The sequence below is a fragment of the Clostridium sp. AM46-21 genome (assembly GCF_003480025.1).
Lineage (GTDB): Bacteria > Bacillota > Clostridia > Lachnospirales > Lachnospiraceae > Coprococcus > Coprococcus ammoniilyticus.
Genome location: NZ_QUIB01000006.1, coordinates 115,343 through 165,549, shown reverse-complemented (window position 1 = coordinate 165,549; position 50,207 = coordinate 115,343). Strand labels below are relative to the sequence as shown.

Here is a 50,207-nt window from a genome sequence, read left to right as displayed (position 1 = left end):
GTGGGTATTTATTGTTTTATGTATGTTCCAGAACTATTTATTGTTTTATGTATGTTCCAGAACTATTTGATCTGCTTTAAGATATTGAGAAGATATTCTTTTAACTGTATCCTGTCATTGATGAAAGTATCGTTCAGTTCAATATATCCATCTTTGTCAGTATGTTCATATTTGAATATGTGTGACTGCTTGAACTTGTTCTGGCGGATAAACGAACTTGTTTTTGTAGTGTATGCCGTTTCCGGGCGGGCTTTTTCTTTATAAGCACTTTCGACATAACAGGCAACATCCTTGTGGATAGCAGTCTGTTCTAGTGGCAGATAGAAATAATTTTTATAGTCCTTATAAAAATATTTCAGTGTATCATGGATAACTGGAATATCGATCGTCACGACTTCATCTATGCCTGATATATGTATATCATTACAGTTGGTATCAAATGGAATCGCAAGCCTTCCTGTCTGTATACAGATCGTAAACTGTGTATCGGTACAGGTAGTTTTCGATATAGCAAAATTGCCTTCAAAGAAGGAAGTAAGTGTAAGGGAACCGGATACATAGAAAAGTCCATAGATGTCATCCTTATTATGAGATAAAAGCATATCCTGTAATTGTGTATCTTTTGTACCTAAATAGTCCTGGTAGGTATCGATCAGAAGACCGCCGGAGTGAAATTCATCCCGTTCCATTCCCATAACAGATTCCAGAGCGGACTGTTTCATTGAATCCATCTGAAGCAGCTTTTTATATTTTCTTATTTTCCGATAGACATCGATACTGGTAATTGAATCGAAGGATATCTCCTGACGGAACTGTCGGTATTTTTCCTTTATATATGGCAGATCGAAGGTGTCGCCATTGTATGTAACGAGATATTTGTAATCAGCCAATATATCCTTAAATGCAGCGAGCATCTTTGGCTCGGAACAACCGTCATCATTGAATAATAAGGTAATACGAAACTGTTCGTCGTTTAGAATCGTTCCATATCCGATCAGATAAAGATCTGACCGGGCAGCGCTTAATCCGGTTGTTTCAATATCAAAGAAGAGATATTGATCCGGCGTTTCTTTCATCCAGTTCAGATTAACTGAAGAAAGTGGCATCGTATAGTCGTATTGAATCATAGTATGTAACCTCAAATGTAAAAAAATCGAATAATCTCATGATATGCCCCTGTGATCAAAAAATCAATCAGATATTTCCATAATGAGAAAACTGTGTTATACTTGGCATAGTAAAATTTGGAGACATATTATTATGATAGCATACATTTCAGGAGCACTTGTCAGTGCAGGAGAGAATTATATAGTGATCGATAACCACGGTATGGGATATCGGATCTTCGTATCTGGTAAGTTTCTTGAGCATATTCCAGCATATGGAACGCAGATCAAAATATACACACACATGTATATAAGAGAAGATGAATTGACATTGTATGGGTTTCATTCAGAAGAGGAATTATCTGTATTTCGTATCTTGATCGGAATCAGCGGGGTAGGTCCGAAAGTCGCTATGGCAATCCTTACAGCTCTTACGATCCAGGAGCTTCAGCTCGCGGTGATCTCAGAGGATGCGAAGACGATATCAAAAGCAAATGGTGTCGGCGCCAAGGGTGCATCAAGGATCATATTGGAATTAAAAGATAAGTTAAAGATGGAAGATATGATGGATGCAGCCTATGAGCAGTCGATCGTACAGGATACACAAGATTTAAATGCAGCAAGAGATGCGATTCTTGCACTTGTAAATCTGGGCTATTCGAATTCCGAAGCAGCACTTGCCGTAAAAAAGATTGGGGATACCAGTCAGATGGATATAGAATCGATATTAAAGGCAGCATTGAAGAAATTAATATAAAAACAGATACAGGTGGACACAGTGGGTAGAATTATTTCAACAGAAGCAGATATAGAAGAATTAAATAGTGAATATAGTTTGAGACCAAAGTATCTGGATGAATATATTGGACAGAATAAAGTAAAAGAGAATCTGAAGATTTTTATTGAGGCGGCAAAGAGGAGAAATGAACCGTTAGATCATTTACTCTTATATGGTCCGCCGGGCCTTGGTAAAACGACATTAGCATCCATAGTTGCAAATGAGATGGGTGTTAATATCAAGATCACATCAGGACCGGCAATCGAGAAGCCGGGCGAACTGGCAGCTATTTTAAATAATCTGTCAGAGAATGATATATTATTTATTGATGAGATTCACAGATTAAACAGTCAGGTAGAGGAAGTCTTATATCCTGCAATGGAAGATTTTGCGATTGATGTCGTGATCGGAAAAGGAGCAGGAGCAAGGTCAATCCGTCTGGATCTTCCGAAATTCACATTGATCGGAGCAACGACAAGAGCCGGTATGCTGACAGCACCGCTTCGTGACCGATTTGGCATGGTTGATCGGCTGGAATTCTATTCACCGGAGGAATTGAAGCAGATCGTAATACGGTCCGGGGATGTACTGGGTGTAGAGACCGATGATGCGGGCGCACTTGAAATTGCAAAACGATCCAGAGGAACACCAAGACTTGCCAATCGTCTGTTAAAGAGATGCCGGGATTTTGCACAGGTATGCCACAATGGCTGTATCGATTATGAGGTTGCAAAGACAGCACTGGATAAGCTTGAGGTTGACTCCATGGGACTTGATAATACAGACCGGAACATATTAATGACAATGATAGAGAAGTTTGGTGGAGGTCCGGTGGGACTGGATACTCTGGCTGCTGCCATTGGGGAAGATTCCGGCACGATTGAAGATGTATATGAGCCATATCTGATCAAAAATGGTTTTATCAACCGGACACCGAGAGGACGGGTTGTAACAGAACGGTGTTATAAGCATTTCGGACTGGATGCATTTATCGAATAGGTTATTTTAGTCCATACAATAAATGAATTACGGGAAAATAATACCTGTATGGTACAGGTAAAAAATATATATGAAAGAAATAAAATGAAATATAAAGGAGGAGAGTCATGTCACAAAAAAATGATATCCCGGTGGTTATTAACAATAAAGTGTATACATTGAGCGGATTTGAAAGTGAAGAATATCTCCAGAATGTAGCTTCTTATATCAATGGTAAGATCCAGGAATGTCAGTCTTCCGAAAGTTACCGCCGTTTTAATGCAGAATATCAGAGTGTATTACTTGCACTTAATATCGCAGATGATTATTTCAAAGCGAAGCTTCAGGTAAATCAGATGCTGACGGAGGATGACGATAAGGACAAACAGATTTATGACCTCAGACATGAAGTGATCGAGACACAGATCAAATATGAATCTGCACAGAAAATGATTGATGAATATAAAGAAAAAGTCAATGCTCTGCAGAGAGAAATAATAAAGTTGGAAGCAGAAAATAATGTTAAATAGACCTGAGATTTTAGCTCCGGCAGGCTCTATGGATGCGCTGAAAGCTGCGGTAAGTGCAGGCGCTGATGCATGCTATGCCGGAGGCGATATGTTCAGCGCCCGTGCATTTGCCGGAAACTTTGATACAACAGAATTACTGGAAGCAATTGATTACTGCCATATTCATAATGTGAAGTTATATATGGCAGTTAATACTTTGCTCAAAAATAGTGAAATGAAGAAACTTATTCCTTACCTTGAGCCTTTTTACAAGGAAGGTGTAGATGGGATTATTGTACAGGATGTCGGTGTTATAAGAAGTCTTTCACAGGCATATCCGGATCTGCCATTACATGGAAGTACACAGATGAGTGTATGCAGTACCTATGGGGCAGAATTTCTTAAAAATCTTGGACTGACAAGATTTGTTCCTGCCAGGGAATTATCCTTAAAAGAAATAAAATCAATTAAAGAAGCAGTTGATATTGAGATTGAAACATTTGTGCATGGTGCGATGTGCTTCTGCTATTCAGGAAAATGTCTGATGAGCAGTTTTGCAGGCGGAAGAAGCGGCAATCGTGGACGCTGTGCGCAACCATGCAGAAAGGCATATAACAGCAGAAAGTTTAATCATGAATATGCCCTCAGCATGAAGGATATGTGTACACTTGCGGATTTACCACAGTTAATCGAGGCTGGAATTGATTCCTTTAAGATCGAAGGAAGAATGAAGAAGCCGGAGTATGTAGCTGCGGCAGTTCATGCATATTCTGAGATCACAGATGAATACATAAATGGTCATGTGAATGAGAAACGGATCAAATATCATACAGACCGGCTGATGGATATCTATAACCGCGGTGGTTTTTCTTCCGGCTATTATTATATGAAGAACGGTAAGGAAATGCTTGCAAACAAGCGTCCGAATCATACCGGTACATTGATTGGTAAAGTGGAAGCTGTGGAAGCACCCCATGTATACATCCGTCTGGAACGTGGAATTCAGGCAAAGGATGTTCTGGAGATCCGTACCGGAACAGAACAGAATATTGAACTGACTTCGAATATAACCGCACAGGCCGGACAGAAGATCCGACTGAATGCGAATAATCTTCGGCAGATCCGAAAAGATATGCAGGTCTATCGGACAAGAAATAATGCGCTTATTGATGATATTAATGTAAGGTTTATACAGAAGGAAAAACAGACGGATATCTATGGAAAGGTGACTGCAAAGATTGGAAAGCCGATCATGTTGGAGTTGTTTTCAGATGTGGATGATATCTCGGTAAAGGTAAGCGGAGAATGCGTGTCACAGGCTGCAAAACGTCCGGTTGAGGTGACGCAGATCGTAGATAAGCTGTCAAAGACCGGTGGAACAGGATTTAACTTCTATCTGGAAGCGGAGTGCGATGAGAATATATTTATTTCTCTTGGAAGTCTGAATGTATTAAGACGGGAAGCCGTCCGCCAGTTGGAGCAGGCATTGATCGGACGATATAAACGGACGATACCGGATGATAAGAAGTTGCTGGCGGAGAAAACTGTTTATGATCAGAAACAGACAGATACCAGAGATGCTATGGTAAGCGGTTGTTATGTATCTGTAAAAACAATAGAACAATTTCGAATTGTTAATAATTATAAATTGGTACAGCATGTTATAATTGATCATAATATCGTGCATGAAGCAGAAATCGGAAAAATGAGAGGAGATAAAAAGATCTATGTATCCTTTCCGGATATCCTGCGTGAGAATAAGAAACAAGGAATGAAAGATCTGTATTTTCTGTCTGGAATGTTTGAGGGTATCTATATTAAGAATATAGATGAGCTTGGTTTTCTGAAGAAACAGGGATATAAGGGAATGGTATTGCTTGATCCATTCTTATATGCATATAATGATGAAGCTGTTTTATTCTATAAGGAGCTGTTTCCACAGGCGATGCTGATCAGTTCTGTGGAACTGACACATCAGGAATGGAGCGGTCTCTGTGAAACAGATATTGAAAGATTATATGGATATCAGCCGGTTATGATCACAGCCCAGTGCTTTGTTAATAACTATCTGGACGGATGTGGTTATAATAAACGGGAACGTTTCTCGTTCCGGGATGAAAAGGGCAATCGCTTTTATAATGTGAATAACTGCAGGGATTGTTATTCTGTTATATATAATGGGGTTCCGACAAACAATATCAAACAGTTGACAAATAACAGAAATACTGATATAACCAATGAATATTTGATTGATTTTACCATCGAAAACGAAGATCAGACGAAGAATGTGATGGAGCTTCTCATGAAGTTCCATGCCGGAGATATGGATGAAGAATTCGATGAGATGGATTATACAAGAGGACATTATATAAAGGGTATTGAATAATGGCAACTATTATTACAGAGATATCAAAATACTTGATCATATTTTTTATGGTTCTGTATACAATTAAATGTTTTACGGTGCTGAAACCGGTGCGGGAAGATAAAAAGAATCATGCATTAAATGTGCAGATCGTCTATGTGTTTATTATACATTTTTTATGTTATCTGACACTGTTTTTAAAATATAAAACGATCAGTATCGTGATCTTTTATCTGTTGCAGATGATCGTTTCTATTGTATATATGGTATCGTATCATGGAATATACAAGAAATCTTCCAGACTGATCACAAATAATATGTCATTTTTGCTGTTGATCGGATATGTCATGTTAACCAGACTGGATTTTGATTTGGCAAAAAAACAGTTTGCATTTGCAACGATCACACTGGTGATCACGGCATTTATTCCGCTTGTGATCATGAAATGCAAAAATCTGAAAAACTGGGATATTTTCTATGCAATCCTTGGAATCGGTTTTCTAAGTACAGTCTTTGTTCCATTTCTTGGAGTATCCAAATACGGCTCTACAAACTGGATCCAGATTGGATCGATTTCCTTGCAGCCGATGGAGTTTGTAAAGATTATATTTGTATTCTTTCTGGCAAGCGCTTTAAACAAAGCAAAGGGATTTAAAGATTACATTAAAGTAACACTTGTTTCCGGTATCTTTATGCTGATTCTGGTAGCGGAAAAGGATCTGGGTGGTGCAACAATCTTTATGATGATCTTTATTATGATGATCTATCTGGCAACACAGAAGACAATGATCCTGATTGGTGGTCTGGGTGGTGCAGCAGTCATTGCAACGGTTGGATATTCGCTTTTAAAAGACAAATTCAGTCATGTAACAACCCGAATCAACGCGTGGTTAGATCCATTTTCCTATATTAATGACGCCGGATATCAGATCTGCCAGTCACTATTTGCGATCGGATCGGGCGGGATGGAAGGAAGAGGTCTGGGTAAAGGGCTTCCAACAGCAGTTCCGGTAGCGTCCAGTGATTTTATCTTTTCTGCGATCTGTGAGGAACTGGGTGTTGTGTTTGCACTGTGTCTGATCCTGATGTATATCAGTTGTTTTATATATTTTATAAATATATCCATGAAGATCCGTAACTCATTTTATAAGAATGTTGCATTTGGATTCACGATCTGTTTTATATTCCAGACATTTTTGAATATTGGCGGTGTAACAAAGTTTATTCCGTCTACCGGTGTGACACTTCCGCTTGTCAGTTATGGTGTAAGTTCAGTTGTGAGCACATTATTCCTGTTTGGAATCATTCAGGGAATCTGTGTACTTGAAAATAATGGAGTTGGTGGTAATGAAGAGCAAACGGTCTACAAACAAAGCAATCATGAAGAAGTATTCTCAGGGGAGTAGAGAAGCACAGGAAAAACAGAAAAATGACAAAAAGAATGTTCCTGTTCTTGTGATCACATATTTTGTTATATTTATTTTTATCGGCATGATGGTGCATCTTGTTAAATATGTTGTCATCGATGCAGATTCAGATATTGCAAATTCATACAACAAAAGACAGAATCTGTATGCAGAAACAGTAATAAAAGGTCAGATCATTTCAGATGACGGAGTTGTTCTGGCGGAGACAAAAACGGATGATGATGGAAACGAAACCAGAGTTTACCCATACAGCAATATGTTTGCACATGCAGTTGGTTATGATAGCAATGGACAGGCAGGTCTGGAAATGGTTTCCAATTATTTTCTGCTGACATCTAACCAGAATATTTTATATCGTATTTATCATGCATTATCTGATAAGAAGGATATGGGAAATAATGTTATAACAACACTGGATTATGATCTGCAGAGTACAGCATATAATGCACTTGGTGATAATGATGGTGCGGTCGTAGCGATCGAGCCATCAACTGGAAAAATCAAAGCAATGGTTTCAAAGCCGGATTTTGATCCGAACCAGATCTCCTCTGTTATAGAAGAAACAGCAAATTCGGACAGCTCCTGCCTGCTAAACCGTGCAACCCAGGGAATGTATCCGCCGGGATCGACATTTAAGATCCTTACAACACTGGAATATATAAGAGAAAATCCCAACTATAAGTCATATTCCTATGAATGTGAGGGAGATGGCATATTTAACAGTGTATCCATTCACTGCTATAATCATAAGGTGCACGGAACCGTTAGCCTGGAGGATTCTCTGGCATATTCCTGTAATACATCCTTTTCCAATATCGGAACGAAACTTGATATGGATGCATTAAATAAATTGTGCGGAGACTTTCTGTATAATAAAGAATTGCCGTATGATGGCTATTATAAGAAGTCCAGTTATACCATGACATCAAAAACAGACAAATCCCTGATTCCACAGACAGTAATCGGACAGGGAGAAACACTGATCACGCCGCTTCATAATGCGATAATCATGTGTGCAATCGCAAATGGTGGGGTTCTTATGAAGCCATATATGATGGATCGTATTGAGAACTGTGACGGAAGCGTTGTAAAAAAATTCTCCAAGGATTCTTATGGCAGGATCATATCCTCAGCAGAAGCACAGACATTGACAGAGCTTATGATGTCGGTAACGGAATATGGTACAGCGTCCGATTATTTTTCAGGAGCTGAGTATACAGTAGCAGGTAAGACGGGAACTGCAGAGTTTAATGAGAACAAGGATTCCCACTCCTGGTTTATAGGTTTCTCCAATGTCAATAATCCGGATCTGGTGGTCTGCGTTCTGATAGAAAATGCAAGTAATACCGGAGCATCTGCAACATCAATCGCCAGAAAGATATTTGATGCATATTATAATTAATCAGCTTGAAATAATGCAGTAATACTGATATACTTATAATCAATTAAGGACTGGCAGGGTAAGCCGGTTCAGAGTTTTATTCGTAGTCGAATGTGAGTAGAACTTGAAGCATTTACAACACCGAAAAGACAGGAGGAACTGCTGTGATCGAAGCAACAAGCTGTGGAGGTGTGGTAATCTTCAGAGGAAAAGTATTATTACTGTACAAAAACTACAAAAACAAATATGAAGGATGGGTTCTCCCGAAGGGTACAGTTGAGAAAGGTGAAGAGCATAATCAGACTGCACTTAGAGAAGTAAAAGAGGAGACAGGTGTTAGCGCATCTATTATTAAGTATGTAGGAAAAAGCAATTATACATTTAATACTGCTTTTGATGTGGTAAACAAGGATGTACACTGGTATTTGATGATGGCGGACAGCTATTACAGTAAACCGCAGCGTGAAGAATATTTTGTGGATTCCGGTTACTACAAGTATCATGAAGCCTACCACCTTCTGAAGTTTCCGAACGAAAAGGATATTCTGGAACAGGCATATGCAGAGTATGTAGAACTGAAACGGAATAATCTTTGGGGAAGCAGAAAGTATTTTTAAGGTTCAAAATCTGACTGTTTATTATTAATGGTCAGATTTTTTACTTTCAGGATAATGAATGGCAGGCGTACAGAAATAACACAAAAATGAAAAAGTGATCAAGGAAGGATGTTGGTTCGGATGAACGGATTAACAGACAGGAAAGAAACAGATAACAGAGAAATGGCAACGCAAAACAATGACCATGAGAATTCATCACAGAGTGGAAGAAAAAAGAATGGAATATTGTTAAATCTTATACTTGCAGTATGTGTACTTGTTTTCCTTGGCTGTGGCTGCTATCTGGGTGTTTATTTTTTTACCAGCAGACAGGCAGAGTCAGCATTTACAGAGATCAAACTGGAAGTGGAGCAGGACAATTGTACGGAAGAAACCGGAAAACCGGTTTATACAACAGTACAGGAAAGAAAGGTTTATAAAAAGTACGCTTCTGTATATGAGGAGAATACAGACTTTGTTGGATGGCTGTATATATATGGAACAAGAATCGATTATCCGGTCATGTATACGCCAGAGAATGAAGAATATTATATCCATCGGAATTTTCAGGGGGATTACAGTGCTGCAGGTACGTTATTTGCAGCAGCAAACTGTTCTCCGACAGGGAAGGTATCTGACAATGTCATTATATACGGACATAATATGAAAGCAGGGACGATGTTTCATGATCTGTTAAAATATGAAGATGAAGATTTCTATAAAGAACATCAGACGATCATATTTGATACCTTAGATGGACCGGGTACATATACAGTGATCGCAGCCTTTTATACAAAAGCCTATCCGGAAGGGGATACAGAGCATTATAATATATATGACTTTGCAGATGCGGGATCAAAAGAGAAATTTGATGATTATGTCAGCCGGGTAAAAGCAAATACACCATATACGATCGAAGAAACGGCATCCTATGGGGACAAGCTGCTGACCTTATCCACCTGTGCGTATCATACAGAAGATGGACGGTTTGTTGTGGTTGCAAAGAAGATCGGCAACAACAGCCGGCTGCAGTAAAAGAGTCTGTATTTGGGTGTGCATCTAGCGGGCAAATATTGGGCAAAATAGTTGAAATGCCTGCATTTTGAGTAATAAAAAAAGCCACAAAATGGCTTAAAACTTAGATTTTTTATTATGTAAAATACAAAGAGTGCCGGCAGCGGGACTTGAACCCGCACGATGTTGCCACCAACAGATTTTGAGTCTGCCTCGTCTGCCAATTCCGACATGCCGGCATCTGTGAACCTTTGTAATAGTAACACATGGCTACAACAGTGTCAATGATTATTTCCTGAAATGAGGTGCGAAACAATGATGAAACGTAGTGTAAAACAACAACTGAATGCAAAGCTGAATGAGATGAATATGAATCTTGCAAACAATTATAAGGATCTGGCACATGATGCCTTAAAGGAGCTGGATCAGATGGTGGAAGATCTGAAACAATCCGGAGATCTAAAGGAAAAGGATTACCAGAAAATGCGCCAGATGGTTGACGGATATAAGGTAAAGCTTTCCGATTATCATCATTAAAGGCTGATCAGCTCATTTTAATTATTTCTTTTTTTAGTTTCTTTATGATCTTTTTTTCAAGACGGGAGATATAAGATTGGCTGATTCCTAACAGGTCAGCCACTTCTTTCTGGGTGCGTTCTACACCGTTAATCGTGTTGATCCCGTACCGCAATTCAATAATGGTACGTTCCCGTTCTGTCAGGCGAGAGACTGCTGCCGTTAACAGGGAATGATCCATTTCTGTTTCCATATTCTTGTAAACCGTATCTTCCTCGGTTCCAAGAATGTCAGATAATAATAATTCATTTCCATCCCAGTCAACATTCAATGGTTCATCAATCGAAATCTCCATGCGGAGTTTGCTGTTCCTGCGGAGATACATAAGGATTTCATTTTCGATGCATCTGGATGCATAGGTTGCCAGCTTGATGTTTTTGTCGCATTTAAAGGTATTGATTGCTTTGATCAGTCCAATCGTACCGATTGAGATCAAATCTTCTACGCCAATTCCGGTGTTGTCAAATTTCTTTGCAATATAAACAACCAGACGAAGATTCCGTTCAATCAGTATTTTTTTAATCTCCTGATCGTCGCCGTTCCCAAGTCCGGCTACCATGGCACTTTCTTCATATGGTTCTAATGGGGCAGGAAGGATATCACACCCGCCTATGTAATGGACATCTCTGGAGGATGAAGGAAATAAGGTCATAATATTGGATACCATTGAAAATTTAAAATCTCGATTTGCGAATGTGTTTATCATAGTTTCTTACCTTTCTCATATATACTGAATTTAATAAAATACATTTCTTCATATGACTGATCTGTAACGTATGTCTGCTGATCCCGATCAGTGGCCGGTTGCAGATTATATGATTATTAATAAAGAAAAAGTCACAGTCAAATGCCAGCATCAGATCCGATTCCGAATTGATCGTTCGGTAGGGGATCAGGTGGATGCCCTCCGGCATATAGATGGAGGACTTTCGATCAAATGGCTGGATTCCATTTGTATAATCGTATACAAGCGCATGAAGCTGCAGGGGCAACAGGTCATACATGATTTCCGGTGAGGCGATGACCACATGTTTGCCGGTTGAAATATCTTTCAGCGTATTGCCGGTATCCAGATAGCCGGTTGCCTGTACAACATTCTGTTTTCTGCCAATAAACAAATTGGAAAAATAATTCATATGTTTTTCTTTCAATTGATTTGCAAATGCAATTATATATAGATGCGGTGAAATAATACGTCGGATTAAGGAATTTGAAACCAAGGAATACCGACGTAATATGACAAATGTGGATAAACAGGGGATAAAATCCCTGTTTTTTAGACTGAAAATCCTATTTTTGTGTATAAATCTGTTGATAATGTGGAAAAGTTCCAACTTTACTTACATTTTTCGATATTTTCAAACAATTAACAACATTTGATGAAATCATAAGAATATTCTAAATATCAATAAAAAATCATATGATTAAGAGATAAAAATAATAACATAAAAAGCGGGATAGTAAGGGAAAATGGAAAATAATATTGATACACAATTGGAACTTGCACTGGAGACCATGCAGTCATATGAGGACAGCGAATCGGAGCTGTATGTTGGATACAATGCAAAAGATCGGAGCTGGCAGCTTCTGATCCGTTATAATGATGATATTACAGATTTGGTGGATCGATATCTGACACGGATCTATTATCTGCTGGCTGGATATGCAATTATAGAAATAAAGGAAGTGTATATCAATGCATTTGCAGCAGATTCCAGAATCCTGTATGTGGATAAACCAAAGAGTGTAGATCAGCAGGTATCCTATGCGCAGTATGCCTCCTGCCTGTCCGGAACCTTCATTAATAACTACGGACTGGATGGAAACGGAACCCTTCTTGCAGTTATAGATTCTGGTATTGATTATCGGCATAATGAATTTATACGTGACGGAAAAAGCAGGATTCTGGAATTATGGGATCAGCAGGCAGAATATCAGAAGGAATATGTGAATCCATACGAACTTGGACGCATTTATACAAATGAAGAACTGAATACAATACTAGATGGAAACTACACAGGAAGTCTTCCGTCAGAGGATCGCTCTGGTCATGGTACGCAGGTGACTGCCATAGCAGCAGGAACCAATATCGGTGTAGCTCCACAGACGGAGCTTCTGATCATTAAAGTAGGAAGTGATACGGCATCCAGACTTCCGACTACACTGGGAATGATCCTTGGAATTGATTATGCACTGCGAAAGGGAATAGAACGTAATCAACCGATATCTGTAAATCTTAGTTATGGTAATAATTATGGTTCTCATAAGGGTGATTCGTTGATGGAAAATTATATCAATGACGTTTCAAGGCTTGCGGTGTGTTCCATATCTACCGGAACCGGAAATGATGCGATTAACCGGAGACATCAGCGGGTAATCCTTGGAAATACTTCCTACCGTATGATTGATCTGCTGGTCAGTGATTATGTGACATCCTTTAATCTGCAATTATGGAAAAATTATAACGACCGGTTTGATGTTATGATCATTACACCAAATGGTGATATCGTTCTGACTTTGAGTGAATCGCAGAATATTGGAACCGGAACTTATCGGAATACATTTGTCAAAGGAATCTATGGAACGCCGAATCCATATAACCGGAATCAGGAGATATTTGTCTCATTTCAGGGGAGGGATAATTATATTGATAAAGGACAATGGAAGGTTTTGATCCATCCGAAGCAGATCGTCAGTGGGGTAGTGGATGCTTATCTGCCAATCCGTGCAAGTTTGACCGGAAATGTTGAGTTCTTAAATCCAACAGAATTTGGGACATTAACGATTCCTTCTACGGCGGAAGGACTGATCACAGTAGCGGCCTATGATCAGAATGTCGATGATTTTGCATATTTTTCCGGACGGGGTTATACAGCAAATGATCAGATTAAACCGGATCTTGCTGCACCCGGTGTGGATATTTATACTGCATATCCGGGAAATGATTATTCCTTTGCGTCGGGAACATCTATGGCGGTACCATTTGTATCCGGTTCTGCATGTCTGCTGATGCAGTGGGGAATTGTGAATGAAAATGACCCATTTCTGTATGGAGAAAAACTGAAAGCTTCGTTGATCCGGGGAGCGAAAAGGATAAAATCAGCGAGAACGTATCCAAATATCTATGTCGGTTGGGGAACTTTATGTGTAGAAAATTCTATCCGATAGAAAAAAGAGCCAGTCACTAGAAGATCTAGTGATTGGCTCCACTTAATACATGATCTTTAATTGCTTTAAAACTTTCTTTACTGATTACATGCTCAATCTTGCAGGCATCGGCAGATGCGATATCGGGATCAACACCAAGCTGTATAAGCCAGGCGGAGAGAAACTCATGTCGTTCATATATCATCTCAGCAATTTCTTTTCCTGAATCGGTGAGTGAAATAAACCCTGCATCACTCATTGTTATGTAGTTATTCTCACGAAGATTCTTCATAGCAACACTGATGCTTGATTTCTTATAACCAAGTTCGTTTGAGATATCAACCGAACGGACAACAGGAAGCTTCTTGCTTAATACCAATATCGTTTCCAGATAGTTTTCGACTGATTCATTCGTTGTTAACATAGCTTTACCCCATTAAAAATTTATTTACAGAAAATTATATCACAAACCGGAATAAGGTTCAAATGAAAGAAGGATAAAACTAATGACATCCGTGACAATTGTTACAGTTTCCTCCGCACTGAACAGATTTTCCGGACTTTTTATCTTTTATCATTGAACGGACCGCAAGTACGCACACAATTATAATAATGGCAGCAACAATAATAGTTCCTATATATTTCTCCATAATAATCCAACCTTTCAATTTTATAATTGTAATTAGTTTAAACTAACCATTTGAAAATGTCAAGTATAATAAATAAATTTGCATTTTAAGAATATAGCTATGTTATATACGACTAAGATGCGTTAACTGCTTCTAAATGATGTTATAATTTTCTAAAAAATGTTATTGACTTCTAATGTAGGTTAGTATATACTAACGATGAAATTTGAAACAGCATATTGCTTAATGATAAATTTATACGATTATGAAAGAAGATGGAATATGATGCCTTTAACTTTTATGAATATTGGAGAAACAAAGACCATTACCAAAGTTGGTGGAAAAAATGAAACAAGACAGTTTCTTGAGAAGCTTGGTTTTGTCGTAGGTGGAGAAGTAACAGTTGTTTCAGAGATAAACGGTAACATGATCGTAAATGTAAAAGATTCCAGAGTTGCCATCGGAAAAGATATGGCAGCCAAAATTATGGTATAAGGATACCGAAAAAAACTGAAATTTAAGTATTTGCACATTGGCATCTGCCGGTGCAATTGTTTATATACAAAAATGTATAAGAAGAAAAGCCATCACAGAATCCGGTCTGAATATGTGGAGACTTTCTTATATGTATAAAGAAAAAAGAAGGAGCGAAATGGTATGAAGACATTAAGAGAGGTTGCCGTCGGTCAGACAGTTAAGGTAACAAAACTTGTTGGCGAAGGACCTGTAAAAAGACGTATCATGGATATGGGAATCACAAAAGGTGTAGAAATCTATGTCAGAAAAGTTGCACCGCTTGGTGATCCGGTTGAAGTAACAGTACGCGGTTATGAGCTTTCTTTAAGAAAAGCAGATGCCGAAATGATCGTTGTTGAATAAATGTGTGGATCGCACCGATCCAACATACAACGAAGCAGATGATTTACTTATTTGATGAATCATAGAAAATGACAGACAAAAAGGAAGGAGCATAAAAATGTCAGTTAAAATAGCGTTGGCAGGTAATCCAAACAGTGGAAAGACAACATTATTTAACGCACTTACAGGTTCAAACCAGTATGTAGGTAACTGGCCTGGTGTAACAGTAGAGAAAAAAGAAGGAAAATTAAAGGGTCACAAAGATATTATCATCACTGACCTTCCCGGTATTTATTCACTTTCTCCATATACATTAGAGGAAGTTGTTGCCAGAAACTATCTGATCAAGGAATATCCGGATGCGATCATCAATATTATTGATGGTACGAACATCGAAAGAAATCTGTACTTATCAACACAGTTGATCGAGTTGGGGATCCCGGTTATTATGGCAGTTAACATGATGGATCTTGTAAAGAAGAATGGTGACAAGATCGATATCAAGAACCTGAGCAATGCACTTGGGTGCGAGGTTGTAGAGATCTCGGCATTAAAGGGTACTGGAATTGATGAAGTAAAAGAAAAAGCAGTCGCAGCAGCACAGAAGAAAGTACAGAATAAGCGTGTACATAGCTCGATCAGGCTGTTGAAGATGCAATTGACAGCGTAAGTGCAAAGCTACAGTTGAAGAAAGAAAAAAGAGATTCTTTGCGATCAAGCTTCTTGAAAAAGATACAAAGATTGCAGAACAGATGGACAGTGTTCCGGATTGTAAAGACGAGATTAAAGCATTGGAAGACAAATTTGATGATGATACAGAGAGTATTATCACCAGTGAGAGATATGCATATATCTCATCTATCATTGGAAAGTGTGTAAAGAAGAATGCAAAGGGCGAAAAGCTTACAACTTCAGATAAGATCGATAAGATCGTTACAAACCGTATCCTTGCACTTCCGATCTTTATCGTTGTAATGTGGCTGGTTTATTATATCGCAATGTCAACCGTCGGTGCATGGTGCACAGACTGGACAAATGATAATCTGTTTGGTGACGGTTTCCATTTATTCGGTATCGGAAGCAAAGATTATAAAGAAGCATCCGGTGATTATGATGCAGCATCAAATGCACTTGATGCATATGGCGTACTTGTAACAGATGATGAAGATGCTGTAGATGTTGATGCAACAAAGGCAGCGATCGAAGCAAATACAAATACAGAAGCAAGTGTGAAGTATCAGATGGAAGATGAAGAAACTCTTGATACTTACGATATCGATGTATATTATTCAGAAGTACCTGCCGGTGCAAAAAAAGATAAGACAAATGCTATGTCTTATTTAGATGCAGTAGAATACTTCAACAAGACAGAAATGGCAGAGATCGATCCTGCTGATTATGGTGTGTTTGTTCCGTCCATTCCTGATCTTGCGGAAAGAGGTCTTGATAAGATCGGATGTGCAGACTGGTTAAAGGGACTGATCCTTGACGGTATAATCGCCGGTGTTGGTGCTGTACTTGGATTTGTACCTCAGATGCTTGTATTGTTCATCTTACTTGCAATCCTTGAGTACTGTGGCTACATGGCACGTATCGCATTCATCATGGACCGTATCTTCAGAAAATTCGGCCTTTCGGGAAAGTCCTTCATTCCTATTCTTGTAGGTGTAGGTTGTGGTGTTCCTGGTATAATGGCATCTCGTACAATTGAAAATGAAAAAGATCGTCGTATGACAGTTATGACAACAACATTTATTCCTTGTGGTGCTAAGGTTCCGTTTATCGCTATGATCGCAGGTGCGATTTTCGGTGGATCTTCACTGGTTGCTACAAGTGCTTACTTTATCGGTATTGCAGCAATTATCTGCTCCGGTATTATCTTAAAGAAGACAAAGATGTTCGCAGGAGATCCTGCTCCATTCGTTATGGAGTTACCTCCTTACCATATCCCGACAATCGGTTCTGTATTAAGAAGTATGTGGGAGCGTGGCTGGTCATTCATTAAGAAGGCCGGTACCATCATCCTCCTCTCAACAATCCTTGTATGGTTCACAACATACTTCGGTATTCTGGATGGTAAATTCCAGATGCTTTCAGAAGATCAGATCGACCACAGTATCTTAGCTAAGATCGGTGGAGCAATCTGCTGGATCTTCAAGCCACAGGGATGGGGCGACTGGCAGGCAACTGTTGCATCTATTACGGGCCTTGTTGCTAAGGAAAACATCGTTGGTACTATGGGTATCCTTTATGGTGGTGGGGAAGGCACTGTATACAGCGAGCTTGCAAAAGCATTCACAACAGCAAGTGGTTTCTCATTCCTCGTATTCAACTTACTCTGTGCTCCATGTTTCGCAGCAATGGGTGCTATTAAGAGAGAGATGAACAGTGCAAAATGGTTCTGGTTTGCAATCGGATATCAGTGTGGTTTTGCATACCTTGTATCCCTTGTTGTTTACAGAATTGCAGGACTCTTCACAGGTGCATGTTCATTCGGTATCGGCACTGTTGTTGCAATCCTGATCATCGTTGCTTTCTTCTTCCTGTTATTCCGTCCGGATCCAAACAAGAAGGTCAAGACAAGCAAAGAATTCTTAAATGCATAATTATAAAGGCTAACATATAATACACATACAATACGATGCGCGCTTCCCTTTGTGGCAGCGCGCATTTTGTGTATCGGTTATTATACAGAAATCAGATTTATATAAATTCCTGTCTGCCGGCTGGCGTTCATAGAATTGACAGACAAGATGACAAATGTAGATATTTATTAAAACTCCGTGAAATGAGTTGACAAATAAATGTATGATAGAGGAAAATGAATGTATACTATAATACAAGAGCACTTACTTGTCAGAAATGTTTTTTGAAAGTACAGATGTAAGATGATTGAGATGTCTGTATAATTAACGAATGACGAATTGGAGGTTTTTACTATGGCAGTTACACATTTAAATGAAAAAGAATATGAAGATCAGGTTTTAAAGGCAAAGGGACTTACGCTGGTTGATTTCTGGGCCACCTGGTGCGGACCATGCAGAATGGTTGCACCGATCGTTGAAGAATTGGCTGACGAATTTCCAGAGGTAAAGGTATGCAAGGTAGATGTAGATGAGAATCAGGAACTTGCACTTGCAAACAAGGTTGTATCAATTCCGACATTTTTATTATATAAAGATGGAGAAGTTATAAAGAAAATCGTGGGAGCAGTTCCAAAATCCGAGCTGATCCAGGCAATCCGCCAGTTTCAGTAGATAAGAATGCAGTCCAAAACGCTTGCAAAAGAAAGCATATTATTATAAGATGAAAGACAGCGACCAGATAAATGGGTACATGAATTGACTAATTTACTAAACGGAGGTTTACAAATGAAAATGTTATCATTATCAGAGGAACTTAAGGGTAATTCTTATCCCGGCAGAGGAATCGTGATCGGACGTTCGGAAGACGGAACAAAGGCAGTTACTGCATACTTTATCATGGGTAGAAGTGTGAATTCCAGAAATCGTGTATTTGTTACAGAGGGCGAAGGAATCCGTACAGAAGCATTTGATCCATCCAAGCTTGAGGATCCGAGTCTTATCATTTACGCACCGGTTCGGGTTCTTGGCAACCGGACGATTGTAACAAATGGTGATCAGACCGATACGATCTTTGATGGAATGGATAAAGAGCTTACATTTGAACAGTCACTGAGATGCCGCGAGTTTGAACCGGACGGTCCAAACTATACACCGAGAATTTCCGGAGTTATGCATATCGAAGGCGGACAGTATGACTATGCAATGTCTATCTTAAAGAGCAATAACGGAAATCCATCGGCATGCAACCGATATACATTTTCATATGAGAATCCAGCAAACGGAGAAGGACATTTTATTCATACATATATGCATGATGACAATCCACTTCCAAGTTTTGAGGGAGAACCGAAGTTAGTTGGTATATCAGGTGATATCGATACATTTGCAAATATGGTATGGGAAAGCCTGAATGAAGATAATAAGGTATCTTTGTTTGTCAGATATATTGATATCGCAACAGGAAAGTATGAGACAAGAATCATCAACAAGAATAAATAATCATCATGAATCGGGAGGAAATACAGAATGAACGAAATTCAATTAAAATACGGATGCAATCCAAATCAGAAGCCATCAAGAATCTACATGGAAGATGGAAGTGATCTTCCGGTTACCGTATTAAATGGTAAGCCGGGCTACATAAATTTTCTGGATGCATTTAATGGCTGGCAGCTTGTTAAAGAATTAAAGGCAGCAACCGGACTTCCTGCAGCTACATCTTTTAAGCATGTATCACCGGCAGGTGCAGCGGTAGGACTTCCTCTTACAGATACACTTGCAAAGATCTACTGGGTAGATGATCTTGGTGAACTGTCACCGCTTGCATGTGCATATGCAAGAGCCAGAGGCGCAGACCGTATGTCATCCTTTGGTGATTTCATTGCATTGTCAGATGTCTGCGATGCAGATACAGCCCGTCTCATTAAGCGTGAAGTATCAGATGGTGTAATTGCTCCCGGGTATACAGACGAAGCTATGGAGCTTCTTCTGAAGAAGAAGAAAGGTAATTATAATATTATCCAGATCGATGAGAATTATGTTCCTGCTGAGATTGAACGCAAACAGGTATTTGGAATTACATTTGAGCAGGGAAGAAATGAACTGAATATCGATAAGGATCTTTTATCCAATATTGTAACAGAGAATAAAAATATACCGGAAGAAGCTCTTATCGATATGAAGATTGCACTGATCACATTAAAATACACACAGTCTAATTCTGTATGCTATGTAAAGGGCGGGCAGGCAATCGGTATCGGGGCCGGTCAGCAGTCCAGAATCCACTGTACAAGACTTGCCGGTCAGAAGGCAGATAACTGGTGGCTTCGTCAGTCTCCTCAGGTTATGGGGCTTCAGTTTGTTGATGGCCTTGGACGTGCAGACAGAGATAATGCGATCGATGTATATATGGGTGATGAATATGAGGATGTTCTCCGTGATGGCGAATGGCAGAAGCGTTTCAAGGTAAAGCCGGAAGTATTCACAGCAGAAGAAAAGAAAGCATGGCTTGCCGGAAATCAGAATGTTACACTTGGTTCTGATGCATTTTTCCCATTCTCAGATAACATTGAACGTGCTAAGAAGAGTGGTGTTGCATACATTGCTCAGCCGGGTGGATCTGTCAGAGATGATCTTGTAATCGAAGCATGTGATAAATATGGAATGGTAATGGTATTTACAGGAATCCGTTTATTCCATCACTAATCAGGAGTTTATTGCTATGGCAGGAAGAAATCGTAGAAGACACAGAAAAAGAAAATCCAATATAGATTTTGGCAAAGTGTTTTTCTTTTTAGTCACCTGTCTGGTCATTGTTTTTGCGGCTGTTGTAATATTATCAAAGATCATATCGCATAAGGACCGCTATTTTGATGAAGGACTGGCATTTTATCAGAATGCAGAATACGATAAGGCACTTGACCGGTTTGCCGATGCACTTTCTGAAAAACAGATCTTTTCTCAGAATAAAGACAAGAATACCAGACTGTATATGGCAGATATTTATATGAAGACCGCTGATTATGATAAAGCGGTAGAAGAATATGATACTATTTTACAACAGACATCTGCAGATAAAAAGAATGTCGGTAAAATGAAGGAGATCGCCCAGGCATTGGCTGACTTTTCGGACAGCAATTATGCCGGGGCACTCCCGGTTCTGGAGCAGTATGTAAAGGATTATCCGGAATTATATCTGTATATAGGAACCTGTTATGCATCTATGAATGATGCAGAGCATATGTTTGGGAATTATGAAAAATACATAGATAAATATGGATATAATTCATATCTGTATGCCCAGTATGCCGCTTATTATATCAGTATCGGTGAGATGGACAATGCATATGGGTATATTAATAATGGACTTGCAAGCGATAATACCTTCCAGAAAGAGTTGCGTTTGCAGGAGATCAGTTATTATGAAAAGATCCAGAACTATGATAAGGCTTATGAACTTGCGAAAGAATTATATGAGCTTTATCCGGAGTATCAGGATGGTGTAGATGAATATAATTTCCTTTATACCAGAGTATCCCATGATGATGAATAGTTAGAATTGGCAGGAGGCATTTTATTCGTGGAAATACAATTATGGAAAGAGATATTATCTCCGTATGAGCAGGCTGTAGATGAACTGCTCTTGAAATTTAAGCATATTATAAAAGATTATCGAAGTCAGGGACTGTATTCTCCAATTGAGAATGTAACCGGACGTGTAAAAAGAATTTCAAGTATTTTGGATAAGATGCAAAAGAAACATATTCCGATGGATCATATTGTGGAAGAGATGGATGATATCGCCGGAATCCGTATCATGTGCCAGTTCGAAGAAGATATTTACAAGGTTGTAGAGATCATAAGGAATCGCAGGGATATGTCAATCCGGGAAGAAAAAGACTATATCACGAATGCAAAAACAAGTGGGTACAGAAGTTTTCATATTATATTAAATTATGATGTATATACGATTAAAGGGCTTCAGACGATTCAGGCAGAGATTCAGATCCGTACAATGGCGATGGATTTCTGGGCAACGATAGAGCATTCCCTTCAGTATAAGTATCGTCATAATATGCCGGAACATATCCGGAAAAAACTGTTAAATGCAGCAAATGCAACTGTGGCGCTGGATCAGGAAATGTCATCTGTCCGGGGTGAGATTATGGATGCACAGAATTCGTTTAATTATAAGGCATCTATCGTTGCAGACATTTTAACAAATATTCAGAATTTGTATTATGTAGGCAACCAGCGTGAGGTTGTGAAGATACAGAATGAATTTTATGATATTTACCAGAAGGATGATCTGGAAAAGCTGGAGGATTTTTCCAAACAGCTTGATATTATCGCAGAAGGATACAAAGCACAGGGGTTATAGATTATGAACTTACCGGAGTCATTTACAAACAGGATAAAGACACAATTAGGAGACGAATATGAAGCATATATGAATTGTCTGGATCAGGGCATGCATCATGGACTTCGTGTGAATACAAATAAAATCAGTGTTGAAGATTTCTTAAAGATCTCTCCATTTGAATTAAAGCCTGTACCATGGACAACAAATGGTTTTTATTATGATAATAAAGCATGTACACCATCCAAACATCCATATTATTATGCAGGTCTTTATTATATTCAGGAACCGAGTGCGATGGCACCGGCGAGTATTCTTCCTGTTGAAGATGGGGATGTGGTTCTTGATATCTGTGCAGCACCGGGAGGTAAATCAACCGAGCTTGCAGCAAAACTTCATGGCACCGGGTTCCTGATCTCAAATGATATCAGTAATTCCAGAGCTAAGGCATTATTAAAAAATCTGGAATTATTCGGGATCGGTAATATGTGTGTGGTAAGTGAAGCTCCGAATAAGCTGAGCACAAAATTCTATCAGACCTTTGATAAAATTTTGATAGATGCTCCTTGCTCCGGTGAAGGAATGTTCCGTAAATCCCAGTCAATGGTAACAGCGTGGGAAAACAATGGTGTTGAGTTATTTGCCGGTTTACAGCGTGGAATCTTAAATGAAGTTGTAAAAATGTTAAAACCGGGTGGAACCATGCTGTATTCGACCTGTACGTTTTCTCCGGAAGAAAATGAACAGTCAATCGAATATCTTTTATCACTGGATGATACATTAGAATTAGTCGAAGTTCCGAAGTATCCGGGCTTTTGCAATGGAAATCCTGCGTGGGGAAAGACCGAAAATGCAGAACTTGAAAAATGTGCAAGATTATGGCCGCATCATATCGAAGGGGAAGGGCATTTTGTTGCACTTATTCATAAAAAAGAGGCAGAACAGACACAGGTATTTCAGTCATGGATACACAGAGGCTGTAAGCCGGATAAAAATGCAGAAGAATTCCTTGTGCACGTTTCATCGGATGCCGGGATCCGGTCTGCATATATTGAGGAAAATAAAGGAAGACTGTATTATATGGCAGAACATATGCCGGATGTATCCGGGCTTCGGATGTTAAGACAGGGATTGTTCCTTGGTGAGATCAAGAAGAACCGGTTTGAACCGAGCCAGTCACTTGCTATGTATCTGAAACAAGGACAGTTTGATAATGAAGTAAATCTGACTTCTTCAGATGACCGTGTTTTAAGATATCTGAAAGGCGAGACGATCGAAGCATCGGATCAGAAAATTAAAAATGGATATGTGCTTGTTCTGGTGGACGGATATCCGCTTGGATGGGCAAAAAATACAAACGGAACGTTAAAGAATAAGTATTTATCTGGATGGAGGATGATGTCATGAGTAAAATAGCAGTCGTTACCGGAGCTTCTTCCGGACTGGGCAGAGAGTTTGTTGTTCAGATCAGTGAAAAATATAAGACAATCGACGAGATATGGGTGATCGCCAGGCGTGCAGAACGCTTGTATGCCTTAGAAAGAGAGATTGAAGGCAAGAAGATTATTGTTCTCCCGCTGGATATCACAAAGCAGAAAGATCTTGAAGCCTATAAGAAGATGCTTGCAAAGGAACATCCATGGGTACGTGTTCTGGTGAATGCAGCAGGATATGGCATTATGGGACATGTAGAAGATGTTGTATGCGAAGAACTTACCGGAATGATCGATGTTAACTGTAAGGCTTTAGTTGCCATGACGAAGATTACTCTGCCATATATGAAAGAACAGAGCAATATCATTAATATTGCATCATCAGCGGCATATCTGCCACAGCCATCCTTTGCTGTATATGCAGCAACAAAATCCATGGTTAGAAGCTTTTCAAAAGCATTAAATAAAGAATTGGAGGACAGAGGTATTACAGTGACAGCAGTATGTCCGGGACCGGTCAATACAGAGTTTTTTGATGTTGCCGAGAAATATTCCCATACAAAGGCATTTAAAAGATTGTTCCGTGTAGAAGCAAAGAATGTGGTAAAACGGGCGTTATTTGATGCGTATTACCTGAAGACAGAATCTACCTACAGCATAACGATGAAAACGTTTAAGGTTGTAACAAAGCTGCTGCCGAATGACTGGATCGTTTCCATGATCAAATAGAGACAGATATCCGTTAAATACAGAGATTTGCCGGGGTATGAAGAACATTATAATAAAAACAGAACAGGACAAAAACAATGGAAAAAGGACAGTATGGATATATAAAAAAACATAAGAAAAAGATCATAACCAGTATTATTATACTTGGTGTTATGATCCTGACAGGAGTAATTCTTTCGCTTGCCATGTTTAAAACAACAAAAACCTTGATCATCATACTTCCGATATTGATCAGCCTGCCATTTGCCAAACAGATCGTAGCACTTATCATGTGTTCCAAATTCAAGCCTTTAACAGAGGAAGAACACAAGAAGATAGAAAAAGGGATCCATTATGAGAACCGGGACGGCATCCTGTATGATATCTCGCTCAGTCGATATGAAGGAATGTTGTTTTTCCCTGCCGTGATCGTGCGGGATGGCAGAATGTTATTCTTATATCAGAAAGCATTTGACAAGAAGATTCCGGATGTGGAATTCCTGAAAAAAGAAATTGCACGTTCCTTTGAAATGATAAAGAAACCATATGTTATCGTTACAGCGTTAACCGTGGATGAATTTATAAAGAAAGCGGAAACGATCAAAGAACCGGATGAAGATTATCTGGTAAAGGATCAGTCTATGCGTGAAAAATTATTTGAACTTGGTGTATAGGAGCCGGACATGAAAGAGATCATTATATCGCAGAACGAAGCAGGACAGCGTGTGAACAAATTTCTTTTAAAATATCTGAATAAGGCACCGTCAAGCTTTGTTTATAAGATGATACGAAAGAAAAACATCAAATTGAACAATAAGAAAATAGAAGGAAACGAATATGTCTATATCGGAGATACGATCCAGATCTATATGTCTGATGAAACGATCGCCAATTTCAGGGAAGATGTCAGTGAAACACACAGCACTTCCTCTAAAAAGAAGATTCCGGTTGAGATCATCTATTTGGATGAAAATATTCTGATCGCAGACAAACCGACTGGCGTCCTGTCACAGAAGGCATCAAAAGATGATTACTCTTTTAATGAAGCATTGATCGACTATCTGCTTGATAGTGGGCATATCACAACTGAAGAACTGAGAACTTATCGTCCGTCTGTATGCAATCGTTTAGACCGCAATACATCCGGACTCATTCTTTGTGGGGTGAGTCTTACCGGAAGTCAGGAATTATCCAGAATTATAAGAGAACATTTATTACATAAATATTATTATACACTTGTACGGGGACGTGTGACACAGAAGCTTGACAGTACCTGTTATTTACAGAAGGATAATGCAAAAAATATAGTTCGGATATCAGATTACCCATGGGACCAGGGCAAGAGTGAAGAAATTCATTCAATCTTTTATCCGGTTAAAAAAAATGATGATTATACATTGGTAAAGGTTGAGCTTATTACGGGTAAGTCTCATCAGATCCGTGCACAGTTAAAGCATCTGGGATATCCGGTAGTCGGCGATACAAAGTATGGCATACCTGTAGTGAACCGGTATTTTGCAGATGCTTATCATGTAAAGCACCAGCTTCTTCATTGCGGAAACATTATATTTAAAGAAACAGACGGTCCGCTTTCTTATCTGGGCGGAAAAGAGTATTCGGCATTTCTTCCGGAACCGTTTCGGACGATCGAAAAAGATTTATTTAGGTAATTTGGAAAATAACTTTGATAAAAGCAGAATCGGATAAAAGATAAAGAGGCAGAATCGGATGGCAACTTGGAATTCCAGAGGACTTCGTGGTTCCTCACTTGAGGAACTGATCAATTATACAAATGAATATTATCGGGAAAAGAAACTGGCAGTTGTCCAGAAGATCCCGACTCCGATCAAACCGATCCGTATGGATAAAGACAGCAGCCAGATCACGCTGGCGTATTTTGAAAAAGATTCTACGGTCGATTACATCGGTGTCGTACAGGGCATTCCGATATGCTTTGACGCGAAGGAATGTGCGGTTGATACGTTTTCTTTACAGAATATACATGAGCATCAGTATCATTTTATGAAAGAGTATGAGGAACAGCAGGGAGTCAGCTTCCTGATCATATTTTTTACGCATAGAAACAAATATTACTATTTACGTTTTTCGGAATTAAAGACTTATATGGATCGCGTGAACGAGGGACATGCAAAGAATTTCAAATATGAAGAACTGAATCCGGATTTCTTTATTCATGCAAAAAATGGAGCACTGGTTCATTATCTGGAGCTTCTCGATAAAGATTTGCAGTTAAGAGCATAAAGGATCAGGAAAAATCTTGACAAATGCCAACGTCTCACCTATAATGAGCACATTGTTGAAATAACTAATTATCGTGTTATCACTTTAATACGATAAAGCAAATAGGCATGGATAAAAGGAGGAAAAGAGATGCAGGATAAACTGTTACAGACTCCGGACGGAGTAAGAGACACCTATGATGTAGAATGTAAAAAGAAAAGAAAGATTATTGAGAAGCTGCATCATACTCTGGAGTTATACAGCTATCATGATATAGAGACACCTACATTTGAGTATTTTGATATATTTAACCGTGATAAGGGATCTGCACCGTCAAATGAAATGTACAAGTTCTTTGACCGTGATAATAATACGCTGGTATTACGCCCGGATATCACACCTAGTATTGCAAGATGTGTAGCAAAATATTACAAGGATGAACAGCTTCCGATCCGTCTGTGCTATACAGGAAATACATATTCAAACCCAAGAAAATTGCAGGGAAAATTAAAGGAAGTTACACAGATCGGTGCTGAGCTTATAAATGATGATTCTTCTGCAGCAGATGCAGAGATCATTGCAACTGTTGTTGATTCTTTTAAGGCGCTTGGAATCGACGAGTTCCAGATCGAGATCGGACAGATCGATTACTTTAAGGGAATCGTTGCAGAAGCCGGAATTACAGAAGCCGAAGAACTTCAGATCAAGGAATACATCAATATTAAGAACTTCTTTGGTTTGGAGGAATATCTGAAGAAACTGGATCTGAGTCCTGTTTTAAAGAAAGCCTTTCTTGCATTTGACTCTTTATTCGGTGGAGAATCCATGTTAGAGCAAGCAGAAAAGCTGGTTACAAATCCGGTATCACTTGCAGCTGTTCACAGATTACAGAGAATCTATAAGGCATTATGCTGTTATGGATATGACAAATATATCGGCTTTGATCTCAGTATGTTAAATGGTTATAACTATTATACCGGCGTGATCTTCCGCGGATATACCTACGGAACCGGAGATGCAGTTGTAAAGGGTGGCCGATATAATAACCTGTTAAAGCAGTTTGGCAAAGATGCACCGTCTATTGGTTTTGCATTTACCGTAGAAGAACTGATCATGGCACTGTCCAGACAGAATATCGAGGTTTCGGTTGAATATTCGAATACGATCATTCTCTATGATATCGAGAATCAGGAGCCCGCGATCAGTCTTGGTAAGAGTCTGCGCCAGAATGATAAGAAGATTGAATTGATACGCAAATCTGTCAGAAAGTCAGTGGAAGATTATCTGGAATATGCAAAAAGAGAGCATTTTTCCGGACTGTTTTATTTTGAAAACAGTGATACGGTCAAGGTATTTGATCTTGTGTCCGGTGATGAGAACGAGGTGGCTATCGCATCCTTGAAATAAGCGGACAAAAACAGAAAGAAATTCAAAATTAGAATTTGATCGATGGATAGATTGGAGAGATAAATCAATGAGATATTTAACATTTGCACTTGCAAAGGGCAGACTTGCAAAGAAAACCCTTGCATTGCTTGAACAGATAGGAATTACCTGCGATGAAATGAAAGACCCGGATACCAGAAAGCTGATCTTTGTGAATGAAGAAATGAAGCTGAAGTTCTTCCTTTCAAAGGCAACAGATGTACCAACCTATGTAGAATACGGTGCAGCAGATATCGGTGTAGTTGGTAAGGATACGATATTAGAAGAAGGCAGAAACCTGTACGAGGTAATGGATCTCGGATTCGGTAAATGCCGGATGTGTGTCTGTGGTCCTCATAAAGCAAAAGAATTATTGAAGAAAAATGAGATCATCCGTGTTGCCAGCAAATATCCGAATATTGCAAAAGATTATTTTAATAATCAGAAGAACCAGACGGTTGAGATCATCAAATTAAACGGTTCGGTCGAGCTTGCGCCGATCGTTGGCTTATCAGAGGTGATCGTTGATATCGTTGAGACTGGAAGTACTCTTCGTGAAAACGGACTGGAAGTTTTAGAAGAAGTTTGTCCGTTATCTGCAAGAATGGTTGTAAATCAGGTAAGCTTAAAGATGGAAAATGAGAGAATCAGAAAGCTGCTTGCTGATTTAAATTCGTTGATTAATAAGGAGGCATAAAAATGAGAATTGTAAATCTGACGGAAGAAACCAGAAAGAACATTTTAAAGGATCTGTTAAAAAGAAGCCCAAGCAATTTCGGATCTTATGCAGATACAGTAGAGAAGATCGTAAATGATGTCAGAGATCGTGGAGACGAGGCATTATTTGGATATACCAAGCAGTTTGATAAAGCAGATATCAACGCCGGAAATGTTCTGGTTACAAAAGAAGAGATTGAATATGCTTATACACAGGTAGATGAGAAACTGATCGAGGTTATCAGAAAAGCAAAAGAAAACATTCGCACCTATCACGAAAAACAGCGTCAGTACAGTTGGTTTGATTCTGATCCGAAGGGTATCATGCTTGGACAGAAGGTAACAGCATTGGAATCTGTCGGAGTATATGTACCGGGTGGAAAAGCTGTGTATCCATCTTCCGTATTGATGAACATTATGCCTGCAAAGGTAGCAGGTGTTAAAAATATTATAATGACCACTCCTTGTAACAGCGAGGGTGAAGTATATGCGACTACACTGGTTGCAGCAAATGAAGCCGGTGCGACTGCTATCTACAAGGCAGGCGGCGCACAGGCAATCGCGGCTCTTGCATATGGAACGGAATCCATTCCAAAGGTTGATAAGATCGTAGGACCCGGAAATATCTTCGTTGCACTTGCAAAACGTGCGGTATACGGACATGTCAGCATCGATTCGATCGCAGGTCCATCCGAAATCCTTGTAATTGCAGATGAGACAGCAAATCCAAGATATGTTGCAGCCGATCTGTTATCACAGGCAGAGCATGATGAGATGGCATCCGCCATTCTGATCACAACTTCAAAAGAACTTGCCGAAAAGGTATCAGCTCAGGTCGATGAATTTATAAAGGTATTATCCAGAAAAGAGATCATTCGCAAATCCATTGATACATACGGCTATATCTTATTAGCTGATAATATGGCAGATGCGGTTGAAGCAGCAAATGCAATTGCTTCCGAACATCTGGAGATTGTAACTGCAAATCCATTTGATGTTATGACAAGGATCAAGAATGCCGGTGCGATCTTCATCGGTGAATATTCGTCCGAACCACTGGGTGATTATTTTGCCGGACCGAACCATGTACTTCCAACAAACGGAACAGCGAAGTTCTTCTCCCCGTTAAGTGTGGATGACTTCATTAAGAAATCAAGCATCATCTATTATTCCAGAGAAGCTCTTGAAGAAGTACATGAAGACATTGAAAGCTTTGCAAAATCAGAGCAACTTACAGCACATGCTAATTCTATTGCAGTAAGATTTGAATAGTGGTATAATATGAAACCAAGATTGCACAGGCGTCTGTATTATCAGTCCGCCTGTGCTTGTAGTTGCCAAAGTATCGGAAGAAAAATGTATAAAAACAAGGGAGAAAAGATATGGCGGATAGAGCAGTAAAATGCACAAGAAAAACCAGCGAGACAGATATTGTTCTGGAATTAAATCTGGATGGAAAGGGAGATGCAAAGATCGATACCGGTATCGGATTTTTCGATCATATGCTGACAAGCTTTGCCAAGCACGGATTTTTTGATCTGAATTTGACCGTAAAGGGTGATCTGTATGTGGATTGTCATCATACGATAGAAGATACGGGAATTGTTCTCGGAAAAGCGATCAAAGGTGCGCTTGGAGATAAAAAATCCATTAAGCGATTCGGTAATTTCTTTCTTCCTATGGATGAAACGCTTGTTATGTGTGCGATCGACCTTTCCGGAAGACCATATCTTGTTTATGATCTGAACCTGACAACAGAGCGGGTTGGATATTTTGATACACAGATGGTAAAGGAATTCTTCTATGCAGTATCCTATGGTGCGGAGATGAATCTGAACCTGAAGCAGTTCTCCGGTTCCAATGACCATCATATCATCGAAGCAGCTTTTAAGGCATTTGCAAAAGCTTTAGATGAAGCAACTTCTATAGACGACAGATTAAATGGTAAAGTGTTATCTACCAAAGGTTCACTTTAAGGAGGTACTATGAGTTATAAGAAAATTATTCCATGTCTGGATCTTGAGAATGCACTTGAAATGGCAAAGTTCTATAATGATGCCGGTGCAGATGAGATTGCATATTTTGACAGTAAAGCAACAAAGGAAGGCAGAGAAGCGAATATTGCAGTTATCAAGGAGATCTGCAAGAATGTCGATATTCCATTGATCGCATGTGGTGGAGTAAGAAGACTGGAAGATATCAAGAAGATGTTATATGCAGGTGCTTCCAAGGTTTGTATGAAATCAGCAGCATTAAATACACCGGAGCTTGTAACGGAAGCCGCTGACCGTTTTGGTTCAGAACGTATCATCGTAACGATTGACCTGAGCGAATGTAAAGAGCCTGTAGCCTATGCAGAGCAGCTTAAGGAACTCGGAGCGGGTGAGCTCCTGTTATTACATAATAATATGGTTCCTGAATATATGGATATCGTAAATGAGATCAAAAACCGTGTAGCACTTCCTGTTATTGTTTCCACCTATTCAACAAATGGGGAAGCAATCTGTGAGATGCTTGAAAAGACAAATGCTGAATCCATTTCTTTATATAATCTGAAACAAATGGATATAATGGAGATAAAGCAGGAATGCAGAAAAGAAGGCATTCCGGTTAATACATTTGAAAGTGCAGTATCCTTTGATGAATTCAAGCTGAATTCTGACGGGCTGATTCCATGTATCACACAGCATTATAAGACCGGGGAAGTTCTTATGATGGCATATATGAATAAGGAATCCTTTGAAAAGACGATCGCAACCGGCAGAATGACATATTACAGCAGAAGCAGACAGGAGCTTTGGACAAAGGGTGAGACATCCGGTCATTTCCAGTTCTTAAAATCATTAAAATTAGACTGTGATAAAGATACCCTGCTTGCAGAGGTTTCCCAGATCGGTGCAGCCTGTCATACCGGCAGCCCGACCTGTTTCTTTACGGATCTGGTTAAGAAGGAATACGATAATACCAATCCGTTAAAGGTATTTGAAGAAGAATACGATATTATCGTTGACAGAAGAAATCATCCAAAGGAAGGTTCCTATACAAATTATCTGTTTGACAAAGGAATTGACAAAATACTGAAAAAGGTTGGCGAAGAGGCAACAGAGATTGTAATTGCTGCCAAGAATCCTGATTCAGATGAAATAAAATATGAGATATCAGATTTCCTGTATCACCTTATGGTTCTTATGGTTGAAAGAGGTGTCAGTTGGACTGATATTACCAAAGAACTGGCTGATAGAAGGTAGGAGGAGAAAACAGTGGAAAAATATGGCGTAAATCAGTTAAGAAAAATGTTTCTGGAATTTTTTGAGAGCAAGGGACATCTGAAGATGAACAGCTTCTCACTGATTCCACATAATGATAATAGTTTGTTATTGATCAACTCAGGTATGGCACCATTAAAGCCTTACTTTACAGGACAGGAGATCCCTCCAAGAAGACGTGTGACCACCTGCCAGAAGTGTATCCGTACCGGTGATATCGAAAATGTAGGTAAGACTGCAAGACATGGTACATTCTTTGAAATGTTAGGTAACTTCTCATTCGGCGATTACTTCAAGCATGAAGCAATTTCATGGTCATGGGAGTTCCTGACCAAGGTTGTAGGCTTAGATGAGAACCGTTTATATCCATCTATCTACGAGGATGATGACGAAGCATTTGATATTTGGAATAAAGAGATCGGGATTGCATCGGAGAGAATTTTCCGTTTTGGGAAAGAAGATAACTTCTGGGAGCATGGCGCAGGTCCTTGTGGTCCATGTTCCGAAATCTATTATGACAGAGGCGAAAAGTACGGATGCGGTAAGCCCGGCTGTACAGTAGGTTGTGACTGTGACCGTTACATGGAAGTATGGAACAACGTATTTACCCAGTTTGAAAATGACGGCCATAACAATTATACAGAACTGGTTCAGAAGAATATCGATACCGGTATGGGACTGGAGCGTCTGGCTGTTATTGTTCAGGATGTAGATTCCATCTTTGACGTTGATACGATCAAAGCATTGCGTGATAAAGTATGTGAGATGGCTGGCGTGAAATACATGGAAGACGAGAAGACAGATGTCTCGATCCGTGTTATTACTGATCATATCCGTTCTGTTACCTTTATGGCATCTGACGGTATCCTTCCATCAAATGAAGGACGAGGTTATGTATTAAGACGTCTTCTCCGTCGTGCAGCAAGACATGGCAGATTACTTGGTATCGAAGGCAGATTCCTTGCAGAACTTTCAAAGACAGTAATCGAAGTTTCTAAGGATGCATATCCGGAGCTGGAAGAAAAGAAAGCACATATCTTTACCTGTATCAATACAGAAGAAGAAAACTTCAATAAGACGATCGATCAGGGATTATCAATTCTGAACGGCTTCGTTGAGGAGTTAAATAACAGCGGCAAAAAAGTATTAAATGGCGAAAATGCATTTAAGTTATATGATACCTATGGTTTCCCTCTTGATCTGACAAAAGAGATTCTGGAAGAAAAGGGAATCGAGGTTGATACGGAAGGCTTTAATAAGGCTATGGACAAGCAGAGAGAGACTGCTCGTAAATCAAGAAAAGTATCAAACTACATGGGAGCAGATTCAACTATTTATGAAGATATCGATACAGCTCTTACAAGTAAGTTCATCGGTTATGACAAGGTAGAAGCATCTTCCGATGTCATTGCCATAACAGCAGAATATAAAGAGGGCGATCAGGTAACATCCGAACTGGTTGATGTTATTTCCGAAGGCACAAACGGTTCGATCATCACAGCAGAGACACCATTTTATGCTACTATGGGTGGTCAGATCGGTGATACTGGTGTGATCGAGACAGAGAGCGGACGTTTCATTGTTAAAGATACGATCAAGGTTGCCGGTGATAAGATCGCACATCTTGGCTATGTTGAATCTGGCGAATTAAAGAATGGAAGCACAGCGAAGCTTTCTGTAACAGCAGACAGACGTGCACTGATCTGTAAGAACCACTCCGCAACACATCTGCTCCAGAAAGCCTTAAAGATGGTTCTTGGTGATCATGTAGAACAGGCTGGTTCATATGTATCAGAAGACCGTTTAAGATTCGACTTTACACATTTCCAGGCTATGACTCCTGAAGAGATCGCCAAGGTGGAAGCAATCGTAAATGAACAGATCGATAAAGATCTTAAGGTTAAGACAGAGGTTATGAGTATTGAAGATGCCAAGAGGACAGGTGCTATGGCATTGTTTGGTGACAAGTACGGCGAGAAGGTTCGAGTTGTATCTATGGATGACTTCTCTGTTGAGTTCTGTGGTGGTACTCATGTTCCAAATACCGGTGTGATCGGTACATTTAAGATCATCTCTGAAATGGGTGTTGCTGCCGGAGTAAGAAGAATCGAAGCACTGACTTCTGTTGGCGCATTTAATTATTATAAAGAGATGGAAGATGAATTAAAAGCAGCGGCAAAGGCAGCAAAAGCTGAACCTGCAAAGCTGGCTGAAAAGATCGAGACAATGCTCGCTGAGATCAAAGCTCTTACATCTGAAAACTCCAAGTTAAAGGATAAGCTGGCAAAGAATTCTGCCGGAGATGCACTTGCTGATGCAGTAGATGTAAATGGCGTAAAGGTTCTTGCTACCAGCGTAGAAGATACAGATATGAATGCACTTCGTAATCTGGGAGATGATTTCAAGAACAAGCTTGGAACATCGGTTGTTGTTCTTGCTTCCGCAAAGGATGGTAAGGTAAATCTGATCGCTATGGCAACAGACGATGCTGTAAAGAAGGGAGCACATGCAGGAAATATTATCAAAGCGTCTGCAGCACTTGTAGGCGGTGGCGGCGGTGGTCGTCCAAACATGGCTCAGGCCGGGGGAAAGAATCCTGCCGGTATTGCAGATGCACTTGCAAAAGCAGTAGAAATAGCCAAAGAACAGTTAAATGCCTAAAAATAGAAAATAATAAAATTTTTTGTTGACGTTTCAATAATATATGTTATAATTGACTTCGTGCTTAAATAATACCCAAACAGTTGTTATTTTATTAGCATAGTACACAACTGGAGGGAGGTCAGGTGAGAGAATGTCAAATGTAATAGTTAAAGAAAACGAAACATTAGATAGCGCTCTTCGCAGATTCAAGAGAAATTGTGCGAAGGCTGGTATCCAGCAGGAGATTCGTAAGAGAGAACATTACGAAAAGCCAAGCGTTAGACGTAAAAAGAAATCAGAGGCAGCTAGAAAGCGCAAATATAAATAATCTATAGTTTGGATTAGTAAATATGATTTTTTGAGTACCGAGCAATCGGTACTCTTTTTTTGCGTAATGAGCCAAATACAGATTTCGTGTTTACACGAAAATCTGTATTTGGCGAATGAGCGGCATCGAGCCGATAGGCGAGATGGGGCGGTGTAAGAACATTTGTGTTCTTACGAACGCAAAAGGGGCGACTGCCGCGATACCTGATAGGATTTTCCTATCAGGTGCGTAAAACTGTTTACACGAAAATCTGTGCTTGGCTCACTTACGCAAAAAAAGAATATATAAAATGTATGCGAAACAATTAGGTATGATGGTGCGGCGTAAGAAGATGAAAAACGCAATAAACATTCTTGCAATGATCTTTGCCTGGGGAGCTTTAACTTTAAGCATTTTTGCATTTGGAGGTATATCTGATCTGATTCACACATAGTATAGATATAAAGTCAGTTGGGTATCAGATCATGCAGCTTCCATTTAATCATAACAGTCTATATGATGTGCCGGATGTCACACCGGACATTAAAAAAAGTTCATCCAAAATCACAATTCATGATAATCACATTATCTATATTGAAAACTATAAATGTATTATATCCTGTTCGGATACCCGGATCCTTGTAAAAACAAAAAAGAATACCATATCTATAAATGGAATTTGCCTGAAAATTGAATATTATTGTCCGGAAGAACTGAAGATATCAGGCAACATTCTATATATCAATTATGAATAATATTGTGTACATAGAAGGGGGAAACCGGATGTTTGATATTATATTAAGGTATCTGTATGGATTTGCAAAAATTCATCTTCGCGGCATTCATATCAACCGTTTTGTAAATCTGTGCAAAGCCAGAGATATTAAACTTTGGAATCTGGCGCAGAAAGAAGATGAAATATTCTTTTTTACTGCTTCAAAGGATATAGCACGATTGGAAGAACCTGCACGGAAAACAGGAAGTGATGTAGAGGTTCTAAGAGTATATGGTATTCGCGAGTTTATTCGAAAAAATAAAAAAAGAATTCCGTTTGTGGCTGGGTTTATCTTGTTTGCTGTTCTGATCTATATTCAATCGTTATTTATATGGGAAATTTCCGTTTCCGGTGAATCAGATTATACATCGGATGAGATACTACAACATATCAATGAATATTATGTGCAGACCGGAACTCCAAAGTCAAAAGTAGACTGCGCAGAGCTGGAGAAAAATCTCCGGAAAGACTTTGAAGATATCGCCTGGATATCATGTGCGCTTACGGGAACAAAGCTGTCGGTGGAGATCACGGAAACATTGAATGTATTTACGGATACCTCCATGAAAAAACCATGCAACATCATTGCTTCACAGAACTGTACGATCACGGAGATCGTAACAGCATCCGGAACACCGGTAGTAAAGGCGGGAGATGATGTGAAAAAAGGCGATATCCTGATCTCTGGTGCAGTTTATCTGTATGATGATAATAATGAAGTTCTGGATACAAATTATGTATCTGCAGAAGGAACTGTATATGGAATCTGTGTATATCATTACAAAGATACAGTTCCGTTATCCTGCTATTCCAAAGAATATACAGGAAATGAAAAGAGCTATTATTCCTTTGGTGCATTTCAGTACAGCCTTACCCCTTATGTACCAAAATGCTCTTTCGAAGCATATGATTTGTTCAGTGATACGAACCGGCTTCATATAGGTAAGAATTTTTACCTGCCATTTCAGATAGAAGCATACACAATAAAGGAGTACCGGTTAAAAAAAGAAACAGTATCCATGGAAGCGGCGGCTGCGTCAGTAAAAGAAAAATTAAGTCGTTATATTGGCAATTTGCAAGAAAAAGGGGTGCAAATAATAGAAAATAATGTTAAAATAACGAATAGCGGAGATGAATGTCTTGCGGAAGGAGATATAACCGTAAGACAGTTGATCGGGATTCCGCATGAATTACAGATTATAAGTGAGGAACAGACGCTTGAGTGAATTCAGCAAATCAATTACAGTTATATCCGAATACGTTCAGAATGTATTTGGACAATTTGATGTACATGCAAAAAAAATAGAAAAAGCATTTCATGTTTCTATGATCCTGCGCGATGATAAGCTGAAGGTTTCAGGAGAAGAAAAAGACGTGGAGCAGGCGGTTCATGTACTGATCCAGTTATTTGCAGTTGCAGCCAGAGGCACTGCGATCGATGAACAGAAGGTTGATTATACGATCGCCATGTCTAAGGATCATCCTCAGGAAACACAGGAAAATATTGCTGATCTGGATCGGGATATCATATGTCACACGATCAATGGCAAACCGATCAAACCAAAAACACATGGACAGAAGGCATATGTAAATGCAATCGATAAATCCATGATCGTATTCGGTGTAGGTCCTGCCGGAACCGGTAAAACATATCTTGCAATGGCAAAAGCGATCACTGCTTTTAAGAATGGTGAAGTAAACCGGATCATTTTGACACGTCCGGCAATTGAAGCTGGCGAAAAGCTTGGATTTCTTCCGGGAGATTTGCAGAGCAAGGTCGATCCTTATTTAAGACCGCTTTATGATGCATTATATGAGATCATGGGACCGGAGTCCTTTGCCAAGAATATGGAAAAAGGTCTGATTGAAGTAGCACCACTTGCATATATGCGGGGACGTACACTGGACAATGCTTATATTGTACTGGACGAGGCACAGAATACAACACCGGCACAGATGAAGATGTTCTTAACCCGTATTGGTTTTGGATCGAAAGCAATCATTACCGGTGACCTTTCCCAGAAGGACCTTCCGTTTGAGACAAGATCGGGACTGGAAGTAGCTTTGACCGTTATCAAAAATATCGAAGAAATCAGTGTCTGCCATCTGACAAGTCTTGATGTTGTAAGACATCCGCTGGTACAGAAGATCGTAAATGCATATGAGGTTTACGAGGAGAAGCAGAACAGGCAGAAAAAACAGCGTTCGGAGCAGGAAAATCGTAACCAAAACGATGGCAGACGATACGGAGAGAGCCGAAATAATAAAAGAAAAAGGTAAGAAATACAATGTCATTAAATATAGAAAATGAATATGGAGAAATCCAGATCCCTGATTATGAACATGTGATCGAAACAGTGATCGGACAGGCTCTGAATTTTATAAAATGTCCTTATGAATGTGAGATTTATGTATTGCTCACAGATAATTCGGGCATACAGACTATCAATAATTGTCAGAGAAATATCGATGCACCTACAGATGTGCTGTCATTTCCTCTGATTGATTATAAGGAACCCGGAGATTTTAGTGTTGTAGACGGGGATACCTGTGATTATTTTAATCCGGAATCAGGAGAACTGATGCTTGGAGATATTATTATTTCCATGGATCGAGTATATGAACAGGCAAAGAGTTACAATCACTCGAACACCAGAGAACTGGCATTTCTGGTTGCACACAGTATGCTTCATTTATTTGGTTATGATCATATAGATGAAGAAGAACGCAAACAGATGGAAGATCTTCAGGAACAAATACTTAATGAGAAAGGATACACAAGGGATTATGAAGAAAACTAAATATGCAATTGCTTTAGCAGCATTAGGAGTTTTATCACTTGGTGTTATGGGATGTGGTAAGAAAGAGACATCAACAGAAGCAACCACAGAAACCACAACGACAGAAGCAACAACAGAAGCTACCACAGAGGCAGCAACAGAAGTACAGCATGAGGGCGTATATAACGACCTGACTGGCGAATGGGTTACAGACCGGACGGAAGAGTACGGTCGTCCGATCGCAGTTATGTTAAATAATATTTCTGACGCTATGCCACAGTGCGATATAGGTAAAGCAGATATCGTTTATGAGATGAAGGTAGAAGGTGGAATTACCAGACTGCTTGGTATTTTTAACGATTATTCCAATCTTGAAAAACTTGGATCAATCAGAAGCTGCCGTCCATATTATGTAACCGTTGCTATGGAATATGATGCAATCTATATGCATTACGGTCAGTCCCCACAGGGTGAGGAAAAACTTTCAAGCTCAGGAATCAATAATCTGAGTGGCTTAAGTTCAGAAGGTGGAGTAACATACTACAGAGCATCTGACAGGGTATCACCACATAATGTATTTACAGATACAGAAAAGATCAAAGCCGGCATCGAACAAAAAGGATATGAAACAAAGCATAGCGATAGTTTCAAGAGTGTGTTCTCATTTAATGAAGAGATCACAGCTCCTGCTGGCGGCGAAAAGGCAGAAAAGATTACAACTCCGATCAGCAATTACACAACACCTTGGTTTGAATATCATGCAGATGATGGCCTCTACTACAGATTCCAGTATGGCGGAGAACAGACAGATGGAAATACAGGTGATCAGCTTAAGTATGAAAATGTCCTGATCCAGTTTGCTCATTATACAAGCATTGATGATCATGACAGACAGCAGCTTGATCTGGTTGGTGAAGGAACCGGACTTTATGCATCCAATGGAGTGATCGTTCCTGTAACATGGAAAAAATCATCTGAAAATGCGATCACAAAGTATTATACAGAGGATGGCAATGAATTAAAGCTGAATCCTGGAAAAACATGGGTGACAGTATTTGAAAAAGACAAAGCTGACAGCGTAACATGGGAATAAGCAAATAAATATATAAGAAAAAAGGAAAACAGGCAGGTAAAAGCTAATAATTACCAGCCTGTTTTTTGCATAGATCTGATGGATGTGCAGATAATCATGATAAGAGGTGATTATCTGTGAAAAAATTTTATTGATTCTTGGTGGGATGCTCATTCTGTTTTTGCTTGCTTTTTGCTGTTCCTATACGATATACCAGAAAACTGACAGCTTTTCGGATGATTCATATGCCGTAGAAACAATAACAGGCAAAGGACGATCCGGCAAACGACAAGAGATTCAATACGATCCAATTTCAGAAGAAAAAACATCAGAAGAAAAAACATCAGAAGAAAAAACACCAACATATGGAACGACAACCGGAGAACGATCGTTGTCCGAAGATGCTTCCACACAGGTGGCGGCGGAGTCGTATCGTTTTCTGGTAAATGAATTAAATGGATATGTAGCGGTTTTTACAGCAAATGGCAGTTTGTATGAATTTACAGATATCCGGATCAAGGATCTGGACAACATTCTAAAAAACAGGATCATAAATGGTATTAAATTTCAAAAAGAGAAAGAATTGTTTACTTTTCTTGAATCATGTTCCAGTTAATGCTAGAATATGGATGGTTTAAAAGGAGTAAATAAAAATGATATATGACTTGATCGTAGCAGGTGCAGGTGCTTCTGGTATGACTGCAGCTATCTGCGCAACGGATGCAGATATTTACAAACAGTTTCAGCATAAAGCAGATCAGACCCGGAAGCGTTCTGTACTGATCATTGAGAAAAATAAAAAGATCGGAAAAAAACTATATGCAACCGGAAATGGCAGATGTAATCTGTCAAACAGCAGTTTTCGTCTGGAATGTTATAACAGTAAAAATGAATTTTTCCCATATAAGGTGATCGGAGCAAAGGATTATCAGATTGTAAATCAATTTGCGGAACAGCTTGGTGTAGCTGTCAGCGATGAACACGGATATTATTATCCAATGTCCAGACAGGCATCTACGATCGTCTGGGCGTTCAACGACCGTCTGAAGAAAAATCAGATCCAGGTTCATACCGGAGAAATCGTTATAGGTCTGGAAGAACAATCCGATCATACATATTGTATTCAGACGGATCAGGGACAATATTATGCAAGAAATATAGTTCTTGCATGTGGTGGAGCTGCAGCACCTGCCCTTGGTGGTACAGATGCAGGCTGTAGTCTGTTAGATCAACTGGGTATTCCGTATTATCCATTTCAACCAGCACTCTGTAAGCTTCAGGTAAAAGAAAAGATGTCTGGGTTGGCAGGTGTTCGTTCAAAGGCACTGGTAACAGTAATGGATGCATCTTCCGAAATCCACGCACAGGAATTTGGCGAGGTCCAGTTTACCGGTCAGTCATTATCAGGAATTGTTATATTTAATCTCAGCCATACAGCCGGGGAGATGCTGCAGGATGGTGAGAGCGTTAGCCTTTGTCTGGATCTTGTACCGGATATAAATGAAGCTGATCTGTATATGCATTTCAGGAAATTCCGGACAAATAATCCGGAAAGGTCGCTTCAGGCGTGTCTGAATGGCTTTGTACATGAAAAACTTGCGACTTATATACTAGAACAATGCAGATGGAAACAGGAAAGAATATCGGAACTAAATGATGTTGAACTGCAGAAGCTGGCAGATCAAATAAAGAAACTGACCTTTCATGTCACAGCAACAGCCGGAGCAGAAGATGCACAGGTATCAAGAGGCGGCGCAGACACTCGTTTTATAGATCCGGAAACTATGAAGCTTACTGTACTGGAGCATGTATATGTGATAGGGGAGCTTTTGGATACCGACGGAATCTGCGGCGGCTATAATCTGATGTGGGCGGTCATAACTGGGATGAAAGCGGGATTTAGTATTTATGATTCGAATTAATAATATTAAGTTAAAAATTGGATACAAAAACGAAGATATTGAACAGGCAATCCGGAAAAGTTTAAGGATAAATAGCTTTCTATCCTATAAAATGGCTAAATTATCGATTGACAGCCGGAAGAAGGATCAAATCCATTATGTTGCCTCTGTAGATGTGACCTGCGATCAGGAAGAGAAAATCCTAAAAAAAGTTCACAATAACAATATTATGTTAATTAAAGGGGTGGATTTTAAAATCCCGGAGTATGGATCGATGCCGATGCAGTATCGACCGGTTATTATCGGAAGCGGTCCGGCAGGTTTGTTTGCAGGTCTTTTTCTTGCGGGAGAGGGCTATCGACCGATCATTCTGGAACGTGGTATGGCAGTTGATGAACGAACATCCTGTGTAAATGGATACTGGAAAAAGGAACATCCGTTAAATCCAAACTGTAATGTTCAGTTTGGTGAAGGAGGGGCCGGAACATTTTCTGACGGTAAATTGAATACCGTAATTAAGGATAAATCAGGAAGAAGGACTGCGGTTCTTAAGACATTTGTCGAATTTGGTGCAGATCCGTCAATCCTATATGTGAATAAGCCTCATATCGGTACAGATGTGTTATTGACTGTAGTCAAGAATATTAGAAATGAGATTATAAGGCTGGGTGGAGAGGTGCGATTTGAGCAGCTTGTAACAGATATAGAAGTGATAAATCCTGAGACAACGCTTTTACATATAAAGAAGCTTTTGAAACCGGAAGAAACATATGAATTAAAAAGCAATGCGGTGATACTTGCGATTGGTCACAGTGCAAGAGATACCTTTGAAATGCTCTATAAGCGTGGAATTCCGATGGAACAGAAGCCGTTTGCAATGGGACTCCGAATCGAACATCCAAGAACCTTTATCAATGAAGCACAATATGGATATCATCCCGATTATGAAGATTTACTGCCGACAGCAGATTATAAGCTGGTGCATCAGGCAGCAAACGGACGGGCGGTCTACTCCTTCTGTATGTGCCCCGGTGGTTACGTTGTAAATGCATCCTCAGAATCCGGAAGGATATGTGTCAATGGTATGAGCTACAGTGACCGGAAAGCGGATAATTCAAACAGTGCGATCGTTGTGAATGTTACGCCGGAAGATTATCCGGGAGATCATCCGCTTGCCGGTATGTATTTTCAGAGAGAGCTTGAAGAAAAGGCGTATCAGGCAGGAAAAGGAGCAGTTCCGGTACAACGTTTCGGTGATTTTAGAATGAACAGAATGTCTGAAATAGCCGGCAAGATCAAGCCTTGCATAAAGGGAGCTTATACGTTTTCCAACCTGAATTGTTGTTTGCCAGAGTATATCAGAGATGCTATAATAGATGGTGTTTTGTCATTTGACCGGGTGATATCCGGTTTTGCAGATGATGATGCAATATTAAGCGGCGTGGAAGCAAGAACATCTTCGCCGATAAAGATACTACGCGATGCAGATCTGACATCTGCACATACTTGTATTTATCCATGTGGAGAAGGTGCAGGTTACGCGGGAGGTATAACATCCGCAGCCGTTGACGGAATAAAAGTTTTTGAGGCAGTTATGTCGAAATTTATGATACCGGAAGCATCAACCGGAAATCAGAGAATGTGAGGTTTCAGATTTAAAATGGAAGATCGTTTATACTTAAAAAATAAAAAAAGAATCGTGATCAAGATCGGTTCATCTTCATTGATCCATGAGGAGACGGGTGGGCTTGATTACATAAAACTTGAAAAACTGGTACGGATCATCAGTGATCTGAAAAATCAGGATAAGGATGTTGTATTGGTATCCTCCGGTGCAATCGGTGTTGGTTCGAAGTCGTTAGGGCTTCAGAAAAAGCCAAAGACAACATCACTCAGACAGGCATGTGCAGCAGTTGGACAGGGACAGCTCATGATGGTATACCAGCGTCTGTTCTATGAATATCACCAGATCGCAGCTCAGGTTCTTCTGACGTTTGATGTAATCACATCTCAGGAAAGAAGACATAACGCTGTAAATACTTTTAATGAATTATTACAAATGGATGTTATTCCTGTAGTTAATGAGAATGATACAGTTGCAATTGAAGAAGTGGATATAAACTTTGGAGATAATGATACCCTTTCCGCTATCGTAGCCAACATGATCAATGCTGATCTTTTATTATTATTGACAGATATTGATGGCTTGTACACGGACGATCCAAGAAATAATCCGGATGCAACATTGATCCCTGTCGTAGAACGCATCGACGATAAGATCAAAGCAATGGCAAAGGGCGCCGGCTCCGGATATGGAACCGGTGGTATGACGACAAAGATTTCTGCGGCGAAGATTGCTGCAAATTCAGGAGCAGATATGCTTATTTTATCAGGAGATGATATAGGAAATCTCGGTCGGGCATTAAATGGCGAATCTGTCGGAACCTTATTTAAAGCATATAAAGAGCCGAATTTTGATGTCGTAAGATACATTACACATAAGGAATATCTGCAGTAGCAATGGATATAGTGTGTACCATCGTATCATATATAAGATGGGTCTGATCAAACAGAAGCAGTATCCGATTCCGAAATAACAGAAATGAACAGGTGAATAAGAATGGACGAAAAAAAGATTGCAAGAATCAATGAATTATATAAGAAATCCAAGACTCCGGCAGGACTTACGTCGGCTGAAAAGGAAGAACAGAAAAATCTCAGACAGGAATACATTTTTGCCATGAAACAGAATCTGAGAAGTGTATTAAATAACATTGATATCAAAGAACCGGATGGTAGTATTACCAGGTTGGAAGATATCGATCCAACAAAAAAAGTATGATGGAACAGACAAAAGCAGAACTAAGAAAACAATATAAGCAAAAGCGGCGTGCCTTAACACCGGAGCAGGTGACCGTTGCTTCAGCGCAGATCAGGAAGCAATTTCTGAATTCAGATGAATATAAAGATTGCAATCATCTGCTGATCTATGTCAGTCAGGATAATGAAGTGGATACGGTCGAGATTATAAAGCAGGCACTTACAGATGACAAAGTCGTTGCTGTGCCAAAGGTATACGGAGATCATATGCATTTTCATCGGATCCATGGAATGAGCGATCTAAAGGTAGGTGCGTATGGCATCTTAGAGCCTGCCAGCTGTGAGATGCTTCATCCGACGGAAGGAATTCTGATCGTCCCGGGAATTGTATTTGATATAAACGGACATCGGATCGGATATGGCGGTGGATATTATGACCGCTATATGAAGCTTCATCCGGAACTTACTGCGGTTGCATTTGCCTATGATTATCAGGTGTTGCCGGAGATTTCATGCGAATCATTTGACGAAAGACCGGATCAGCTTCTGACTCCGTCAGAGATATACAGCTTTATGGAGAACAATAAATATGATTAATGAAATAGATAAAAAAATAGATAAAATTGATATAACAGAACCTTGTCCTGCCGAAGAACCATTTCGGCAATATTATTTTATAAAAAAAGCAAGGGGGTATTACCGGGAGCTTGCGAAAAAAGCAGGAAGAAACCTGACCTGTTCGATCCAGACCTATGGATGTCAGATGAATGTAAGAGACTCCGAGAAGCTGACCGGTATTCTGAAAGAAATCGGATATACTAGCAGTGATTCTGAGGATGCAGACCTTGTTATATATAATACCTGCACAGTCCGTGAGAATGCGAATCGAAAAGTCTACGGACATCTTGGAATCATGAAACATGACAAAGAGACACATCCAGATAAGATGATCGGGCTTTGTGGATGTATGATGCAGGAACCGGATGTTGTAGCTACAATTCAAAAGAAATATCGATTTGTAGATATGGTATTTGGCACGCATAATGTATTTAAACTGGCTGAAATCTACTGCAACCGTATCGAAGCCGGCGGACAGGTAGTGGATATCTGGAAGGATACCAATCTTGTTGTGGAAGATCTTCCGGTTAAGAAAGAATTCCCATTTAAGTCCGGTGTCAATATTATGTTCGGATGTAATAATTTCTGTACATATTGTATCGTGCCATATGTTAGAGGCAGAGAACGCAGCAGACAACCGGAGGACATCATAAGAGAGGTTAAGCGGCTTTCAGAGGAGGGTGTAAAAGAGATCATGCTCCTTGGTCAGAATGTGAATTCTTATGGAAAGACGTTAGAAGAACCGATGACATTTGCCGAATTATTGCAGAAGGTGACAGAAGTTGATGGAATTGAACGTGTTCGTTTTATGACCTCCCATCCAAAGGACCTGTCCGATGAATTGATCGATGTGATCGCGGCAAATGAAAAGATCTGCCGTCACATCCATCTTCCGATGCAATCCGGCTCATCCAGGATATTAAATCAGATGAATCGTCGCTATACAAAGGAATCCTATCTGGAATTAGTAGACAAGATCCGCAGACAGATTCCTGAAATATCACTTACAACCGATATTATTGTCGGTTTTCCCGGAGAAACAGAAGAAGATTTCTTAGAGACAATGGATGTAGTGAATCGGGTAAGGTTTGATACAGCATTTACATTTATATACTCCAAGCGTACCGGAACACCGGCAGCAACATTTGAGGATCATGCAACAAAGGAAGAGATCCAGAACCGGTTTGATCGCCTGATCAAGCGAGTATCAGAGATCAGCGGTGAGGAGATCTGCCGTTATAAAGGGCAGGTCATGCCTGTACTGATTGAAAGCGTCAGCGAACAGAATCAGGAACTCTTAACCGGTCGTCTGTCAAATAATATTCTGGTACATTTTAAAGGTGATCCGTCTATGATTGGCGAGATCCGGGATGTTTCGCTGGATGAATGTAAAGGCTTTTATTATATGGGAAATCTTGTATAAACCGAATTTATAGAATAGGGGTAAAAAACAGTGGCAGCTTTAACACCAATGATGCAGCAGTATATGGAAGTGAAGAATCAGTACAAGGACTGTATATTATTTTACAGACTTGGTGATTTCTATGAAATGTTTTTTGATGATGCCCTGACCGCATCCAAGGTTCTTGAGATCACTTTGACCGGAAGGGACTGCGGACAGCCGGAACGTGCACCGATGTGCGGCGTTCCATATCATGCCTGTGATGTCTATCTGAATAAGCTGATCGAGAATGGTTTTAAGGTAGCGATCTGTGAACAGGTTGAAGATCCAAAGCTTGCAAAAGGCATAGTTAAACGTGAGGTTATCCGGGTGGTAACACCGGGTACCAATATGTCAAATGCAATTCTTGATGAAACAAGAAATAATTATCTGATGAGTATTGTTGAAAACGATGGTGCATTCGGAATTTCACTGGTGGATATCACGACTGGTGAGTTTAAGACAGCGAGAGTTCCATCCTTATCAAAGCTTACGGATGAGATCAACAAATATTCTCCTGCCGAGATCATCGGCAATCATTCTTTCATGAATTGTGATCTGGATTTCATTTATCTTAGGGAGAAAATGAAAATTTCCATTTCTGAAGCGCCGGAGCATTATTTCAATCAAATGCTCTGTGAAGATGCAATTATGAGGCAGTTCGGAGTTAATAATATGGACGGACTTGGACTGAAGGATTTCCCTGACTGTATTTTATCCTCCGGAGTTCTGCTTCAGTATCTGCATGAGACACAGAAGAATTCCCTTGCACATATCAATCATATCGTGCTGTATTCTATCGACGATTTTATGATTCTTGATTCCGCAACCAGAAGAAATCTGGAACTTTGTGAGACACTTCGTGACAAACAAAAACGAGGTTCTTTGTTATGGGTATTGGATAAAACCAAGACAGCAATGGGTGCGAGAATGCTTCGAAGCATGATCGAGCAGCCTTTAATATATAAAAAGGATATCGAAGCAAGACTTGATGCAGTAGATCAGTTAAATAATGATATGATCAATCGTGATGAGATGCGGGAATATCTGAACCCGATCTATGATCTGGAACGACTGATGACAAGAATTTCCCTACGATCCGCAAATCCACGCGATATGATCGCATTTAAGACATCCCTTTCATATCTGCCGTATATCAGACAGCTTTTACAGATCTATCCGGATGGGCTTCTTGCAGATATTTATGAGAAAATGGATGAATTACAGGATATTTATGACCTGTTAGAGCGTTCAATCAACGACGATCCTCCGATACTGATTCGAGAAGGCGGTATTTTCAAGGATGGTTATCTGGAAGAAATCGATACTTTAAAATCGGCAAAGACAGATGGCAAGACATGGCTTGCAGAATTGGAGGAACGGGAAAAGCAGAAGACAGGAATAAAGAATCTTCGCATCAAGTTCAATAAAGTATTTGGCTATTATTTTGAGGTGACTAATTCCTATAAGGATCTGGTACCTGAATATTTTATAAGAAAACAGACACTTGCAAATTCAGAACGATATACAACAGAAGAATTGGACAATCTTGCAGGTTCGATTCTTGGTTCTGAAGATAAATTATATGCACTGGAATATGAAACCTATGTTGCGCTCAGAGATAAGATTGCGGGTGAGATCCTGCGTGTGCAGAATACAGCAAGACAGATCGCTTTATTAGACTGTCTCTGTTCGCTGTCATATGTGGCATCTGCCAATCAGTTTGTTCGTCCGGAGATTAACGAAGATGGTGTAATTGATATCAAAGAAGGTCGCCATCCTGTCGTTGAGAAGATGATGAACAACGGTATGTTCATATCAAATGACACCTATCTGAATAATTTTGAGAGCAGGATATCAATCATAACCGGACCGAATATGGCTGGTAAATCCACCTATATGCGTCAGACGGCACTGATCGTTTTAATGGCGCAGATCGGAAGCTTTGTTCCTGCTGCTTCAGCAAATATCGGTATCTGTGACCGTATCTTCACCAGAGTAGGGGCATCCGATGATCTTGCAAGCGGTCAAAGCACTTTCATGGTAGAGATGAGTGAGGTCGCAAATATCTTCGAAATGCCACGAAGAACAGTCTGCTGATCTTAGATGAGATCGGACGAGGAACCAGTACATATGACGGACTTAGTATTGCATGGGCAGTTGTGGAATATATTAGTAACAGTGAACTGCTTGGAGCAAAAACGTTATTTGCCACCCACTATCATGAACTGACAGAATTAGAGGGTAAGTTATCCTCTGTAAACAACTACTGTATAGCAGTAAAAGAAGACGGTGATGATATCGTATTCTTACGAAAGATCGTAAAAGGCGGAGCGGATCGAAGCTATGGTATTCAGGTAGCCAAGCTTGCTGGAGTACCGGATATCGTGATCAATCGTGCAAATGAGATCTGCAACCAGCTTATCGATACGGATATAACGACGAAATTAAAAGATATCAAGATAACAAATGATTTTCATAAAAGTGCTTCCGATACCCAGATGTCATTTCTGGCAAATCCGGAAGAGAGTGCCATTCTGGAGGAGATCAAGAATGTAGATCTGTCCAACATGACACCGATGAAAGCATTGTTATATCTGAATGAATTACAGGAGCGAATCCGTTAAGGAGAATTTATGATAAAATTACTGGATCAATATACAATTGATAAGATCGCAGCCGGTGAAGTGATCGAACGTCCCGGCTCGGTTATTAAAGAATTAGTAGAGAATTCCATCGATGCGGGTGCAACTGCGATCACCATCGAGATCAAAGAAGGCGGTATGAGCTTTATCCGTATCACAGACAATGGATGTGGTATCTCAAAGGAGGAAGTTCCGGTTGCCTTCCTTCGTCATGCAACCAGTAAGCTTCAGACGGCGGATGATCTGTTAAAGATCGCATCCTTAGGCTTCCGTGGCGAGGCGTTATCTAGTATAGCCGCAGTTGCCAGGTAGAGCTGATCACCAAGCAGGAAGATGCGCTTACCGGAACCAGATACCAGATCCACGGCGGAAAAGAGATCTCAAATGAGGAAATCGGCGCACCGCTTGGTACAACGATTGTTGTAAGAAATCTGTTTTATAATACACCTGCCAGAAAGAAATTCATGAAGACGCCTGCAACAGAGGGCTCGTATATCTACGATCTTGTCTGTCGTATGGCAATGTCACATCCGGATGTTTCATTTAAGTTTATTATGAATGGAACAGATAAGCTATTTACATCCGGCAACGGCAGACTAAAAGAGATCATCTATCATATATATGGTAGAGATATTACGAATAACCTTCTGGAAATCCATGCAGCAAATGATCAGGTAAAGATCACAGGATATCTTGCAAAACCGAGTATATCCAGAGGTAACCGTTCATTTGAAGATTATTATGTAAACCAAAGGTATATAAAGAGCAATATATTAACAAAGGCAATCGAAGATGCATATCGTACCTTTGTTATGGTTCATAAATTTCCATTTACAGTTATCAATTTTGAGATTGATCCATCTCTGATCGATGTAAATATCCATCCTGCAAAACGGGAATTGAAGTTCATAAATGAACCGGATATGTATGATTTTACTTATATCAGTGTCAGAAAGGCGCTGTTATTTAAAGAACTTATCCCGACTGTTACACCGGGAAAGGATAAGCGGCCGGAGACACTGGCAGAACGAAAGGTGGAGAAGCGCCCGGAGCCATTCGAAACAAACCGGAGGGCCACAGAGCTTTCTCCGCAGCCGGCAAGGCCA

The 50,207-nt window shown here is 39.8% G+C and carries 47 protein-coding genes, 1 tRNA gene and 2 pseudogenes (1 of these 50 cut by a window edge); 44 read left to right on the top strand and 6 right to left on the bottom strand.

Annotation, left to right across the window (positions count from 1 at the left end):
* Positions 1-62: 62 nt before the first annotated feature.
* Positions 63-1,127 carry a ribonuclease H-like domain-containing protein gene (locus DW959_RS06080; protein ID WP_117807594.1) on the bottom strand — a complete coding sequence of 355 codons (1,065 nt, stop codon included), beginning with the start codon at positions 1,125-1,127 and terminating at the stop codon, positions 63-65.
* 133 nt (positions 1,128-1,260) lie between these two features.
* Here DW959_RS06080 and ruvA point away from each other — a divergent pair, with 133 nt between their 5' ends.
* The 8 genes from ruvA to DW959_RS06040 all read left to right on the top strand — a co-directional run bounded on the left by ruvA (position 1,261) and on the right by DW959_RS06040 (position 10,175).
* Positions 1,261-1,863: a Holliday junction branch migration protein RuvA gene (ruvA, locus tag DW959_RS06075; protein WP_117807593.1), complete on the top strand. Its 603-nt coding sequence runs from the start codon at positions 1,261-1,263 to the stop codon at positions 1,861-1,863.
* A 12-nt stretch (positions 1,864-1,875) separates the two neighbouring features.
* A complete protein-coding gene (ruvB, locus tag DW959_RS06070) occupies positions 1,876-2,883 on the top strand; it encodes a Holliday junction branch migration DNA helicase RuvB (RefSeq protein ID WP_347465363.1) in 1,008 nt (335 codons plus the stop codon).
* A gap of 107 nt (positions 2,884-2,990) precedes the next feature.
* Complete coding sequence (locus tag DW959_RS06065) at positions 2,991-3,392, top strand: cell division protein ZapA (protein WP_008400777.1); 402 nt, start codon at positions 2,991-2,993, stop codon at positions 3,390-3,392.
* On the top strand, positions 3,382-5,757 hold the full coding sequence (locus DW959_RS06060; RefSeq protein WP_118615662.1) for a U32 family peptidase: 2,376 nt from the start codon (positions 3,382-3,384) through the stop codon (positions 5,755-5,757). The genes DW959_RS06065 and DW959_RS06060 overlap by 11 nt, the downstream gene beginning before the upstream one ends.
* Entirely contained in the window at positions 5,757-7,142 is a 1,386-nt protein-coding gene (locus DW959_RS06055; protein WP_117807591.1) for an FtsW/RodA/SpoVE family cell cycle protein, read from the top strand. Before DW959_RS06060 ends, DW959_RS06055 begins: the two co-directional genes overlap by 1 nt.
* Positions 7,084-8,565: a penicillin-binding transpeptidase domain-containing protein gene (locus DW959_RS06050; protein WP_243023352.1), complete on the top strand. Its 1,482-nt coding sequence runs from the start codon at positions 7,084-7,086 to the stop codon at positions 8,563-8,565. Before DW959_RS06055 ends, DW959_RS06050 begins: the two co-directional genes overlap by 59 nt.
* Before the next feature lie 143 nt (positions 8,566-8,708).
* Entirely contained in the window at positions 8,709-9,161 is a 453-nt protein-coding gene (locus DW959_RS06045) for an NUDIX domain-containing protein (protein ID WP_008400781.1), read from the top strand.
* 120 nt (positions 9,162-9,281) lie between these two features.
* Entirely contained in the window at positions 9,282-10,175 is an 894-nt protein-coding gene (locus DW959_RS06040; RefSeq protein WP_173783606.1) for a class B sortase, read from the top strand.
* Between the two features lie 134 nt (positions 10,176-10,309).
* On the opposite strand, the gene DW959_RS06035 is transcribed toward DW959_RS06040, so the two are convergent.
* Positions 10,310-10,393 (bottom strand) — tRNA-Leu (locus DW959_RS06035).
* 76 nt (positions 10,394-10,469) lie between these two features.
* On the opposite strand from DW959_RS06035, the gene DW959_RS06030 reads away from it, so the two are divergent.
* Complete coding sequence (locus DW959_RS06030) at positions 10,470-10,691, top strand: hypothetical protein (protein ID WP_021943823.1); 222 nt, start codon at positions 10,470-10,472, stop codon at positions 10,689-10,691.
* Positions 10,692-10,698: 7 nt separating this feature from the next.
* On the opposite strand, the gene sigE is transcribed toward DW959_RS06030, so the two are convergent.
* On the bottom strand, positions 10,699-11,397 hold the full coding sequence (gene sigE, locus DW959_RS06025) for an RNA polymerase sporulation sigma factor SigE (protein WP_243023357.1): 699 nt from the start codon (positions 11,395-11,397) through the stop codon (positions 10,699-10,701).
* A 7-nt stretch (positions 11,398-11,404) separates the two neighbouring features.
* Positions 11,405-11,881, bottom strand: coding sequence for a sigma-E processing peptidase SpoIIGA (locus tag DW959_RS06020; protein WP_279220986.1), 477 nt, complete (start codon positions 11,879-11,881; stop codon positions 11,405-11,407).
* A gap of 319 nt (positions 11,882-12,200) precedes the next feature.
* Between DW959_RS06020 and DW959_RS06015 the strand changes: the two genes are divergently transcribed.
* On the top strand, positions 12,201-13,898 hold the full coding sequence (locus DW959_RS06015) for a S8 family peptidase (protein ID WP_118615656.1): 1,698 nt from the start codon (positions 12,201-12,203) through the stop codon (positions 13,896-13,898).
* A 25-nt stretch (positions 13,899-13,923) separates the two neighbouring features.
* Here DW959_RS06015 and DW959_RS06010 read toward each other — a convergent pair whose 3' ends face one another.
* Together DW959_RS06010 and DW959_RS06005 are read right to left on the bottom strand one after the other, a co-directional pair.
* Positions 13,924-14,301, bottom strand: a complete 378-nt coding sequence (locus DW959_RS06010) for a metal-dependent transcriptional regulator (RefSeq protein ID WP_021943827.1) — start codon at positions 14,299-14,301, stop codon at positions 13,924-13,926.
* A gap of 79 nt (positions 14,302-14,380) precedes the next feature.
* Complete coding sequence (locus tag DW959_RS06005) at positions 14,381-14,527, bottom strand: FeoB-associated Cys-rich membrane protein (protein WP_117807587.1); 147 nt, start codon at positions 14,525-14,527, stop codon at positions 14,381-14,383.
* A 261-nt stretch (positions 14,528-14,788) separates the two neighbouring features.
* Here DW959_RS06005 and DW959_RS06000 point away from each other — a divergent pair, with 261 nt between their 5' ends.
* From DW959_RS06000 to mutL (DW959_RS05835), 34 genes and pseudogenes are all read left to right on the top strand, one after another.
* Entirely contained in the window at positions 14,789-15,001 is a 213-nt protein-coding gene (locus tag DW959_RS06000) for a FeoA family protein (RefSeq protein ID WP_117807586.1), read from the top strand.
* 162 nt (positions 15,002-15,163) lie between these two features.
* The gene (locus tag DW959_RS05995; protein WP_008400791.1) at positions 15,164-15,385 is read left to right on the top strand and encodes a ferrous iron transport protein A; all 222 of its coding nucleotides are present in this window, start codon (positions 15,164-15,166) and stop codon (positions 15,383-15,385) included.
* A 97-nt stretch (positions 15,386-15,482) separates the two neighbouring features.
* A pseudogene (locus DW959_RS05990) lies at positions 15,483-17,970 on the top strand (ferrous iron transporter B).
* Between the two features lie 333 nt (positions 17,971-18,303).
* Positions 18,304-18,621: a thioredoxin gene (gene trxA / locus DW959_RS05985; RefSeq protein WP_117822644.1), complete on the top strand. Its 318-nt coding sequence runs from the start codon at positions 18,304-18,306 to the stop codon at positions 18,619-18,621.
* Positions 18,622-18,735: 114 nt separating this feature from the next.
* The gene (locus tag DW959_RS05980) at positions 18,736-19,449 is read left to right on the top strand and encodes an IMP cyclohydrolase (protein WP_117822642.1); all 714 of its coding nucleotides are present in this window, start codon (positions 18,736-18,738) and stop codon (positions 19,447-19,449) included.
* Positions 19,450-19,476: 27 nt separating this feature from the next.
* The gene (locus DW959_RS05975; RefSeq protein ID WP_117822641.1) at positions 19,477-20,655 is read left to right on the top strand and encodes a phosphoribosylaminoimidazolecarboxamide formyltransferase; all 1,179 of its coding nucleotides are present in this window, start codon (positions 19,477-19,479) and stop codon (positions 20,653-20,655) included.
* 16 nt (positions 20,656-20,671) lie between these two features.
* Positions 20,672-21,502 (top strand): tetratricopeptide repeat protein, encoded by an 831-nt coding sequence (locus tag DW959_RS05970; protein ID WP_118615654.1) that lies wholly within the window; start codon positions 20,672-20,674, stop codon positions 21,500-21,502.
* A gap of 27 nt (positions 21,503-21,529) precedes the next feature.
* On the top strand, positions 21,530-22,330 hold the full coding sequence (locus tag DW959_RS05965) for a GTP pyrophosphokinase family protein (protein ID WP_117784869.1): 801 nt from the start codon (positions 21,530-21,532) through the stop codon (positions 22,328-22,330).
* 3 nt (positions 22,331-22,333) lie between these two features.
* Positions 22,334-23,716: an RsmB/NOP family class I SAM-dependent RNA methyltransferase gene (locus DW959_RS05960; RefSeq protein WP_118615652.1), complete on the top strand. Its 1,383-nt coding sequence runs from the start codon at positions 22,334-22,336 to the stop codon at positions 23,714-23,716.
* Positions 23,713-24,471, top strand: coding sequence for an SDR family NAD(P)-dependent oxidoreductase (locus DW959_RS05955; protein WP_243023350.1), 759 nt, complete (start codon positions 23,713-23,715; stop codon positions 24,469-24,471). The genes DW959_RS05960 and DW959_RS05955 overlap by 4 nt, the downstream gene beginning before the upstream one ends.
* Before the next feature lie 77 nt (positions 24,472-24,548).
* On the top strand, positions 24,549-25,124 hold the full coding sequence (locus DW959_RS05950) for a hypothetical protein (protein ID WP_117784866.1): 576 nt from the start codon (positions 24,549-24,551) through the stop codon (positions 25,122-25,124).
* A 9-nt stretch (positions 25,125-25,133) separates the two neighbouring features.
* The gene (locus DW959_RS05945; RefSeq protein WP_118615648.1) at positions 25,134-26,120 is read left to right on the top strand and encodes an RluA family pseudouridine synthase; all 987 of its coding nucleotides are present in this window, start codon (positions 25,134-25,136) and stop codon (positions 26,118-26,120) included.
* A gap of 58 nt (positions 26,121-26,178) precedes the next feature.
* Positions 26,179-26,712: a Holliday junction resolvase RecU gene (locus DW959_RS05940; protein WP_008400805.1), complete on the top strand. Its 534-nt coding sequence runs from the start codon at positions 26,179-26,181 to the stop codon at positions 26,710-26,712.
* Between the two features lie 129 nt (positions 26,713-26,841).
* A complete protein-coding gene (hisZ, locus tag DW959_RS05935) occupies positions 26,842-28,098 on the top strand; it encodes an ATP phosphoribosyltransferase regulatory subunit (RefSeq protein WP_117784865.1) in 1,257 nt (418 codons plus the stop codon).
* A gap of 67 nt (positions 28,099-28,165) precedes the next feature.
* Positions 28,166-28,813: an ATP phosphoribosyltransferase gene (gene hisG / locus DW959_RS05930; RefSeq protein WP_021943839.1), complete on the top strand. Its 648-nt coding sequence runs from the start codon at positions 28,166-28,168 to the stop codon at positions 28,811-28,813.
* 2 nt (positions 28,814-28,815) lie between these two features.
* Positions 28,816-30,105 carry a histidinol dehydrogenase gene (gene hisD / locus DW959_RS05925; protein ID WP_021943840.1) on the top strand — a complete coding sequence of 430 codons (1,290 nt, stop codon included), beginning with the start codon at positions 28,816-28,818 and terminating at the stop codon, positions 30,103-30,105.
* Positions 30,106-30,215: 110 nt separating this feature from the next.
* Positions 30,216-30,809, top strand: a complete 594-nt coding sequence (gene hisB, locus DW959_RS05920) for an imidazoleglycerol-phosphate dehydratase HisB (RefSeq protein WP_117784862.1) — start codon at positions 30,216-30,218, stop codon at positions 30,807-30,809.
* A 9-nt stretch (positions 30,810-30,818) separates the two neighbouring features.
* Entirely contained in the window at positions 30,819-32,081 is a 1,263-nt protein-coding gene (gene hisIE, locus DW959_RS05915) for a bifunctional phosphoribosyl-AMP cyclohydrolase/phosphoribosyl-ATP diphosphatase HisIE (protein ID WP_008400812.1), read from the top strand.
* Between the two features lie 45 nt (positions 32,082-32,126).
* A complete protein-coding gene (gene alaS, locus DW959_RS05910) occupies positions 32,127-34,760 on the top strand; it encodes an alanine--tRNA ligase (protein ID WP_347475330.1) in 2,634 nt (877 codons plus the stop codon).
* 133 nt (positions 34,761-34,893) lie between these two features.
* Positions 34,894-35,070 carry a 30S ribosomal protein S21 gene (gene rpsU / locus DW959_RS05905; RefSeq protein WP_008400815.1) on the top strand — a complete coding sequence of 59 codons (177 nt, stop codon included), beginning with the start codon at positions 34,894-34,896 and terminating at the stop codon, positions 35,068-35,070.
* A gap of 762 nt (positions 35,071-35,832) precedes the next feature.
* On the top strand, positions 35,833-37,050 hold the full coding sequence (locus tag DW959_RS05895) for a sporulation protein YqfD (protein ID WP_182430058.1): 1,218 nt from the start codon (positions 35,833-35,835) through the stop codon (positions 37,048-37,050).
* Positions 37,043-38,104, top strand: coding sequence for a PhoH family protein (locus DW959_RS05890; protein ID WP_118615642.1), 1,062 nt, complete (start codon positions 37,043-37,045; stop codon positions 38,102-38,104). Before DW959_RS05895 ends, DW959_RS05890 begins: the two co-directional genes overlap by 8 nt.
* Positions 38,105-38,112: 8 nt before the next feature.
* The gene (ybeY, locus tag DW959_RS05885; RefSeq protein ID WP_118615640.1) at positions 38,113-38,625 is read left to right on the top strand and encodes an rRNA maturation RNase YbeY; all 513 of its coding nucleotides are present in this window, start codon (positions 38,113-38,115) and stop codon (positions 38,623-38,625) included.
* A complete protein-coding gene (locus DW959_RS05880) occupies positions 38,612-39,697 on the top strand; it encodes a DUF3048 domain-containing protein (protein WP_117807572.1) in 1,086 nt (361 codons plus the stop codon). The genes ybeY and DW959_RS05880 overlap by 14 nt, the downstream gene beginning before the upstream one ends.
* Before the next feature lie 160 nt (positions 39,698-39,857).
* The gene (locus DW959_RS05875; RefSeq protein ID WP_147353068.1) at positions 39,858-40,292 is read left to right on the top strand and encodes a hypothetical protein; all 435 of its coding nucleotides are present in this window, start codon (positions 39,858-39,860) and stop codon (positions 40,290-40,292) included.
* 37 nt (positions 40,293-40,329) lie between these two features.
* Positions 40,330-41,598, top strand: a complete 1,269-nt coding sequence (locus DW959_RS05870) for an aminoacetone oxidase family FAD-binding enzyme (protein WP_118615636.1) — start codon at positions 40,330-40,332, stop codon at positions 41,596-41,598.
* Positions 41,585-43,222, top strand: coding sequence for an FAD-dependent protein (locus DW959_RS05865; protein ID WP_118615634.1), 1,638 nt, complete (start codon positions 41,585-41,587; stop codon positions 43,220-43,222). The genes DW959_RS05870 and DW959_RS05865 overlap by 14 nt, the downstream gene beginning before the upstream one ends.
* Before the next feature lie 15 nt (positions 43,223-43,237).
* Positions 43,238-44,095 (top strand): glutamate 5-kinase, encoded by an 858-nt coding sequence (gene proB / locus DW959_RS05860; protein ID WP_008400827.1) that lies wholly within the window; start codon positions 43,238-43,240, stop codon positions 44,093-44,095.
* A gap of 102 nt (positions 44,096-44,197) precedes the next feature.
* Positions 44,198-44,419 carry a DUF896 domain-containing protein gene (locus DW959_RS05855; RefSeq protein WP_021943851.1) on the top strand — a complete coding sequence of 74 codons (222 nt, stop codon included), beginning with the start codon at positions 44,198-44,200 and terminating at the stop codon, positions 44,417-44,419.
* Positions 44,416-44,994, top strand: coding sequence for a 5-formyltetrahydrofolate cyclo-ligase (locus DW959_RS05850; RefSeq protein WP_118615632.1), 579 nt, complete (start codon positions 44,416-44,418; stop codon positions 44,992-44,994). The genes DW959_RS05855 and DW959_RS05850 overlap by 4 nt, the downstream gene beginning before the upstream one ends.
* Positions 44,987-46,438, top strand: coding sequence for a tRNA (N6-isopentenyl adenosine(37)-C2)-methylthiotransferase MiaB (gene miaB, locus DW959_RS05845; RefSeq protein ID WP_182430057.1), 1,452 nt, complete (start codon positions 44,987-44,989; stop codon positions 46,436-46,438). Before DW959_RS05850 ends, miaB begins: the two co-directional genes overlap by 8 nt.
* A gap of 48 nt (positions 46,439-46,486) precedes the next feature.
* Positions 46,487-49,083 (top strand): annotated as a pseudogene (gene mutS, locus DW959_RS05840) (DNA mismatch repair protein MutS).
* Positions 49,084-49,092: 9 nt separating this feature from the next.
* Complete coding sequence (gene mutL, locus DW959_RS15070; RefSeq protein ID WP_347475327.1) at positions 49,093-49,413, top strand: DNA mismatch repair endonuclease MutL; 321 nt, start codon at positions 49,093-49,095, stop codon at positions 49,411-49,413.
* Positions 49,414-49,415: 2 nt separating this feature from the next.
* On the top strand, positions 49,416-50,207 hold the start of the coding sequence (mutL, locus tag DW959_RS05835; RefSeq protein ID WP_347475329.1) for a DNA mismatch repair endonuclease MutL. The gene runs 930 nt beyond the window's last position; the window shows 792 of its 1,722 coding nt (coding positions 1-792); the start codon lies at positions 49,416-49,418; the stop codon falls past the right edge of the window.

What these genes read in the sequence shown, in the direction of transcription:
- DW959_RS06080 (WP_117807594.1), bottom strand. Translation starts at nt 1,127, where the DNA reads ATGATTCAATACGACTATACGATGCCACTTTCTTCAGTTAATCTGAAC.
- ruvA (WP_117807593.1), top strand. Translation starts at nt 1,261, where the DNA reads ATGATAGCATACATTTCAGGAGCACTTGTCAGTGCAGGAGAGAATTAT.
- DW959_RS06065 (WP_008400777.1), top strand. Translation starts at nt 2,991, where the DNA reads ATGTCACAAAAAAATGATATCCCGGTGGTTATTAACAATAAAGTGTAT.
- DW959_RS06060 (WP_118615662.1), top strand. Translation starts at nt 3,382, where the DNA reads ATGTTAAATAGACCTGAGATTTTAGCTCCGGCAGGCTCTATGGATGCG.
- DW959_RS06055 (WP_117807591.1), top strand. Translation starts at nt 5,757, where the DNA reads ATGGCAACTATTATTACAGAGATATCAAAATACTTGATCATATTTTTT.
- DW959_RS06050 (WP_243023352.1), top strand. Translation starts at nt 7,084, where the DNA reads ATGAAGAGCAAACGGTCTACAAACAAAGCAATCATGAAGAAGTATTCT.
- DW959_RS06040 (WP_173783606.1), top strand. Translation starts at nt 9,282, where the DNA reads ATGAACGGATTAACAGACAGGAAAGAAACAGATAACAGAGAAATGGCA.
- DW959_RS06030 (WP_021943823.1), top strand. Translation starts at nt 10,470, where the DNA reads ATGATGAAACGTAGTGTAAAACAACAACTGAATGCAAAGCTGAATGAG.
- sigE (WP_243023357.1), bottom strand. Translation starts at nt 11,397, where the DNA reads ATGGTATCCAATATTATGACCTTATTTCCTTCATCCTCCAGAGATGTC.
- DW959_RS06015 (WP_118615656.1), top strand. Translation starts at nt 12,201, where the DNA reads ATGGAAAATAATATTGATACACAATTGGAACTTGCACTGGAGACCATG.
- DW959_RS06010 (WP_021943827.1), bottom strand. Translation starts at nt 14,301, where the DNA reads ATGTTAACAACGAATGAATCAGTCGAAAACTATCTGGAAACGATATTG.
- DW959_RS06005 (WP_117807587.1), bottom strand. Translation starts at nt 14,527, where the DNA reads ATGGAGAAATATATAGGAACTATTATTGTTGCTGCCATTATTATAATT.
- DW959_RS06000 (WP_117807586.1), top strand. Translation starts at nt 14,789, where the DNA reads ATGATGCCTTTAACTTTTATGAATATTGGAGAAACAAAGACCATTACC.
- DW959_RS05995 (WP_008400791.1), top strand. Translation starts at nt 15,164, where the DNA reads ATGAAGACATTAAGAGAGGTTGCCGTCGGTCAGACAGTTAAGGTAACA.
- trxA (WP_117822644.1), top strand. Translation starts at nt 18,304, where the DNA reads ATGGCAGTTACACATTTAAATGAAAAAGAATATGAAGATCAGGTTTTA.
- DW959_RS05980 (WP_117822642.1), top strand. Translation starts at nt 18,736, where the DNA reads ATGAAAATGTTATCATTATCAGAGGAACTTAAGGGTAATTCTTATCCC.
- DW959_RS05975 (WP_117822641.1), top strand. Translation starts at nt 19,477, where the DNA reads ATGAACGAAATTCAATTAAAATACGGATGCAATCCAAATCAGAAGCCA.
- DW959_RS05970 (WP_118615654.1), top strand. Translation starts at nt 20,672, where the DNA reads ATGGCAGGAAGAAATCGTAGAAGACACAGAAAAAGAAAATCCAATATA.
- DW959_RS05960 (WP_118615652.1), top strand. Translation starts at nt 22,334, where the DNA reads ATGAACTTACCGGAGTCATTTACAAACAGGATAAAGACACAATTAGGA.
- DW959_RS05955 (WP_243023350.1), top strand. Translation starts at nt 23,713, where the DNA reads ATGAGTAAAATAGCAGTCGTTACCGGAGCTTCTTCCGGACTGGGCAGA.
- DW959_RS05950 (WP_117784866.1), top strand. Translation starts at nt 24,549, where the DNA reads ATGGAAAAAGGACAGTATGGATATATAAAAAAACATAAGAAAAAGATC.
- DW959_RS05945 (WP_118615648.1), top strand. Translation starts at nt 25,134, where the DNA reads ATGAAAGAGATCATTATATCGCAGAACGAAGCAGGACAGCGTGTGAAC.
- DW959_RS05940 (WP_008400805.1), top strand. Translation starts at nt 26,179, where the DNA reads ATGGCAACTTGGAATTCCAGAGGACTTCGTGGTTCCTCACTTGAGGAA.
- hisZ (WP_117784865.1), top strand. Translation starts at nt 26,842, where the DNA reads ATGCAGGATAAACTGTTACAGACTCCGGACGGAGTAAGAGACACCTAT.
- hisG (WP_021943839.1), top strand. Translation starts at nt 28,166, where the DNA reads ATGAGATATTTAACATTTGCACTTGCAAAGGGCAGACTTGCAAAGAAA.
- hisD (WP_021943840.1), top strand. Translation starts at nt 28,816, where the DNA reads ATGAGAATTGTAAATCTGACGGAAGAAACCAGAAAGAACATTTTAAAG.
- hisB (WP_117784862.1), top strand. Translation starts at nt 30,216, where the DNA reads ATGGCGGATAGAGCAGTAAAATGCACAAGAAAAACCAGCGAGACAGAT.
- hisIE (WP_008400812.1), top strand. Translation starts at nt 30,819, where the DNA reads ATGAGTTATAAGAAAATTATTCCATGTCTGGATCTTGAGAATGCACTT.
- alaS (WP_347475330.1), top strand. Translation starts at nt 32,127, where the DNA reads ATGTTTCTGGAATTTTTTGAGAGCAAGGGACATCTGAAGATGAACAGC.
- rpsU (WP_008400815.1), top strand. Translation starts at nt 34,894, where the DNA reads ATGTCAAATGTAATAGTTAAAGAAAACGAAACATTAGATAGCGCTCTT.
- DW959_RS05895 (WP_182430058.1), top strand. Translation starts at nt 35,833, where the DNA reads ATGTTTGATATTATATTAAGGTATCTGTATGGATTTGCAAAAATTCAT.
- ybeY (WP_118615640.1), top strand. Translation starts at nt 38,113, where the DNA reads ATGTCATTAAATATAGAAAATGAATATGGAGAAATCCAGATCCCTGAT.
- DW959_RS05880 (WP_117807572.1), top strand. Translation starts at nt 38,612, where the DNA reads ATGAAGAAAACTAAATATGCAATTGCTTTAGCAGCATTAGGAGTTTTA.
- DW959_RS05870 (WP_118615636.1), top strand. Translation starts at nt 40,330, where the DNA reads ATGATATATGACTTGATCGTAGCAGGTGCAGGTGCTTCTGGTATGACT.
- DW959_RS05865 (WP_118615634.1), top strand. Translation starts at nt 41,585, where the DNA reads ATGATTCGAATTAATAATATTAAGTTAAAAATTGGATACAAAAACGAA.
- proB (WP_008400827.1), top strand. Translation starts at nt 43,238, where the DNA reads ATGGAAGATCGTTTATACTTAAAAAATAAAAAAAGAATCGTGATCAAG.
- DW959_RS05855 (WP_021943851.1), top strand. Translation starts at nt 44,198, where the DNA reads ATGGACGAAAAAAAGATTGCAAGAATCAATGAATTATATAAGAAATCC.
- DW959_RS05850 (WP_118615632.1), top strand. Translation starts at nt 44,416, where the DNA reads ATGATGGAACAGACAAAAGCAGAACTAAGAAAACAATATAAGCAAAAG.
- miaB (WP_182430057.1), top strand. Translation starts at nt 44,987, where the DNA reads ATGATTAATGAAATAGATAAAAAAATAGATAAAATTGATATAACAGAA.
- mutL (WP_347475327.1), top strand. Translation starts at nt 49,093, where the DNA reads ATGATAAAATTACTGGATCAATATACAATTGATAAGATCGCAGCCGGT.